This window comes from Pseudomonas sp. Irchel 3E20 (assembly GCF_900187645.1).
Classification (GTDB): Bacteria; Pseudomonadota; Gammaproteobacteria; order Pseudomonadales; family Pseudomonadaceae; genus Aquipseudomonas.
This window is the reverse complement of record NZ_FYEE01000010.1, coordinates 1-57,671: the sequence shown is the minus strand read 5'-3', so window position 1 is coordinate 57,671 and position 57,671 is coordinate 1. Positions and strand designations below refer to the sequence as shown.

Genomic DNA, 57,671 nt, shown 5'->3' with positions numbered 1-57,671 from the left:
TGCAAGGCCAAGGCATGACGATCGGTGGGTGCAACCATGGGCGCTCCTTTGTGGCGCGGGAAATACGCGGCCGGCCCTGACTTGGTAGCACGAACTGTAGCCAGCCGCCAGGGTGTGGCGCCGTTGCAACTGTATTGCGCATCCTTTGTAGGAAAACGGCTGGCCGGCGATAGCGCTGGTTCAGGCAGAACCTTTGTGGAAGGTGCCGGCCTCATCGCGAGCAGGCTCGCACCCACTGCGGCAATTGGTTTGCTGCTGGGGAATGGGATGGCGCATCAAGGTGCCCACCACCCAGGCGCCCAGCAGGGCGAGGAGGCCGGCCACGGTGAGGACGCGGCTGAAGCCGCCGACAAAGGCCTGACGCGCCAGGGGCTCGACGCTGGCGCGGGCGGTGTCGGGCAGGGTGCTGAGGGCGGCGTTCATGTCGCCGGCCACCACCCGCGAGGCGATCTCCTGCACCTGGCCCAGCCATTGCCCGGCCTGTGCGCTGAGGCTGGCGTGGAGTAACTGCTCGGTGTGGCTGGCGAGCAGGGCGCCGAACACGCCGATGGCCAGCATGATGGCGCTAAAGCGCATGGTGGTGCTCATGCCCGAGGCCATGCCGGCGCGGTCGCGGGGCACGCAGGCCATGATGTTTTTCTGTGTGTCGCCATTGAGCAGCCCCGCGCCGGCGCCGGTCACCGCGATCGCCAGGGCGAAACCCAGGTAGCCGCCGGCCTGGGTCGCCCAAGCGCTCAGCAAGTTGCCCAGGCCCACCAGGGTCAGGCCCGCCGCCATCAGGGTGGCCGGGGCGTAGCGGCTGGCCAGGCGCACGCCGATGCGCGGGCAGATCAGCATGGTCAGGGCGAACGGCAGCATGCCCAGCCCTGAAGCGATGGCGCTGAAGCCCAAGCCGTTTTGTAGGTAAAACGGCAGCAGGGTCATCATCACCTGGGCGCAACCGGCGTAGGCAAACATCCCGAGCAGGGCGCCGATAAAGCGCGGGTGCTTGAACAGCTGCAAATCCACCATGGGCCGCCGTTGCAGGCGTTCGATCACCACGAACAGCCCCAGCAACGCCACGCCGCCGAGCAGGCGCGCATAGGTCACGGGGCTGTCCCAGCCGATGCGGTTGGCTTCGATCAGGCCCCAGATCAAACACAGCAAACTGGCGCTGAAGGCCAGGCTGCCCCAAGGGTCCAGGCGTGCGGCCTGGGAATCGCGGGACTCCGGCACGGCGCGCCAGACCATCGCCATCAGCAGCAGGCCCACGGGCAGGTTGAGGTAGAAGATCCAGCGCCAGCCGAGGAACTCGGTGACCAGCCCGCCCACCGTGGGCGCGGCGGTCATCGCCACGCCCATGCACGCGCCCCAGAAGGCCCAGGCCTTGGCCCGCTCGACCTCGTCGTGGAAGGTATGGCCAATGGACGCCAGGGCCGAGGTCAGCAGCAGCGCCGCGCCAACGCCCTTGATGGCGCGGGCGATGTCCAGGAACAGCGCGCTGGGCGCCGCGCCGCAGCCGATGGAGGCGAGGATGAAGATGCTCAGGCCCCAGAGCAGGGTTTTCTGCCGGCCAAAGCGGTCGGCGATGCTCCCGGCGGGCAGCAGCAGCGCGGCGAAGGCGAGCATGTAGGCACTCACCACCCATTCGATATCGGCGAAGTTCGCCCCCAAGTCCCGGGCAATACTCGGCAATGTCACCGCAACGATATTGGTGTCGAGCACGATCAACGAACACACCCCGGACGCGGTGAGCAGGGTCAGGCGCGGGCTCACGGGTTTTTTGATTGCCTGCTGGGCAATGCCCTCTGGGGCGGGCTGCTCGGGTTTGACGGCCATGGCCTGTGCTCTCTATGGTGGCGGTCTGGCCAGCTTAGCGCGGTGCTACTGGCACTTCGTTAGCTGGCCGCGAGCCTTTCATTACCTTTGAGCTAATGCCCCATGGAAATCCGCCACTTCCGCTATTTCCTCGCCGTCGCCCGCCAGCGCAATTTCACCCGCGCCGCCGAGCAACTGGGCATCGCGCCGCCGACCCTGACCCGGCAGATCCAGGACATGGAGCACGCCCTGGGCACGCGCCTGTTCCTGCGCCAGCAGCGCCAAGTCAGCCTGACCGAGGCCGGGGCGACGCTGCTGATCGAGGCCGAGGCCACGGTGCGCCAGTTCGAGCTGGCCCAGCGCAACGCCCAGCGTGCCGGGCGCGGTGAAATCGGCCACATCGAGTTGGGCTACGTGGCGTCGGCGGTGTACTCGGGGCTGTTGCAAAAACAGGTGCAGGCCTTCAGCTACGCCTGCCCGGACGTCAGCCTCAGCGTGCGCGAAAGCGCCATGGCGGCGTTGCCGGGGCGGGTGGCCGAGGGGCGTTTCGATATTGGCTACATCCGTTCGCCCATGACCCTGCCCGAAGGCCTGGAGGCTGTGCGGCTGGACAGCGAAGGCTTTGTCCTGGCCCTGAGCGCCGATTCCTGGCTGTGCCGCTTGGCGCAAATCAACGCCGAGCATTTGCAGGCGCAGACCTTCATCCTTCCCGAACAGGTCAGCGGCACCTTGCAGGTCGCCGCCCAGGGCGGTTTCGCCCCGCGCCTGGGGCCGCAACCGGGTGGGCTGGTGGCGGTGATCGCCCTGGTGTCATTGGGCCAGGGCGTGGCCGTGGTGCCGGCCTCGGTGGTGGGCCATGTCAGCCTGCCCAACGTGGTCTACCGGCCCATCGCGGACAGCCCGGCCAGTTCCTGGCTGTCGCTGATCCACCGGCGCTTTGAAAAGGCTCCGGCGGTGGTGCGCTATATCGAACAGGTGCGTAGCGCCGGCCAGGGTGCAACCGGGTAGCGCTTGAGTGCGCGCGCCTTCGCGGGCAGGGCCTGCTCCCACCGTTGAGCGGTGGTGTGGGTGTGTTCCCTCTGTGGGAGCGAGCCTGCTCGCGATGGCGGCATTCCGGCCCCACAGGTTGGCCAGCACGGGTGCCTCTATTGTGGCGGCGCCGAGTGCTAGGCTTGGCGCTGTTTTCCCGCTAAGCCAAGGAGCAACCGATATGAGCATTACCCGTTACGGCACCGGCAGCACCGCCGGTGGTGGCCAGCCCCGGCCTTTTGCCCGGGCGGTGGAGGCCGATGGCTGGTTGTATGTGTCGGGCCAGGTGCCGGCCCTTGATGGCGAGATCATCAACGGCGGGATCGTCGAGCAAACCCACCAGGCCATGCGCAACCTGATCGCCATTCTCCACGAGGCCGGCTATGGCCTCGAAGACGTGGTGCGCACCGGCGTGTGGCTGGACGACCCGCGGGACTTCTGGAGCTTCAACAAAGTCTTCGCCGAATATTTCAGCAGCGAGCACGCGCCGGCCCGGGCCTGCGTGCAGGCGAGCATGATGGTCGACTGCAAGGTGGAGATCGACTGCGTGGCCTACAAGAAAAAAGCCTGAACCCTCAGTGCCGCCGATCACCTCGACCCCTGGAGCCGGACCATGCCCGTCCCTTTGAACCTGCCCGCCGTAGAAAAAGGCGCCGCCCCGTGCGGTGCCAGCCTGTTGCACGATGTCAGCCTGCCCGCGCTGGTGCTCAACGGCGCCGCGCTGGCGCACAACCTGCACTGGATGCAAGCCTTTGCCCGTGCCAGCGGCGCCGAGTTGGCGCCCCACGGCAAAACCACCATGATGCCGGCGCTGTTTGCCCGGCAACTGGCCGCCGGCGCCTGGGGCATCACCCTGGCCACCGCGGTGCAGACCCGCGCCGCATACGCCCACGGCGTGCGTCGGGTGTTGATGGCCAACCAATTGGTGGGCGCGGCCAATATGGCGTTGATTGCCCAGTTGCTCGCCGACCCGACCTTCGAGTTCCACTGCCTGGTGGATCACCCGGACAACGTCGCCGATCTGGCGGCGTTCTTCGGGGAACGGGGGCTGCGCCTGAATGTGATGATCGAATACGGCGTGGTCGGTGGGCGCTGTGGCTGTCGCAGTGAGCAAGAGGTGCTCGACCTGGCCCGCGCCATCGGGGCCCGGCCGGCGCTGGCCTTGACCGGCATCGAGGGCTACGAAGGGGTGATCCACGGCGAGCATGCCAGCAGCGGTATCCGTGAGTTCGCCGCGTCCCTGGTGCGCCTGGCGGTGGATTTGCAGGCTGAGGGCGCCTTTGCCCTGGCCCGGCCGATCGTCACCGCGTCCGGTTCGGCCTGGTACGACTTGGTCGCCGAAGCCTTCGCCAGCCGCAATGCCAGCGGGCGCTTTCTCAGCGTGCTACGCCCCGGCAGTTACGTGGCCCATGACCACGGCATCTACAAGGACGCCCAGTGCGGGGTGCTGGAGCGCCGCGCCGACCTGCACGAAGGCCTGCGCCCGGCCCTGGAGGTCTGGGCCCATGTGCAGTCGCTGCCCGAGCCGGGCCTGGCCGTGGTGGCCCTGGGCAAGCGCGACGTGGCCTACGACGCCGGGCTGCCGGTGCCGTTGCGCGGCTATCGCGCCGGGGCAACGGTGGCGGGGGATGTGGCGGGTTGCCGGGTTACGGCGGTGATGGACCAGCATGCCTTCATGACGCTGGCCCCAGGCCTTGAGTTGCGCATCGGCGACATCATCGCCTTCGGCACCTCGCACCCGTGCCTGAGTTTCGACAAATGGCGGGTAGGGTTGCTGGTGGACGAGCAGTGGCGGGTGGTGGAGTGCCTGGAGACGTGTTTCTAGCTCGCGGCAACTCTCAGCGCGCGACTCGGCGGTTGTGCAGGGTGCTTTTTGTGGGAGCAACGGTCTTCGTTCGTCACCGCCATCGCGAGTAGGCTCGCTCCCACAGAGGGAACGCACCCACACCACCGCTCAACGGTGGGAGCGGGCCCTGCCCGCGATGAGGCCGGTACAGCCGATGGCCCTCTAGCGCTTGCAATGGCGCTATCGCGGGCAGGCCCGCCCCCACACAGGCCAGCCCCCCCATAAGCCTGCCCGCGGTGGGTTCAGTCGCGGTAGAACACCTGCACCAGGTGATAGCCGAATTTGCTCTTGATCGGCCCATGCACGGTGCGCAGGGGCTTTTTGAAGATCACCTGGTCGATGGCACCGACCATTTGCCCTGGGCGCACTTCGCCCAGGTCGCCGCCGCGTTTGCCGGAGGGGCAGGTGGAGTACTTTTTGGCCAGCACGTCAAAGGCTTCGCCCTTGGCGATGCGTTGTTTGAGTTGTTCGGCTTCTTCGGCGGTTTTGACCAGGATATGGCGGGCTTGGGCTTTCATCGGGCAGTGACCTTGACGCGGGAATGGCAGCGGGGCGCGATTATGCCGCAAATCACTGGGGCTGGCCGATCATGCGGCGAATTTTGATGGCCAGCAGGTCGATGGAAAACGGCTTGGTCACCAGGTCCATGCCTTCGTCGAGAAAGCCCTGGCGTTCGGCGGCTTTCTCGGCGTAACCGGTCATGAACAGCACCTTGAGCCCGGGCCGGTGCTGGCGGGCGATTTCCGCCAGTTGCCGGCCGTTCATACCCGGCAGGCCCACGTCGGTCACCAGCAAATCCACCCGCAACTCGGACTCCAGCAGCGCCAAGGCGCCGGGGGCGTCCACCGCTTCATGGGCGCTGTAGCCCAATTCGCTCAACACATCGAGCACCAGCATGCGCACCGCCGGGTCGTCCTCCACCACTACCACCGACTCGCCGGCGCGGGCGCAGGGCGCCTGGGCGCTGCCCATCAGGGCTTCTTCCAGCGGCGCGGCATTGTGCAGGCGCGGCAGGTACAGGCGCACGCAGGTGCCCAGGCCCGGTTGGCTGCTCAGGGTGACGTGGCCACCCGACTGCTGGGCGAAGCCGTAGATCATCGACAACCCCAGCCCCGTGCCCTGGCCGATGGGTTTGGTGGTGAAGAACGGGTCGAAGGCCTTGGCCAGCACCCGTGGGCTCATGCCGGCGCCGTTGTCGCTGACGGCGAGCATCACGTAATCCCCGGCCTTGACCGGTTCCAGGGTGCTGATGTCGGTGCCGTCGAGGTAGCTGTTGGCGGTTTCGATCAGCAGTTCGCCGCCGTCGGGCATGGCGTCGCGGGCGTTGATGACCAGGTTGAGCAGGGCGTTTTCCAGTTGCCCGGCGTCGGTGTTTACCGGCCAGACGTTGTCGCTCAGTTGCACCTTGAAGCGGATGTGTTCGCCCTTGGTGCGCAAAAACAGCTCTTCGAGCGAGCGCACCAGGGTGTTGGGGTCCAGGGGTTGGCGGTTCAGCGACTGGCGACGGGAGAACGCCAGCAGGCGATGGGTCAGGGCCGCCGCGCGCTTGGCCGAGGTCACGGCGGCTTCGGTGAAACGGTCGATCTCATCGGCGCGCCCGTCGGCGATGTAGCGCTGCATCAGGTCCAGGCTGCCGATGATGCCGGTGAGCATGTTGTTGAAGTCATGGGCGATGCCGCCGGTGAGTTGGCCCACCGCTTCCATTTTTTGCGCATGGCGCAGGGCATCCTCGACGCGCTCGCGCTCGAACATCTCGTTTTGCAGGCGCTGGTTGGCGTCGGCCAGTTCGCGGGTGCGCTCGGCGACCCGTTCTTCCAGGGTTTCGTTGAGGTTGCGCAGGGCCGCTTCGGTCTGTTTGCGCTCGGTGTCGTCGATCACAAAGATGTAGAAGCCGTTGACCGCACCGTCCGCGCCCAGGCGCGGCAAGTACTTCATCAACGCGTGGCGCAGGCGCCCGTCGCGGTGCCGGGAGGTGGCCTCGAAGCTGCACGGCTTACCCGCCAGGGCCTGGGCGATGTGGGCGTGGCGTTCCTGGTAGTCGGCATCGCCCATCACCTCGCGGATGCTCTTGCCGTACAACTCTTGAGGTGTGAGGCCGAACCAGTCCAAGTAGGCGCTGTTGTTCAGGCGAAAGCATTCTTGCTGGTCGACGTAGCCGATCAACACCGGCATGGCGTTGATAATCAGCTGCAACTCGGTCTGGCTCTGACGCAGGGCCTGTTCGATCTGCTTGCGGTCGGTGAGGTCCAGGGCCGCGCCGAGAAAACGCAGCGGCCGACCGTGGTGGTCCTTGTAGCAGCGCCCGCGGGCAAACACCCAGCGCAGGCTGCCGTCGGCCAGCAGCAAGCGGTATTCCTCGGCGTACTCGGTGCCGTGGGTGATGCAGTGCTTGATGCTGCGGGCAATCATGCCGCGGTCTTCGGGGTGCACGCCGCTCAGGTAGGCGCTGATGGGCAACTCGCCGGCCTGGGTCGGGTCCACGCCGTGCAGGGTGGCGAAATGGCTGTCGGCGATGAAGCGGTCTTCGCGGATGTCCCAGTCCCAGGTGCCCACGGCGTCGGTGGCGGCCAGGGCCAGGCGCAGGCGCTCTTCCGATTCCTGGCGGGCCTGTAGGTTGGCCTCGGAGCGTTTTTTCAGCTCCAGGGCCACGCGCCGGCGTTCGTTGGTTTCGATGGCGGTGACGAGGATACCCGCTACGTGCCCGCGTTCGTCGCGGATCGGGCTGTAGGTGAGGTCCAGCCACAGGTCGCTTTGGCCGTCGTCGTGTTGCAGGTTGAAGTATTGCTCGCTGTAAGTGCGTACCTGGCCTTGCAGCACGGCGTCGTAGATGGGCGCGGTGAAGTCCTTGAGCGCGGGCCACACCTGGTGGGTGGGCTGGCCGAAGGCGTGGGGGTGCTTGTTGCCGGCCAGCAGGGCGAAGCCGTCGTTGTAGAGCTGGGTCAGTTGCGGGCCCCAGAGCAGCAGCATGGGCATGGGCGAGTGGATCACGATATCCACCGCCGTGCGCAGGCTCTGCGGCCACGCCGCTGCGGCGCCCAGGGGGCTGGCGGCCCAGTCCAGGCGTGAGATCAGGGCTTGGGCTTCGTTGGTGGCGGCGGTGGTCATCGGCAAGGTCCTGAGGCTGAGGCGCGATTGTGCGGCGCCCGGGCGTGGGGCACAACGCCTGGCGGTGGTGGGGCAACCAGGTGGCGGGGCAACAACCCTTGTGGGAGCGAGCCTGCTCGCGATGGCGGTCTGGGCTGTACCGGCCTCATCGCGAGCAGGCTCGCTCCCACACACTCGTCCCCCACAGGTGCCTAAGGGCCGCCCAGCAGCCCCGGCCGGGCTACTCGCGTAACTGCGGGCGGTCGCGGAACTCGTCCAGGGCTTGCGGGTTGGCCAGGGCGTCGGTGTTTTTCACGGGCAAGCCATGGACCACGTTGCGCACCGCCAGTTCGACCATTTTTCCGCTGAGGGTACGGGGGATGTCGTTGACCGCGAGGATTTTCGCCGGCACGTGGCGCGGTGTGGTGTTGGCGCGGATGACCTGGCGGATGTGTTGCTCCAGCGCCGCGTCCAGCGCCACGCCCGCGTGCAGGCGCACAAACAGCACCACCCGCACGTCGCCTTGCCACTGCTGGCCGATGGCGATGCTTTCCAGCACCTGGGGGACTTTATCCACCTGGCGGTAGATTTCCGCGGTGCCGATGCGCACGCCGCCGGGGTTGAGTACCGCGTCGCTGCGGCCATGGATCAGCATGCCGCCGTGGGCCAGTTCCTCGGCGTAGTCGCCCTGGGCCCAGACCCCGGGGAACTGGCTGAAGTAGGCGGCGCGCAACTGCTCGCCGCTGGGGTCGTGCCACAGGCCAATGGGCATGGCCGGGAAGTGGCGGGTGCACACCAGTTCGCCCTTTTCGCCGACCACCGGTTGCCCGGCCGCGTTCCATACCTGCACCGCCATGCCCAGGCTCTTGCCCTGGATCTCGCCACGGCGCACTGCTTGCCAGGGGTTGCCGGCGACAAAGCAGGAGACGATATCGGTGCCGCCGGACATCGACGCCAGGCACAGGTCGGCCTTGATCTGCTCGTAAACGTAGTCGTAGCTGTGCGGCGACAGGGCCGAGCCGGTACACAGGAGCGTCCTCAGGCTGCCCAGGTTGTGGCTGTGGCGCGGTTGCAGGCCTTCGGCCTGCAGGCTCGCCAGGTACTTGGGGCTGGTGCCGAACACGCTGATGGCCTCGGCGTCGATCAGGTCCAGCAGGCGTTCGGGCTGGGGGTGGAACGGCGAGCCGTCGTACAGCACCACGCGGCTGCCCACCGCCAGGGCCGAGACCAGCCAGTTCCACATCATCCAGCCGCAGGTGGTGTAGTAGAACAGGCCGTCGTCGCGGCCCAGGTCGGTGTGCAGGCCGTGTTCCTTGAGGTGCTGCAACAGCACGCCGCCGGTGCTGTGGATGATGCATTTGGGCACGCCGGTGGTGCCGCTCGAATACAAAATGTACAGCGGGTGGGCGAACGGCACCGCGACGAACTCAGGCTCGCCGCCGCTGTGGTAGAAGTCCGCCCACAGCGCCACGCGGGCCTGGGTGCGGTAATCCTCGACCCGCGCCTCGGGGCGGGCGTAAGGCACGATCAGCAACTGTTCGAGGGACGGCAGGCGTTGCAGGATTTCGTTGATCTTGGCGCTTTGGTCGAGGTTTTTACCGGCGTAGCGGTAGCCGGCGCAGGTGATAAGCACCTTGGGTTCGATCTGGCCGAAGCGGTCGATCACGCCTTGGGTGCCGAAGTCGGGCGATGAGCAGGACCAGATCGCCCCCAGGCTGGTGGTGGCGAGCATGGCCACCAGGGTTTGCCAGGTGTTGGGCATGCACGCCGCCACCCGGTCGCCCAGGCCCACGCCCGCTGCGCGCAGGCTTTTTTGCAGGCCGGCGACCTGCTCGGCGAGTTCGCGGTAGCTCAGGGTTTCGCGCTGGCCGTCTTCGCCGAGGGCAACCACCGCCGTGTGGGTGTCGCGGCGGCGCAGCAGGTGTTCGGCAAAGTTCAGGGTGGCCCCGGGGAACCACTGGGCGTCGGGCATCTGCGGGCCTTCGCGCAGCACGGCGTGGGGCGCGGCGTGCCACTGGACGTCGAAGAAATCGACGATGGCCTGCCAGAACTCGGCGCGCTGGTCGATGCTCCACTGGTGCAGGCTGGGGTAGTCGCGCAGGGCGATGCCGTGGCGGTCATGGAGCAGGCGCGCAAAGGCGTGCAGGCGGGAGGCGCGGATGCGCTCGGCGCTGGGTTGCCAAAGGATGTCGGACATAGAGGCCTCTTATTGTTGTGTGCAGCCAGCGGGCCAGCCCGCTGGCTACGACGGCAGCGATGGGCCTTACTGGGCCAACCACCCGCCATCGATGTTCCACGCCGCGCCGCGCACTTGGCTGCCGGCGTCGCTGCATAAAAACAGTACCAGCTCCCCCAGTTGCGAGGGCGTGACGAACGCCAGGGACGGTTGTTTCTCGGCCAGCAGGTCGTGCTGGGCCTGTTGCGGGTCGATGCCGCTGGCAATGCGTTCATCGATCTGTTTTTGCACCAGGGGCGTGAGCACCCAGCCGGGGCAGATGGCGTTGCAGGTGACGTTGCTGGTGGCGGTTTCCAGGCCCACCACTTTGGTCAGGCCGATGACCCCGTGCTTGGCCGCCACGTAAGCGGCCTTGCCCACCGAGCCGACTTGGCCATGCACCGAGGCGATGTTGATGATCCGCCCCCAGCCCTTGGCTTTCATCCCCGGCAAGCTCAAGCGGGTGCTGTGGAACACCGCGGACAGGTTGATGGCGATGATCGCGTCCCAGCGTTCGGCGGGGAACGCCTCCACCGCCGCCACGTGCTGGATGCCGGCGTTGTTGACCAGGATGTCGACACCGCCGAACTCGCGCTCGGCGTAGGCGAGCATGTCGGCGATCTGCGCCGGGTCGCTGACGTCGGCGCCGTGGTGGCCGACCCGCCCGCCATAGTGCTCGACCTGGGCGATTACCGCCGAGGCGTCGCCGAAGCCGTTGAGGATCAGGTTGGCGCCGGCCTTGGCCAGGCTCAGGGCAATGCCCAGGCCGATGCCGCTGGTGGAGCCGGTGACCAGGGCGGTTTTGCCGTTCAATGTTTTCATGGGTGCCTCACACAATGCCGGTGGCATAGAAAGTAGCGATCACCACGAACACCGCAAGGGTCTTGATGAGCGTGATGCCGAAAATGTCCTTGTAGGCCTCGCGGTGGGTCAGCCCGGTCACGGCCAGCAGGGTAATCACCGCGCCGTTGTGGGGCAGGGTGTCCATGCCGCCGCTGGCCATGGAGGCGACGCGGTGCAGCACTTCCAAGGGGATGTTGGCCGCGTTGGCCGCCGCGATGAAGCTCTCGGACATGGCCGCCAGGGCAATGCTCATGCCGCCGGAAGCCGAGCCGGTGATGCCGGCCAGCAAGGTCACGGTAATGGCTTCGTTGACCAGCGGGTTGGGGATGCCCTTGAGCCAGTCGGCCAGCACCAGGAACCCCGGCAACGAGGCGATCACCGCACCGAAGCCGTACTCGGACGCGGTGTTCATCGCCGCCAGCAGCGCGCCGCTGACCGCGCTTTTGCTGCCCTCGGCCAGTTTGCTGCGGATGGCACTGAAGCCGAACACCAGGACCATGATGATGCCCACCAGCAACGCGGCCTGGACTGCCCAGATCGCGGTGAGCTTGGCGATTTCGGTCTGCACCGGCACGCTCATGCCCGGCAGGCTGAGGCTGTGGGTCTTGCCGTACCACTGCGGGATCCAGTGGGTGAACAGCAGGTTCATCACCCCCACCAGCAGCAGCGGCGACAGCGCAACCCAGGGGTTGGGCAGTTTGATGTCTTCGGCGGTTTCCGGCTCGTTGCGCAGCTCGGTGCCGTAGCCTTCGCCGGCCCGTTGCGCCTTGTTGCGCTGGCGCGCCAGGTAGAGCATGCCGGCGCAGAACACGAAGATCGTGCCGATCAGCCCCAGCCAAGGCGCGGCCCAGGCCGTGGTGTTGAAGAAGGTGCTGGGGATGATGTTCTGGATCTGCGGCGTGCCGGGCAGGGCGTCCATGGTGAAGGAAAACGCGCCCAGGGCGATGGTGGCCGGGATCAGCCGCTTGGGGATGTTGCTCTGGCGGAACATCTCTGCGGCGAACGGGTACACCGCGAACACCACCACGAACAGCGACACGCCGCCGTAGGTCAGCAAGGCGCAGACCAGCACGATCACCAGCATGGCCTGGCGGGTGCCCAGCAGGCGGATCGCGGCGGCGACGATGGAGCGCGAGAACCCGGACAGCTCAATCAGCTTGCCGAACACCGCGCCCAGCAGGAACACCGGGAAGTACAGCTTGATGAAACCGACCATTTTTTCCATGAACACCCCGGTGAACGCGGGCGCGACGGCGGAAGGGTCCGTGAGCAACACGGCACCGAGGGCGGCAATGGGGGCGAAGAGGATGACGCTGTAGCCACGGTAGGCCGCCAGCATCAGCAGCGCGAGCGCGGCCAGGGCAATAATCACACTCATGGTGTGTCTCCATCGGATTGTTATTTTTGTGGGGTGCAACGGGTGTAGGAAAAATCCTTAGCGAGATCTATGCCAGGTTTTAAGTTGTTGAAATATATGAATATTTTATTGGTCTGGTGGCGAAGGGCAGGTATTTGTCTCTGTTGTGGGACGTAGGGCGCTACCGCGGGCAGGCCCGCTGCCACCACCGCAGCCTGTGAAACACGCTGTGGGCGCGGGCGTGCCTACGAAGGAGCGTACAGCGCGGCTGCGTCTCTTTTGGGAGATTTGAGTCTCTTTAGTGAGACTCGGCAATCCCCAACGCCAGCATTTTCTTGTACAGCGTCGAGCGCCCCAGCCCCAGGCGCTGGGCGGCTTCGCTGACTTTGCCGCCGCACTGGGCCAGGGTGGCCTCGATCAATTGGCGCTCGAAGCGCTGGCGGGCGGCGCTGAAGGTTTCGCCCTCCAGCACCGTGGTGGCGGGTGCCGGGGAGGGTTGCAGGGGGCTCAGGGTGCCAATGGCAGCAGCGATGGCCGGGGCGCCGAGAAGCAGGTCGTCGCTGAGCAGCGCCGCCCGTTCCAGCACGTTGCGCAGTTCGCGGATGTTGCCCGGCCAGGCGTGGCGGCCCAGCAGGGCCAGGGCGTCGCGGTCCAGTTCGTGCTGGCTGCGCAGCTCTTCGAGGATGGCTTCGCTCAGGGCCGGCAGGTCGTCCAGGCGTTCGCGCAGCGGCGGCACCTGGATCGGCAGGACGTTGAGGCGGTAGTACAGGTCGGCGCGAAACTCGCCGCGGCCAATCGCCGCTTGCAGGTCGGTGGAAGTGGCGGCGATCACCCGCACGTCGCTGTGGATCACCTCATTGGAGCCCAGCGGCTCGAATTCCTTTTCCTGCAACACCCGCAGCAGCTTGCTTTGCAGGGGCAGGGGCATGTCGCCGATTTCATCGAGAAACAGCGTGCCGCCCTGGGCGATCTGCAATTTGCCGGTGCGGCCCTTGCGGTCGGCGCCGGTAAAGGCGCCGGGGGCGGTGCCGAAGAATTCCGCTTCCAGCAGGTTTTCCGGGATCGCCGCGCTGTTGATGCTGACGAAGGCCTTGTGCGCCCGCGGCGAGGCGCCGTGGATGGCCTGGGCCAGCAGCTCTTTGCCGGTGCCGGTTTCCCCCAGCAGCAACACCGGCGAGTCGGCGCTGGCGCCGCGCCGGGCGCGGCGCTTGACCTCAAGGCTGGCGGCGCTGGTGCCGATGAAGTGGGCAAAGGTGTACTTGGCCTGGCGCGCGCGCAGCAGCGAGCGGGTGGAGGCCAGCTCTTCCTGCATGCTCATGTAGCGCTTGAGCATGGGCGAGAGGCTGCGCAACTCGTCGAACAGGGCAAAGCCGATGGCGCCGATCACCGCCCCGGCGTCGTCGTGGATCGGCAGGCGCATCACCACCAGCGGTTCCTTGGGGGTGTCCTGCATGTCCAGCAGGATCGGCCGCCCGCTGCGCACCACTTCGCGCAGCAGGCTGCCGGGGATCACGCTCTCGCAGGCGCGGCCCAGGGCCTGGGCGGCGGACTCCAGGCCGAAGCGGCGGGCGTAGCGCTCGTTCATCCAGACGATGTTGGCGTCGCGGTCGACGATCACCGTGCCCTCACTGGACTGCTCGATGATCTCGAACAGCGAGCGGATCGCCAGCAGGCGTACGCGTTGGTAATCCTTGAGGCTTTCGTTGTGGGGCATGGTGCGGGTCCGCTCAGGCTTTTTTCTTGGCGCTGGCCTCGGCCGCCAGGCATTCGAGGGCAAATTGTTCGGGGTAGGTCATCTGGATCTCGGTGGTTTCACCCTTGACCGTGCGCGAGCCGTCGAGGATGTAGCGGATGCGCTTGTCGGTCACGCCGATGCGCTTGGCGATCCAGCTGGGCGTCTGGCCGATGCGGCTGATGAGCTTGTCGGCATAGTCGGTGGAGGGGTTGTAGCGTTCGGCGTTGGGGGTCATGGGGATTCCGCAGGTAAAAGTCGGTTAGCTGAGTGGGGGCTGGCCTGTCTGTGAAGCGGGTCCCACAGAGGTGTGCTTGCACACAAGCCAGCTCAAGGCGCCAAGGTTACAGCGTTTACCCCCGCTCCGGTCGCGGCAGCAGGCTGGCGGCCAGTAATTCCTGGGTGTAGGGGTGTTGGGGCGCGGTGAACAGGGTTTCGCTGGGGCCGCTTTCCACCACTTTGCCGTCCTTGATGACCAGCATGTCGTGGGCCAGGGCGCGGATCACCGCCAGGTCGTGGCTGATGAACAGGTAGGTGAGGCCGTGTTTTTCCTGGAGGTCGCGCAGCAGCGCCACCACTTGCTTTTGCACGGTGCGGTCCAGGGCCGAGGTGGGTTCGTCCAGCAGGATCAGCGCCGGTTTGAGCACCAGGGCGCGGGCGATGGCGATGCGTTGGCGCTGGCCGCCGGAAAATTCGTGGGGGTAGCGGTGGCGGCTGGCGGGGTCCAGGCCGACCTCTTCGAGCACGCGGATCACTTGCCGCTCGCATTCGCCCGCGCTGCACGGGCTATGTACCTCCAGGCCTTCGCTGATGATCTGCGCCACCGACATGCGTGGGCTGAGGCTGCCGAAGGGGTCTTGGAAGACCACTTGCATCTGCTTGCGCCAGGGTCGCATCTGTTTGTGGTTGAGGCGGTCCAGGGCCTGGCCCTGGAAGCGGATGGCGCCGCTGGAGTCGATCAGGCGCAAAATCGCCTGGCCCAGGGTGGACTTGCCCGAGCCCGATTCGCCGACGATGCCCAGGGTCTTGCCCCGCTGCACGCTCAGGCTGATGCCGTCCACGGCGTGCAGGTGCTGCTTGGGCCGCAGCAAGCCGCCGCCGCTGCTGAATACCACGCGCAAGTCATCCACCTGCAACACCGCCTCGCGTTCGTCCCGGGGCAGGGCCTGGCCGTCGGGTTCGGCGTTGAGCAATTCGCGGCTGTAGGGGTGGCGCGGCTGGCTGAACAGTTGCTCGCAGTCGGCCTGTTCGACGATCTCCCCGGCGCGCATCACGCACACCCGTTGGGCGATGCTGCGCACCAGGTTGAGGTCATGGCTGATAAGCAGCAGGGCCATGCCCAAGCGCTGTTGCAGGGACTTGAGCAGGGCCAGGATCTTGCGCTGCACGGTCACGTCCAGGGCGGTGGTGGGTTCGTCGGCGATCAGCAATTGCGGCTCGCAGGCCAGGGCCATGGCGATCATCACCCGTTGCCGCTGGCCGCCGGAGAGTTGGTGCGGGTAGCTCTTGAGGCGCTGCTCGGGGTGGCGGATGCCCACCAGCTCCAGCAGTTCCACGGTGCGCTGTTGCGCGGCCTTGCCGCCCAGGCCCTTGTGCAGCAGCAGGGTTTCGCCGATCTGCTTTTCCACGCTGTGCAGCGGGTTCAGGGACGTCATGGGCTCCTGGAAGATCATCGCGATGCGGTTGCCGCGCACTTGGCGCAGCACGCTGGCGCCGGCGCCCAGCAGTTCCTGGCCCTGGTAGCGGATGCTGCCCGTGGTCTGGGTGCCGGCTTGGGGCAGCAGTTGCAGGATCGAATGGGCGGTCACCGACTTGCCCGAGCCGGACTCGCCCACCAGCGCCAGGCACTCGCCGGGGCGGATGTCCAGGCTCAGGTAGCGCACCACGCACTGGCCGCTGAAGGCGACGCTCAGGTCGCGGATTTCAATCAGGTTGTCAGTCATGGGTTGCGCTCAGGATCGCGGGTCAAAGGCATCGCGCAAGGCCTCGCCAATGAACACCAATAGGGAAAGGATCAGCGCCAGGGTGAAAAACGCTGTCAGCCCCAGCCACGGCGCTTGCAGGTTTTGTTTGCCCTGGGCAATCAACTCGCCCAGGGAGGCGCTGCCGGCGGGCATGCCGAAGCCGAGAAAATCCAGGGCGGTGAGGGTGGAAATCGCCCCGGTGAGGATGAACGGCAGGTAGCTCAGGGTGGCGTTCATGGCGTTGGGCAGGATGTGCCGCACGATCACCTTGCGGTCGCTCAGGCCCAGGGCACGGGCAGCCTTGACGTACTCCAGGTTACGCCCGCGCAAAAACTCGGCGCGCACCACGTCCACCAGGGCCAGCCAGGAAAACAGCGCCATGATGCCCAGCAGCCACCAGAAATTGGGCTCCACGAACCCCGACAGGATGATGAGCAGGTACAACACCGGCAGCCCGGACCAGACCTCCAGCAAACGCTGGCCCAGCAGGTCGACCCAGCCGCCGTAGTAGCCTTGCAAGGCGCCGGCGGCGATGCCGATCAGGGCGCTCAGGGCGGTCAGCGCCAAGGCGAAGAGGATCGACACCCGGGCGCCGAAAATCACCCGCGCCAGCACGTCCCGGGCTTGGTCGTCGGTGCCCAGCCAGTTTTGCGCGCTGGGCGGGCTCGGCGCCGGTTGGGTGAGGTCGTAGTTGGGCGTGTCGTGGCTGAATGGGATGGGCGGGAACAGCAGCCAGCCGCCGCCGTCGCGGATCAGGTGCTGCACGTAGCTGCTGCGGTAATCGGCCTGGAACGGCAGTTGGCCGCCGAAATCCTGCTCGGTGTAGCGCTTGAACACGGGGAAGTGCAAGGCACCCTGGTAGCTGACCACCAGGGGTTTGTCGTTGGCGATCAACTCGCCCCCCAGGGTCAGGGCGAACAGGCCGATAAACAGCCATAGTGACCACCAGCCGCGGCGGTTTTGCTTGAACCGCTCCAGGCGTCGGCGGCCCACGGGAGAGAGGCTGAACATCAGGCGTTCCTCCCGGCGAAGTCGATGCGTGGGTCGAGCAGGGTGTAGCACAGGTCGCCGATGAGTTTTATCAGCAGGCCGAACAGGGTGAAGATGAACAACGAGCCGAATACCACCGGGTAGTCCCGGGACACGGCCGCTTCATAGCTCATGCGCCCCAGGCCATCGAGGGAGAAAATCACTTCGATCAACAGGGAGCCGGCAAAAAACACGCTGATAAACGCCTGGGGAATGCCCGCCACCACCAGCAGCATCGCGTTGCGCAGCACGTGGCCGTAGAGCACGCGGCGTTCGCTCAGGCCCTTGGCGCGGGCGGTGACCACGTACTGGCGGGTGATTTCGTTGAGGAAGGCGTTTTTGGTGAGGATGGTCAGGCTGGCGAACCCGCCGATCACCAGGGCCGTGACCGGCAGCACCAGGTGCCAGAAGTAATCGGCGATTTTGCCCAAGGTGCTCAGTTGCTCGAAGTTCTCCGACACCAGGCCGCGCACCGGGAACCAGTTCCACGACGTGCCGCCGGCAAACAGCACGATCAGCAGCATGGCGAAGAGGAACGCGGGCATGGCGTAGCCGAGGATGATCGCGGTGCTGCTCCAGATATCGAACGCGCTGCCATGGCGCACGGCTTTGCGGATGCCCAGGGGGATCGACACCAGGTAGGTGATGAGGGTGGCCCACAGGCCCAGGGAAAGGGTCACGGGCATTTTTTCCAGGATCAGGTCGGTGACGCTGGCGCCGCGAAAGAAGCTGTTGCCCAGGTCGAAGCGGGCGTAGTGGCTGAGCATCAGCCACAGGCGTTCGTGGGTCGGTTTATCGAAGCCGTATTGCTTTTCGATGTCCTGGATCAGCTTGGGGTCCAGGCCACGGCTGGCCCGCGAACTGCTGCTGACGCCATCGCCGGAGGCCCCCGCGCCGCCGCCGATGCCTTGCAGGTGGGCGATGGCCTGTTCCACCGGCCCGCCGGGGGCGGCTTGGACGATGACGAAATTGACCAACAGGATCAGCAGCAGCGTGGGGATTATCAGCAGCAGGCGCCGCACGACGTAGGCGAGCATCAGCGTGGCCCCCCGGGCTGGCCACGGCGGATGCGCTCGGCGGCCATCTGTTGGTTGGTCAGGGGCACGCGGCTCACCTCCCACCAGGTTTCGAGGGCTTCTTCATTGCTGGCGGGGGTGGCGGGCATGCCGAAGCGGTTCCACCACACGGTGGAAGTGCCGGGCGGATAGTAGTTGGGAATCCAGTAGTAGTTCCATTGCAGCACCCGGTCCAGGGCATGGGCGTAACGCAACATCTGCGCTTGGCTGGTGGCCTTGACCAGGCCGGTTATCAGGCTGTCGACGGCGGGGTCTTGCAGGGCCATGGTGTTGCTGGAACCGGGGTCCAGGGCGGCCGCCGAACCGAAGTAGTTGTACAGCTCCAGCCCCGGCGAAGGGCTGGCGGGGTAGCCGGTGACGATCATGTCGTAGTCCCGGGCCATGATCCGGTTCAGGTACTGGGAAGCGTCGATGCGCCGGATGTTCAGGGTGATGCCGATCTGCGCCAGGGTGCGCTTGTAGGGCAGCAGCAGGCGTTCGATGCCGCCCTGGGTGTTGAGGAAGGTGAAGCTCAACGGCTCGCCGGCGGCATTGACCAGGCGATCGCCGTCGGGTTTCCAGCCTGCCGCTTCGAGCAGGGCCAGGGCTTGCAGTTGCTTGTCGCGGATCACCCCGCTGCCATCGGTTTTCGGCGCCTCGAAGACCTGGGTGAACACCTCGTCGGGGATCTGCCCGCGTAAGGGTTCGAGGATCGCCAGTTCTTCGGCATCGGGCAGTGCCCGGGCCGCCAGGGCGGTGTTGGAAAACACGCTTTGCTGGCGGATGTACTGGTTGCGCATCATCTGCCGGTTGCTCCACTCGAAATCCCACAGCAGCGCCAGGGCCTGGCGCACGCGGCGGTCCTTGAACAGCGGTTTTTGCAGGTTGAACACGTAGCCCTGGGCCGGTTGCGGCATGTCCTTGGCCAGGTGGGCCTTTTGCAGGCGCCCATCGTCCAGGGCCGGGCCGTTGTAGCCCACGGCGAAGGCGGAGGCGAGGAATTCGCGGTTGTAGTCGTAGGCGCCGCCGCGCAGCACCTGGCGGGCGACGTCGGTGTCGCCGAAGTATTCGATGCTGAACCGGTCGAAGTTGTACAAGCCACGGCTCACGGGCAGGTCCTTGCCCCACCAGTCGGGGTTGCGGGCGAAGGTGATGCTGCGCCCCGAATCGATGCTGCTCACCCGGTATGGGCCGCTGCCCAGCGGCGCCTCGTAGCCGCCGCCGTTGGCGAAGTCGCGGGTTTTCCACCAGTGCTGGGGAAACACCGGCAGGGTCGCCAGGTCCAGGGGCAGGGTGCGGTTTTCGTTGCTCTTGAAGTCGAAGCGGATCACCCGCGCCGATTCCACCGCCACACCTTGAACGTCGGCGAACTGGGTGCGAAAACGCAGGCTGCCCTGGGTCATCAGCAGGTCGTAGCTGTAGCGCACGTCCTCAGCGGTGATCGGCGTGCCATCGGCAAAGCGGGCCTTGGGGTTGAGGTAGAAGCGCAGCCACAGGCCATCGTCGGCGCGCTCCATTTGCTGGGCCACCAGGCCGTACACGGTGTAGGGCTCGTCGAGGGAGCGCTGGGCCAGGGGCGAGTAGATCAGGCCGTCGATCTGCGACACGCCGATGCCTTTGTCGCCATAGGGCAGCACATGGTCGAAGCGGCCGATTTCCAGGGCCGAGCGGCGCATGCTGCCGCCCTTGGGGGCCTGGGGGTTGGCGTAGGCGAAGTGGCTGAAGCCGGCGCGGTACTTGGCCGGTTCACCGTAAACCGTCATGGCGTGGCTGGGGGTGGCCTGGGCGCCGGTGGCGCCGAGCACTATCGCCAGGGCGGCGAACAACAATGAGGGAAGAGCCAGTCGCATGGTCAGCCTTACAGCCTTGGGGTCGAAACAGCCTTTTTACGCGAGCGGCCCATGGCTCGCCAGCCCCGGTGCCGCGCCCAAACACAACGGCCCGCGAAAGGCGGGCCGTTGTGGGGAGCGTATGTGCCGGATCAGTCCTGGCGGCTGGTCACTTCCAGCAGGTGGTAGCCGAACTGGGTTTTCACCGGGCCCTGGACCACGTTGACCGGGGCGCTGAAGACCACGGTGTCGAATTCCTTGACCATCTGGCCTGGGCCGAAGGAACCGAGGTTGCCGCCGTCGCGGCTCGATGGGCAGGAGGAGTTGGCTTTGGCGATTTCAGCGAAATCGGCGCCGCCTTCGATTTGTGTCTTGAGTTCGTTGCACTTGTCTTCGGTGGCAACGAGGATGTGGCGGGCAGTGGCTTTGGCCATGGGGAGGTACTCCGTTCAACTGTCAATAAAACGCCGAGCCTACCGGATTGCGCGACGGATTTCTCGTCAAAGTGCCGGGTGGAGCGTTGGGCTTACAGGCCCAGGGCCTGCAATCGCTGCGCATGCTCGACATACAGCTCAATAGCGTCCTGTTCGCCGCTCGCCGTCGGGGCGAGGCTTTGCAGGTGGTCCAGGGCGTAGTCGGAACGGATCACCGTGCCCAGGTGGGAGCTGTAGCGCCCGACCACGCCGTCGTTCTGGTCGGCTTCGGTGGTGAAGTAGTCGCAAAACGCCTGGCACACTTGGCGCAGAGGCTCGTTGCCACGCACACCGGGGCGCAGGGTGCCGCTCCAGGAAAAGTAGCGCACACCGTTGATTAGTTCCTGGCCCGCGCCGCCCCAGGTGGCGGGCAGGCCCTGGGGGTATTTGTCGTTGAACGCGCCCACGCCTTCGGTGGACAGCGCATTGAGTGCCGCGATGGTGGCGGTGGGCAGTTGGGAGTGGCCGCTGAGCAGGGTGATGAAGTCGGCGAACAGGTGGGTAACGGCTGCCGCCACTGGTTCGGGTAGGCGCCCGGGAATCAGGGCCTTGTGTAGGTAGTCGGCCAGTTCGGAGCCATGGTTGGGGCCGCTGACCGAGGTGATCGAGGCCACCAGCGCCGGGTGGGTGGCAGCCACATAGCGCGCCGCCAGAGCCCCTTGGCTGTGGCCAATGAGGTTGACTTTGCTGGCCTGGGTGCCGGCCAGCACCCGTTGGATTTGCAGCAGCAATTGTTCGCCACGGGCTTCGTTGCAATGGGTGGCGGACAGGTAAGGGATGAACACCCGTGCACCGGCCTGGCGCAAGGCGTGTTTGACGGCCTGGAAGAGGGGAACGTTGTCGATACTCTCGAAACCGAACAGCCCATGAACCAAGAGGATGGGGTGCTGGGTGGTTGCATTCCGTTGCATGGTCTTTCCTTTTTGCGGTGAGGGAAGCAGTCGAGGTTTTCCCCACTCTAGTGCAGGCGCCGGGTGGGAATGTGTAGGAAAGAGCCTCTGTATGGCGTCGAAGTTGGACAAAAAACTGTGGTTTTTTTAAACCTATTGGGATGCACTGTCATGGCGCATCGCCCTACAGGCCATGGCCTGCTTGGGCTCTCATAGGGCTCGTGGTTTTACCTTCGCGGAAGAAGGTAAATATCTGATAGGTAACCCGGAGCCTGGCGGGTGCAGGCTCCTGAGTGGTTTTACACGACCGCCGGGTGCGGGCGGCGGGCATCGCGCAACTGGCGGGCGGCGTCGCTCAGCAACGCTTCGGTGGCGGCCCAGCCGAGGCAACCATCGGTGATCGAAACACCGTAGCGCAGGTTCCCGGTCAGGGGCTGGCAACCCTCGAACAGATGGCTTTCGAGCATCACTCCCATCAACTGATGGTTGCCGTGCAGGCGTTGCTCTAGCACTTGGGCGAACACCTGGGGTTGGCGCAACGGGTCTTTGCCGCTGTTGGCGTGGCTGCAATCGACCATCAGCCTTGGGGTGATGGCCAGTTGTTCCAGGTTGCGCTGCACCTGGGCGACGTGTTCGCGGCTGTAGTTGGGGCCTTGATGGCCGCCGCGCAACACCAGGTGGGTGTCGGGGTTGCCCGGGGTCTGGATGATGGCCGGGTGGCCCTGGCTGTCGACGCCGAAATGGCGGTGCGGGTGGCTGGCCGAGCGCATCGCGTCGCAGGCAATGGCCACGCCGCCATCAGTGCCGTTCTTGAAGCCCACGGGCAGGCCCAGGCCGCTGGCCATTTCCCGGTGGATCTGCGATTCAGTGGTGCGCGCGCCGATGGCAACCCAGCTGAGCAGGTCATCGAAGTAACCGGCGGCCATGGGTTGAAGCAGCTCGGTGGCGATTGGCAGGCCCATGCCGAGCATTTCGCGCATCAGGTGGCGCGACAGCTCCAGCCCGGCGGCCATGTCGTCGCTGCCATCGAGGTGCGGGTCATACGCCAGGCCTTTCCAGCCCACGGTGGTGCGGGGTTTTTCGACGTAGGCGCGCATCACCAGCAGCAGGTCGTCGCTGAGTTGATGGGCAAGGTGGGCGAGTTTGTCGGCGTATTCGAGGGCCGATTGCGGGTCGTGGATCGAGCAGGGCCCCACGACGACCAGCAGGCGCGAGTCCTGGCCATTGAGGATGGCACGCACCGCTTGGCGGTGGTCGGCGACCTGGCGGCTCAAGGCGGCGGCCAGAGGCAGTTGCTGCTTGAGTTGCAGCGCGGTGGGCAGGCGTTGGGTCAAGGCCTGGTTGGCGCAATTCAACAGTGGTACAGCGCAAATGGACGAGTTCATATTCGGGCTTCCTGGGCTGGCGGCGGGTTCGTGCCCGCGCGTCGGCCCTAGTGGGGTGTTCGACAATGGGCCGGGTTGGCAGTGGGTTCGGCGATGCCACCTGTGGGTGACCGGTCGGAGGCGGCAGGCTGGCCCGAACGGAGGTTGGTAAATCGCCAGGCGCAAGCATTGTCGTGACGGTAATAAGCGGTGCGGTTCATGTGTATTTCCTTAAATTGAATGGGGTGTGAGGCAAAAATGGACAGCTTGAAAAAACAAAACCCCCGGTCGGGAAGCCGACCGGGGGTTGAGAAAACTCAAGTGGGCGACCCGTGAAAGTGGGCGCCGGAAGTGGGTATCAGGCGCGCCAGTGGCTAAACCAATACCCAAAATAAAAGTTGACCGGAGTATTCACCCAGGCAGCGGCAACCGGGCGCGAGGCGCTGGCGGTGTGACGAGGCTGTGGGAGGGTGTGTTGCATGGTGTTTCTCCGATGAAGTGGGCCGAGCTTACTAGAGGCCGGCCCCGGGGTTCAATGGGAAATTGCTATCAGTGTGCTCACCCTTGGCTATCGCGTGGCACACTCAGGGCGTTTGACCACCGATCCCCTCTATTGCCAAGGAAGAATGCAATGCCCGATACCCCCGTTGTCATCGAGCGCCTGACCACCGCCCACATCGACGGCATCACTGCGCTTTACAACGAGCCGGCGGTGACCCGCCAAGTGCTGCAAATGCCGTTTCAATCCCCCGAACTGTGGCGCACGCGCCTGGCCACGGCGGATGAGCGGCACCTGCGCCTGGTGGCGCTGTATCAGGGCGCGGTGGTGGGCAATTGTGGCCTGGAGCAGTTCTCTCGGGTGCGGCGCAGCCATTGCGGCGCCATTGGCATGGGTGTCTCGGTGGCGTGGCAGGGCAAGGGCATCGGTTCGCTGTTGCTGGCCACGGCGTTGGAGGTGGCAGACAACTGGATGAGCCTGCAACGGGTGGAGCTCACGGTGTTCGCCGACAACGAGGCGGCCATCGGCCTGTACCGCAAGTTCGGTTTTGTCGAGGAAGGCCGGTTGTGCGATTACGCGGTGCGTGATGGCGCCCTGGTGGATGTACTGAGCATGGCGCGCTTACGGCGCACGCGCTGAGCCCGGTGGCGCCGGCGGTATTAGTCATACGCCAGCGTCGCGCATCTGCCATGATCCAGGCTTTGCAGCCACGGCTGACCCAGGGAACACCGCGATGAATGACGTACAGCAATTGGGCGAGATGCTGCGCCACTACGCACAGAGCGAAGCGCACAAAAAGCAGGTGTTTGAAACCCAGTCGGCGCAGTGGGCGGTGCGGATCGGCCAGTTGTTCGACCAGATCGAGCAATGGCTGGCACCGGTACAGGTGCCGGAGTTGCTGCGCGTCAGCCGCGAAGCCTATGTGGCCTCGGGGCCTGCGGTGCCGGTAGAAAGTTCGCCGTTCAAGACCGAGAAACTGACCATCCTGATCGCCGGCAAACCGGTGGAGTTCGTGCCCCAGGTGATGGGCGCCGGTGGGGCCATTGCCCTGGCGGTGGCGGGCCTGACCGCCGCGCGCTACGGCAGCATTTCCCTGGTCTGCCAGCCACCGGCCGGCGAGTGGCAATGGTGCAAGACCAACGGCCTCAAAGACCCCGACACCTTCGCCTTCGATGCCAATTTCCTGGCCCAACAATTACAGGGGCTGATCCCGCGCGAGCGGGGGTAGCCCACCCGGTAAAACCTGTGGGAGCGGGCGAACCCGCTCTCTCAAGTCAGATCTCGATGTTGCCCCAACCCTTTTTCGCTTCCGGTGGCGCCACGGCATCGATGCGCTTGCCGGTGGCCAGTTCCACGCGCCGGGCGACTTCGGGGTCGTCGGCGAAGGGGATCAGGCTGGCGTCGTCCAGGCTTTTGGCCGACTGGTTGCGCAAGCAATACTCGACCGCCAGGTACAGGCACGCCACCGCGCCCACGTTCAGTGCTAGCTCGATCATCACGCAGCTCCTTGGAAAAAATGAGGCGCACGCCGCGAAGGCGTGCGCCGCAGGTCAGGCGATCCGGGCGTCGGCTTCGGCGACCTTGAGGTCCGCCACACGCACTGTGCGCCAGGTGTTGTAGGCCATCAGCAGCATGCCGGCGAGGAAGAACGCGCCACCGACGAAGCGCACCACAAACCCCGGGTGGCTGGCCTGCAAGGCCTCGACGAACGAGTAGGTGAGGGTGCCGTCGTCGTTGATCGCGCGCCACATCAGGCCCTGGGTGATGCCGTTGACCCACATCGAGGCGATGTACAGCACGGTGCCGATGGTCGCCAGCCAGAAGTGCAGGTTGATAAGCGGCGTGCTGTACATCTGCTCGCGGCCGAACACCTTGGGAATCATGTGGTACAGCGAGCCGAAGGTAATCATCGCCACCCAACCCAACGCGCCGGCATGGACGTGGCCGATGGTCCAGTCGGTGTAGTGGGACAGGGCGTTGACCGTCTTGATCGCCATCATCGGCCCCTCGAACGTCGACATCCCGTAGAACGCCAGCGACAGCACCAGAAAGCGCAGGATCGGGTCGGTGCGTAACTTATGCCAGGCGCCGGAGAGGGTCATCATGCCGTTAATCATCCCGCCCCAGCTCGGCGCCAGGAGGATCAGCGACATCGCCATGCCCAGCGACTGCGCCCAGTCCGGCAGTGCGGTGTAGTGCAAATGGTGGGGGCCGGCCCAGATGTACAGGGTAATCAGCGCCCAGAAGTGCACGATGGACAGGCGATAGGAATACACCGGCCGCCCGACCTGCTTGGGCACGAAGTAATACATCATCCCCAGGAACCCCGTGGTGAGGAAAAAGCCCACCGCGTTATGCCCGTACCACCACTGCACCATGGCGTCGGTGGCGCCGGAATACACCGGGTAGGACTTGAACCAGTCCACCGGGATCGCCAAGTGGTTGACCACGTGCAACATGGCGATCACCAGGATGAACGCGCCGAAAAACCAGTTGCCCACGTAGATGTGCTTGGTCTGGCGACGTACCACGGTGGTGAAGAACACCACGGCATAGGCCACCCACACCACCGCCATCCACACCGCGCCGGTGAATTCGATCTCGGCGTATTCCTTGGTGGTGGTGTAGCCCAGCGGCAGGCTCACCAGCATGATGACGATCACCGCTTGCCAGCCCCAGAAGGTGAACGCCGCCAGGGTGTCGGAGTACAGCCGCACCTGGCAGGTGCGCTGCACCGCGTAGTAACTGGCGGCGAACTGGGCGCTGCCAGCGAAGCCGAAAATCACCAGGCTGGTGTGCAAAGGGCGCAGGCGCCCGAACGTGGTCCAGGGCAGGTCCAGGTTCATGTCCGGCCACACCAGTTGCGAGGCGATCCACACGCCCATGGCCATTCCGATGACGCCCCATACCACGGTCGCCACGACAAATTGGCGGACAACCTTGTAGTTATAGGCTTGCCCGATTGCTGCTGTGCTCATGGTCAATTCTTCCACGGTTGCAAACAAAGTCTTGCCAGGCCACCCGGTCTGGCAGGGGGACTTACTGTAGAAACCGTGGGCGAAACAAAACAGACTCAGAAAAACTGCATTAATACGGATCAGATTTAGAGCAAGCCAGTTAAGGGTTTTGCATCGCTGATATGGTTTTTATGGCTGTACCTGAATCTTTAAGCGACTGAGCTGCTGGGCCATAGTGGCAACCCCGTGAAGCCCGCCGACAGAGCGCGGCCAGTGCTGATTGATGAGGTAGCCACATGTACCAGTACGACGATTACGACCGGGCCCTGGTGCTGGAGCGGGTGGCGCAGTTTCGCGACCAGGTCCGGCGTTTTACGGCCGGCGAGTTGAGCGAAGAAGAGTTCCTGCCCCTGCGCCTGCAAAACGGCCTGTACCTGCAAAAGCACGCCTACATGCTGCGCGTGGCGATCCCCTACGGCACCCTGGGCGCGGCGCAGTTGCGTACCCTGGCCGGCATCGCCCGGGATTTCGACCGTGGCTACGGCCACTTCACCACGCGCCAGAACATGCAGTTCAACTGGATCGAACTGGCCCAGGTGCCGGACATCCTCGAACGCTTGGCCGCCGTCGACATGCACGCCATCCAGACCTCCGGCAACTGCGTGCGCAACATCACCACCGAGGCTTTCGCCGGGGTGGCCGCCGACGAGTTGATCGACCCGCGGCCGCTGGCCGAGATCCTGCGCCAATGGTCCACCATCAACCCCGAATTCCTGTTCCTGCCGCGCAAGTTCAAGATCGCCATCTGCTCGGCCGAACAGGACCGCGCGGCGATCATGATGCACGACATCGGCCTCTACCTTTACCGCGACGGCGCCGCGCAAATGCGCTTGCGGGTGATGGTCGGCGGGGGGCTGGGGCGCACGCCGATCCTCAGCCAGCAGATCCGCGAAGGCCTGGAGTGGCAGCACCTGCTGTCGTACGTCGAGGCGGTGCTGCGGGTGTACAACCGCCACGGGCGGCGCGACAACAAGTACAAGGCGCGCATCAAGATCCTGGTCAAGGCCCTGGGCATCGAGGCCTTCGCCCGGGAAGTCGAAGAGGAATGGCAGCACCTCAAGGACGGCCCGGCGCAACTCACCGAGGCCGAATACCAGCGGGTGGCCGACGCCTTCGTCAGGCCGTGCTATCAGAGCCTGGCCGACACCGACCTGAACTTTGGCACGCACCTGAGCGACAGCCCGGCCTTCGCCCGCTGGGTGGCGCGCAACGTGCAGCCGCACAAAGTGGCGGGCTACACCAGCGTGGTGCTATCGACCAAGCCGGGCCCGGGCGCGCCACCGGGCGACGTCACCGCCGCGCAGATGGACGCTGTCGCCGATTGGTCCGAGCAGTTTGGTTTTGGCGAAATCCGCATCGCCCACGAACAGAACATCATCCTCCCGGACGTGCCTAAGGCGGCCCTGCATGCCCTGTGGCAGCAGGCATGTGCGCACGGTTTGGGCAGCGCCAACGTCGGCCTGCTGACCGACATCATCGCCTGCCCGGGCGGCGATTTCTGCGCCCTGGCCAATGCCCGCTCGATCCCCATTGCCCAGTCGATCCAGGGCCGTTTCCAGCAGTTGGATTTTCTCCACGACCTGGGGGACATCAGCCTGAACATCTCTGGCTGCATGAACGCCTGCGGCCACCACCACATCGGCAACATCGGCATCCTGGGGGTGGATAAAAACGGCAGCGAGTGGTTCCAGATCACCCTCGGCGGCGCCCAGGGCAACAACAGTGCGCTGGGCAAAGTCATCGGCCCGTCCTTCAGTGCCGAGGAAGTGCCAAGCGTGATCGAACACATCATCGCCACCTTCGTGCGCTACCGCGAAAGCGAGGAACTGTTCATCGACACCGTGCAACGCATTGGCCTGGAGCCGTTCAAGGAGCGGGTGTACGGCGCGGCCCTGGAGGTGTCGGCATGAACAACCTGCTGCGCCTGTACGGCGCCGAGGCGCGGATCGTCGGCGACGACCCCTGGACCTTGCTGCGCGACCCCCAAGCGCCACTGCCCGCCGGGCCGGCGATCCTGCCGCTGGCGCTGTGGCTGCTCTATCACCGCGCCGAAGACGGCGTGTGGCTGGGGCCGGACGATGAGGTACAAAGCCTGGCGCCGTGGCTGGCGCAACTGCCGCTGATTGCCCTGGACTTCCCCAGTTTTCGCGACGGCCGCGCCTACAGCCAGGCCTACCTGCTGCGCACGCGCCTGGGCTGGCAAGGGCAACTGCGCGCCATTGGCGATGTGCTGCGCGACCAGCTCAGCCACATGCGCCAATGCGGTTTCGACGCCTTCGCCGTGCGTGAAGACAAATGCGCCGAAGACGCCCTCAAAGGCCTGGCCGGCATGAGCGTGCACTACGGCCGCAGCGCCATCGAACCGCGCCCGCTGTTTCGCCGGCGCTGAACCCCAAGCCCACCGTGCATGGCCTGTATGGGATGGGAGGCCGGCCATTGTGGGGAGCAACTGTCTTACCCCTAGCCTTCGTCACCGCTACACAGTGCCGCCATCGCGAGCAGGCTCGCTCCCACAGAGGAAAATGAAAATCCCACCCACACCGCAGTTCAACTGTGTGGCGGGTCACCCATGATGGATGGGCCGTTCCTGGCCTTCTCTGTGGGAGCGGGCCCGCCCGCGATAGCCATGACCCACAACGCTTGGCCCTGGCGAAAGAACCGGGTGGTTTCGTTTTCGCCCTTGAACGTCACGCTAGCCACCTTGCCCAGCACCGTTTGCGCGTCGGCCACCTGCATCGCCATCGATGGTGGGAGCCTTGCCAGGCCTGTGCCTGCGTGCTGTGGCAGGTTTGGCATTGGGTTTCATCGACATGCTTTGCCGGCGCGGGTTGGCTGGCGAGCAGAAACCCGCCCATGGCCGCGATCAGCAGCAGCACCCGCACGGGGCAGTGACGGGGAACAGGTAGCGGTTAGTGGCGGGGGCGGGCGAATCAGGACGTGGCGCAGCAGCATTATTTTTAGGTTTGGGCATTGCGACTTCCGTAGTCCAGAGGCTTCGACCTGTCGGGGCGGGCGAGGCTGGGTGCAGCTTTGACGCCCAGCGGCGGTCTGTCAAATGAGGGGTGTGAAATACCCCACAGCGCTAAATGAATATTCGCTGTGCGCCTCACTAAAAGTCTGAAGCTTGGCTATACCTAAGGTTCCTTTATTCCCGTACCGTTGCCGGTCATCTGACAGGAGCTACAGCATGAAGCTTGGACTAATGGTTAGCGCGCTATGCGTCGCTTGCGTCGCAGTGGTGGGCTGTTCCAGCAAGGTGACCCAGCCTGAGGACTACTCCGGGTTCCTCAAGGACTACAGCCGCCTCAAGGAAGCCAAGTCGCCCTCGGGCGTGGACGTGATGCGCTGGGTCGACCCCAGCCTGAAGGTGGGCCAGTACACCAGTGTCTACGTCGAACCGACCCAGCTCTACCCGCAACCCCAGCCCACGGTGAAAATCCCTCAAAGCACCCTGTCAGGCATCACCAGCTACTACGACCAGGCCCTCAAGCGGGAAATCAGTAAATCCCTGCCCCTGGCCAATGCCCCAGGCCCGGGTGTGATCGTGGTGCGCGCGGCCATCACCGCCGTCAGCAGCAAGACCGAAGGCCTCAAGGCCTATGAAGTGATCCCGATTGCCCTGGTGGCCGCAGCCGTAAGCACCGCCAGTGGCATCCGCGACCAGGAAACCGACCTGGCCACCGAAGCGGTGTTCCTCGACGGCGGCACCCACAAAGTACTGGCCCAAGTGGTGCGCAAAGGCACCGGCAAGCCGCTGGAAAACGATTCCCAAGTGATGAAAGCCACTGACGTGAAAAACGTCATCGACGGCTGGGCGGCGGATCTGCACCAGTCCTACCTCAAGCTCAAGGCCCAGTAACTTCCCCCCCCCACCCTTGCTACGCCCATCCCTGTGGGCGCTGGCAAGCCAGGCGCCTGCGGGGGCGGGGTGAGCGCCCAGTGGCGCGCGCCACCTTTTTTGTAGCAAGCGGGTTTACCCGCGCTCGGCTGCGCAGCGGCCGTAAACGGTGCCCGGCGCAATGCCGTGTTGGGGCTGCTGTCGGTGCGTTGTAGCCAATCGACTGGCGATGGTGTCTGATGCCGCACCCGAGTGTCAGGAGCAAAACCGTGTTCGAAGGCGAGGTGTGCAAGGTCAGGGGTTTTTTGGTGGTGCGTCAGCCCGACGGCACCTTGCTGCCGTTATACAGCCCCGCCAGGAAGGTGAAGGAGGGCGACTGGGTGCGCTTTAACGTGGTCAACGGCCCGGTCGGCCTGGTGGCGCACATCCTTTGAACGGCCGTTTCATTGCCCGATAAACCAACGGTAATAGGGGTTGGCGCTGTCGCCGGCCATCACTTCGCGGATGTCACGCGCCCAGGCTGCGCGATCACCGGCGTAGGCGTGCAGGCTGGCGCGGTAGAACTGCATCAGGCGCCGCTGGTGACGGTCCATGCGCGCGCCGAACGCGGCGTCGGCGTTGTGCAATACCGGCGCCTGACGCAGGTCGAGCAGCGCCGGCAGCACCCGGGTGATCTCCTGGCTGCGCACCCAGGGCGCGTACTCGATGCGCGGCTGGTCATCGGTCACCGCCAGGGCCCCGGCGGTGAAGCGCTCCAGGCCGGCACGGTCGGTGACCCACGTGGCCAGCAGCGCCGCAGTGGAGCCCACGCCCACCTCTTGCAGGGCACTACGCCCGTGCCGACCAGGCTCAATGGAGCAGGCCAGCAGCACCGAGGAGCGTTACCGGGCGCAGTTGGCGGCGATCAACCTCCAGCGTCAGCAGTGGGGGGCTCAGCTATCGCAGGTGCTTGAGCGCGCGCAACGGCAACTGGTGGCGCAACGCATACAGCAGGGCAGCGGGCCGGGCCAGGCGCCTTGCCAACTGTCGACGGCTGTGAGGGATGTCCCGGCGCGCCCCTGCGTTCGGCGGTAGCGGAACTCACCTGGCAGGTCGCCTCCAGCGAGGAGGCGGGCAGTGGGCCGTGGTGTTGCGTTTTGGCTATCGCAGCCGTGCTGAAACCCAGATGTATGGCGTCAGCCTACCGCTGGCTGAACTGATGCCCGTCGAGGGAGCCGACTGGCACGCGTTGGTCACGGCTCAGGGTGAGGTTGAACTGCCCCTGAGGCTGTTCAGTGGCCGCTACGCGGTGGCCCACGGCACGCGGTCGCGGGGTTTGAGCTCGGTGCTGGAGTTGTTGCAGGTGGCCATTGCTGCAACCCCCGGCAGGGTCAGGGTGCGGGCGGCCCATTGGGACGCGCCGCGCAACCCATTGCGTTTCACCGCCGATGGTGTAGGCGGCGACACCCTCAGTTGGGCAGAGGCGACAACACAGGGGGATGCCACCGGGCAGGCGTCGAGCACCGAGCGCAGGTTGGGCTTCGTCGAAACGCCCTCGGTACCGTTATTGGAAGCCCTGGGCGGTGAGGCGCAGGTGGCGTTTGATGATTACGTGGTGGTTTTTCCTGCCGATTCAGGTGTGGCGCCGTTGTACGTGATGCTGAGGAACCGCCATGAGTTTTCCATCGCGGCATCAGGGCAAAGCTCCTCCACGGCTTAAGGCACTTGCCTCAGGCAATTGAAGAAATGTCTGTCGACAGGTTGGGATAGGCCGAGCAGAGGGTTTCGTGGTTAACTTCGGCCTCCCTGACACACCCAAAATCATCCATATAAGGAATGCGTGCATGGCTCAAGTCACCCTCAAAGGCAACCCTGTCCAGGTCAACGGCCAGCTGCCACAAGTCGGCACCCAGGCACCTGCGTTTTCCCTGGTGGCGGGCAACCTGGCCGACACCCCCCTGGCCAGCTTCGCCGGCAAGCGCAAAGTGCTGAACATTTTCCCAAGCGTCGATACGCCAACCTGCGCCACCTCTGTGCGTAAGTTCAACGAACAGGCAAGCCAACTGGAAAACACCGTGGTGCTGTGCATCTCGGCTGACCTGCCGTTCGCCCAAGCCCGTTTCTGCGGCGCCGAAGGCCTGGAAAACGTGCAGAACCTGTCGACCCTGCGCGGCCGCGAGTTCATCGAAAACTACGGCGTAGCCATCGCCGACGGCCCGTTGGCCGGCCTGACTGCCCGTGCGGTGGTGGTGCTGGATGAAAACGACCGTGTGCTGCACAGCGAACTGGTGGGTGAAATCGCCGAGGAGCCTAATTACGACGCGGCCCTGGCCGTATTGAAGTAACAGGCATTAAACTTTTGCGCGGCCTGGCTCTGTCCAGGCCGTTTTCATTTGTGCTCAATGGTTTAGCAAACACCGTAAACGAGCGCCCAAGGTAAATTGCCGGTAAAGGCGCTTTGCTAATTCCCCGCCAGTGCTTATCTTTCAGCCTCCCGTAAAGATGCCTACGCGCCCAATGGTTGATCTCTCCATGCAATCCTTTGCTTCCCGTAATTCCCGCCGCTGGCTGTTTGGCCTGCTCATCCTGTTGGTTGTCGCGCTGTTGTGCTGGAAGTTCTGGCCGGCCGGTGCCGAGCAGGGCGACAGCGCCGGGCAGAAACCGGCCGGGAAAATGGGCAAGTCCGGCATGATGCGCCCCGGTTTCGGTGGTTCCACGGCGGCGGTGCCGGTGCGCGTGGCGCCCGCCACTCGTGGGGATTTCCCGCTGTACTACAAGGCCTTGGGCACGGTCACGGCGTTGAACACGATTAATGTGCGCAGCCGCGTGGCGGGGGAGCTGGTGAAGATCCACTTCCAGGAGGGGCAGATGGTCAAGGCCGGTGACCTGCTGGCCGAGATCGACCCACGCCCGTACCAGAACGCCTTGCTCCAGGCCCAGGGCACGTTGCTGCAAAACCAGGCGCAATTGAAGAACGCCCAAGTGGACCTGGAGCGCTATCGCGGCCTGTATGCCGAAGACAGCATCGCCAAGCAGACCCTGGACACCGCCGCCGCGCTGGTGGGCCAGTACCAGGGTACGGTCAAGACCAACCAGGCAGCGGTCAATGACGCCCAGTTGAACCTGGACTTCACCCGCATCCGCGCCCCGATCGCCGGGCGCCTGGGCCTGCGCCAACTGGACGTGGGTAACCTGGTGGCGGCCAACGACACCACGGCGCTGGTGGTCATCACCCAGACCCAGCCGATCAATGTCGCCTTCACCCTGCCGGAAAACAGCTTGAGCACCGTGCTGGAGCGTTATCGCGCCGGCGCCAAGTTGCCAGTGGAGGCGTGGGACCGCGGCGACCTCAAGTTGCAGGCCAGCGGCGTGCTGCAAAGCCTGGACAACCAGATCGACGTCGCCACCGGCACCCTGAAATTCAAGGCCCGCTACGAGAACCGCGACAGCGCGCTGTTCCCCAACCAGTTCGTCAATGTGCGCCTGCTGGCCGACACCCTTAAAGAGGTGGTGCTGGCCCCGGCGGCGGCGATTCAATTCGGCAACGACGGCACTTTTGTCTATGTGGTCGGTGCCGAGAACAAGGTTCAGGTACGGGTGCTCAAGGTCGGTATCAGCGACGGCGAGCACACCGTGGTCAGCGAAGGCCTGGCGCCGGGCGAGCGGGTGGTGCTCGAAGGCACCGACCGCCTCAAGGCCGACACCCTGGTGGAAGTGGTCAACGACCCACAGCAGGTGCCGGCCGGCCCCAGCGAGCAGCTCAAGGGCGCGCCGGGCAGTGCGGTGGTTGATCCGGCCAAGGCGCAAAAGGGCGGCGCATGAACCTCTCGCGGCTGTTTATCCTTCGCCCGGTCGCCACCACGCTGAGCATGCTGGCCATTGTCCTGGCCGGCCTGATCGCCTACCGCATGCTGCCGGTTTCGGCCTTGCCCCAGGTGGATTACCCGACCATCCGCGTCATGACCCTGTACCCCGGCGCCAGCCCGGACGTGATGACCAGCGCGGTCACCGCGCCGCTGGAACGCCAGTTCGGGCAGATGCCGGGCCTGACCCAGATGGCCTCCACCAGCAGCGGCGGCGCTTCGGTGCTGACCCTGCGCTTTAACCTCGACATCAATATGGACGTGGCCGAGCAAGAGGTGCAGGCCGCGATCAACGCCGCCAGCAACCTGCTGCCCAATGACCTGCCGGCGCCGCCGGTGTACAACAAGGTCAACCCGGCGGACACCCCGGTGCTGACCCTGGCCATCACGTCCAAGACCCTGCCGCTGCCCAAGCTCAATGACCTGGTCGACACCCGCATGGCCCAGCGCATTGCGCAGATCAGCGGCGTGGGCATGGTCAGCATCGCCGGTGGCCAGCGCCAGGCTGTGCGGATCAAGGTCAACCCCCAGGCCCTGGCCGCCAATGGCCTGAACCTGGCGGATGTGCGCAGCCTCATCGGCGCCTCCAACGTCAACCAGCCCAAGGGCAACTTCGACGGCCCGACCCGGGTGTCGATGCTCGATGCCAACGACCAGTTGACCTCGCCCAAGGACTACGCCGAACTGATCCTCGCCTACAAGGACGGCGCGCCCCTGCGCTTGAAGGATGTTGCCGAGATCGTCGATGGCGCCGAGAACGAACGCCTGGCGGCCTGGGCCAACCAGAACCAAGCGGTATTGCTCAATATCCAGCGCCAACCCGGGGCCAACGTGATCGAGGTGGTGGACCGGATCAAGGCCATGCTGCCGGGCATCACCGACAACCTGCCCGCCGGCCTCGAGGTGGCAGTGCTCACCGACCGCACCCAGACCATCCGCGCCTCGGTCACCGATGTGCAGCATGAATTGCTGATCGCCATTGCCCTGGTGGTGATGGTCACGTTCCTGTTCCTGCGCCGCGCCAGCGCCACCCTGATCCCCTCGATTGCCGTGCCGTTGTCGCTGATCGGCACCTTCGGCGTGATGTACCTGGCCGGGTTCTCTATCAACAACCTGACCCTGATGGCCCTGACCATCGCCACCGGGTTTGTGGTGGACGACGCCATCGTCATGCTGGAGAACATCTCGCGCTACATCGAGGAGGGCGAAAGCCCGATGCAGGCCGCGCTCAAGGGGGCCAAGCAGATCGGTTTCACCTTGGTGTCGCTGACCCTGTCGCTGATCGCGGTGCTGATCCCGCTGCTGTTCATGGCCGACGTGGTTGGGCGGCTGTTTCGCGAGTTCGCCATCACCCTGGCGGTGGCGATCCTGATTTCCCTGGTGGTGTCCCTGACCCTCACGCCGATGATGTGCGCGCGCCTGCTCAAGCGCGAGCCCAAGGCCGAGGAGCAGGGCCGCTTCTACCGCGCCAGCGGGGCCTGCCTGGAGTGGATGGTGGCCGCCTACGGGCGCAAATTGCAGTGGGTGCTCAAGCATCAACCGCTGACCCTGCTGGTGGCCGTCGCCACCCTGGGGCTGACCGTGGTGCTGTACCTGATGGTGCCCAAGGGCTTTTTCCCGGTGCAGGACACTGGGGTGATCCAGGGCATTTCCGAGGCGCCGCAATCGGTGTCCTTCACCGCCATGAGCCAGCGCCAGCAAGCGTTGGCCGCCATTGTCCTGCAAGACCCGGCGGTGCAGAGCCTGTCGTCCTACATCGGTGTGGACGGCGACAACGCCACCCTCAACAGCGGGCGCCTGCTGATTAACCTCAAGCCCCACGGCGAGCGCGACCTGAGCGCCGCCGAGGTGATCGCGCGGTTGCAACCCAAGGTCAACCAATTGGTGGGCATTCGCTTGTTCATGCAACCGGTGCAGGACTTGACCATCGAAGACCGGGTCAGCCGCACCCAGTACCAGTTCAGCATGTCGTCGCCGGACGCCGACCTGCTCAGCCTGTGGAGCGCACGGCTGGTGCAGGCCCTGGTGGACCGCCCGGAACTCACCGATGTGGCCAGCGACCTGCAGGACAAAGGCTTGCAGGTGTACCTGGTGATCGACCGCGACGCCGCCTCGCGCGTGGGGGTGTCGGTGGCCAACATCACCGACGCGTTGTACGACGCCTTCGGCCAGCGGCAGATTTCCACCATCTACACCCAGGCCAGCCAGTACCGCGTAGTGCTCCAGGCCCAGGCCGGGGAAAAAATCGGGCCCCAGGCCCTGGACCAGATCCACGTCAAGACCACCGACGGCGTCCAGGTGCGCCTCTCCAGCCTGGCCCATGTTGAAGAGCGCCAGGCGCAACTGGCCATTACCCACATCGGCCAGTTCCCGGCGGTGATGATGTCGTTCAACCTGGCCCCCGGCGTGGCGCTGGGCCAAGCCGTGGAGCTGATTAACCAGGTGCAGCGCGACATCGGCATGCCCCTGGGTGTGCAAACCCAGTTCCAGGGCGCGGCCCAGGCGTTCGAGGCGTCGCTGTCGAGTACCTTGCTGCTGATCCTGGCGGCGGTGGTGACCATGTACATCGTGCTCGGCGTGCTCTACGAGAGCTACATCCACCCCATCACCATTCTCTCCACCTTGCCCTCGGCGGCGGTGGGCGCCTTGCTGGCTTTGCTGCTCAGCGGCAATGACCTGGGGATGATCGCCATCATCGGCATCATCCTGCTGATCGGCATCGTCAAGAAGAACGCGATCATGATGATCGACTTCGCCCTCGACGCCGAACGCCACCAGGGCCTGGACCCGCAAACGGCGATCTACCAGGCCGCGCTGCTGCGGTTCCGGCCCATCCTGATGACCACCCTGGCGGCGTTGTTCGGCGCCGTGCCGTTGATGCTTGCCACCGGTTCCGGCGCCGAACTGCGCCAACCCCTGGGCCTGGTGATGGTGGGCGGGCTGCTGGTGAGCCAGGTGCTGACCCTGTTCACCACACCGGTGATCTACCTGTATTTCGACCGTTTGGGCCGCCGCTGGCGCCCCGCGCCGGATCGCCTGGAGCCGGTTGAGCCATGAACCTGTCCGGCCCCTTCATCAAGCGCCCCGTGGCGACCATGCTCCTGAGCTTGGCCATCATGCTGCTGGGCGGCTTGAGCTTCGGCCTGCTGCCGGTGGCGCCGCTGCCGCAGATGGATTTTCCGGTGATCGTGGTGCAGGCCAGCCTGCCGGGGGCCAGCCCCGAGGTGATGGCGTCCACGGTGGCCACGCCTTTGGAGCGTTCCTTCGGTGCCATCGCCGGCATCAACAGCATGAGCAGCCGCTCCAGCCAGGGCTCGACCCGGGTCATCCTGGAGTTCGAGATGGGCCGCGACATCAACGGCGCGGCGCGGGAGGTGCAAGCGGCCATCAACGCCTCGCGCAACCTGCTGCCCAGCGGCATGCGCAGCATGCCCACCTACAAGAAGGTCAACCCGTCCCAGGCGCCGATCATGGTGCTGTCGCTGACCTCCGACGTGCTGGAAAAGGGCCAGCTCTACGACCTGGCGTCCACCATCCTGTCCCAGAGCCTGGCCCAGGTGCCGGGCGTGGGCGAAGTGCAGATCGGCGGCAGTTCCCTGCCGGCGGTGCGCATTGAGTTGGAGCCGCAACTGCTCAACCAGTACGGCGTGGCCCTGGACGAAGTGCGCGACACCATCGCCAACGCCAACGTGCGCCGGCCCAAGGGCTCGGTGGCGGACGCCGAGCGCATGTGGCAGATCCAGGCCAACGACCAATTGGAAAAGGCCAAGGACTACAGCTCGCTGATAATCCGCTACCAGAACGGCTCGGCCCTGCGCCTCAGGGACGTGGCCAGCGTGCGCGACGGCGTCGAGGACCGCTACAACAGCGGTTTTTTCAACGACGACGCGGCGGTGCTGCTGGTAGTCAACCGCCAGAGCGGCGCCAACATCATCGAAACCGTGGCGCAGATCAAGGACCAGCTCCCGGCGTTGCAGGCGTTGCTGCCGGCCAGCGTGCAACTGAACGTGGCCATGGACCGCTCGCCCGTCATCAAGGCCACCCTGCACGAAGCGGAAATGACCCTGCTGATCGCCGTGGCCTTGGTGATCCTGGTGGTGTACCTGTTTCTCGGCAATTTCCGCGCCTCGCTGATCCCCACCCTGGCGGTGCCAGTGTCGCTGGTGGGCACGTTCGCGATCATGTACCTGTACGGGTTTTCCCTGAACAACCTGAGCCTGATGGCGCTGATCCTCGCCACCGGCCTGGTGGTGGACGACGCCATCGTGGTGCTGGAGAACATCTCCCGGCATATCGACGAAGGCGTCGCGCCGCTCAAGGCCGCGTACCTGGGCACCAAGGAAGTGGGTTTTACCCTGTTGTCGATGAACGTCTCGCTGGTGGTGGTGTTCCTGTCGATCCTGTTCATGGGCGGGATTATTGAAAGCCTGTTCCGCGAATTCTCCATCACCTTGGCGGCGGCGATCCTGGTCTCGCTGCTGGTGTCTTTGACCCTCACCCCCATGCTCTGCGCGCGCTGGCTCAAACCCCATGTGCCGGGCCGCGAAAACCGCCTGCAACGGGCCAGCCAACGGGCCAACGAATGGATGGTCAGCCGCTACGCCACCAGCCTGGACTGGGTGCTGCGCCATCGGCGCCTGACCCTGCTGAGCCTGCTGCTGACCATCGGCGTCAACGTCGCCCTGTATGTGGTGGTGCCCAAGACCTTCATGCCCCAGCAGGACACCGGGCAACTGATCGGTTTTGTGCGCGGCGACGATGGCCTGTCGTTCAACGTGATGCAGCCGAAGATGGAAACCTACCGCCGTGCCGTCCTGCGCGACCCGGCGGTGCAGAGCGTGGCGGGCTTTATCGGCGGCAGCAACGGCATCAACAACGCCTTTATGCTGGTGCGCCTCAAACCCATCGAAGAGCGGCGCATTTCCGCGCAAAAAGTCATCGAGCGCCTGCGCAAGGACATGCCCAAGGTGCCGGGCGGGCAACTGTTCCTCATGGCCGACCAGGACTTGCAATTCGGCGGTGGCGGTGGAGGCGGGCAGAACAGCTCGCAGTACACCTACATCGTCCAGAGCGGCGACCTCAGTGCGTTGCGCCAGTGGTACCCGAAAGTGTCGGCGGCCCTCAAGGCCCTGCCCGAGCTGACGGCGGTGGATGCCCACGACGGCGACGGCGCGCAGCAGATCACCCTGATCGTCGACCGTGACCAAGCCAAGCGCCTGGGCATCGACATGGCCATGGTCACCTCGGTGCTCAACAACGCCTACAGCCAGCGGCAGATCTCCACCATCTATGACAGCCTCAACCAGTACCGCGTGGTGATGGAGGTCAACCCCAAGTACGCCCAAGACCCCAGCACCCTCAACCAGGTGCAGGTGATTACCGCCGACGGCGCCCGTGTGCCACTGTCCACTTTCGCCCACTACGAAAGCAGCCTGGAAAACGACCGTGTCACCCACGAAGAACAGTTCGCCGCCGAGAACATCTCCTTCGACATGGCCGAAGGCGTGACCCTGGAGCAGGGGTCGGCGGCTATCGAGCGGGCCGTGGCGAAAATCGGCCTGCCCGAAGGCGTCACCGCGAAAATGGCCGGCAACGCCGACGCCTTCGCCGAAACGCAAAAGAGCCAGCCGTTGATGATCCTCGGTGCACTGCTGGCGGTGTATCTGGTGCTGGGGGTGCTGTATGAAAGCTACATTCACCCGCTGACCATCCTCTCCACCTTGCCCTCGGCCGGCGTGGGTGCGCTGCTGTCGATCTACGCTTTGGGCGGTGAGTTCAGCCTGATCTCCCTGTTGGGGCTGTTCCTGCTTATCGGCGTGGTGAAGAAGAACGCCATTTTGATGATCGACCTGGCGCTGCAACTGGAGCGCCACCAGGGCCTGAGCCCGCTGGAATCGATTCGCAGCGCCTGCCTGCTGCGCTTGCGGCCGATCCTGATGACCACCCTGGCGGCCATCCTCGGCGCCGTGCCGTTGCTGCTGAGCAGCGCCGAAGGCGCGGAAATGCGCCAACCCCTGGGCCTGACCATCATTGGCGGGCTGGTGTTCAGCCAGGTGCTGACCCTTTACACCACTCCGGTGGTCTACCTCTATCTCGATCGCCTGCGCCACGGTTTCAACCGCTGGCGCGGGGTGCGTACCGATGCCGCTCTGGAAACTCCGCTATGACTGATTGCCTGCTGCCCAACGCCGCCGTGCCTGGCGCCCGACGCCTGCCCCTGGCCCGCGGTTCGCGCCTGCTGGGCCTGAGCCTGTGCGCGCTGATGCTCGGCGCCTGCGCCATCGGCCCGGACTATCAGCGCCCGGCACTGGACACGCCCCCGGAGTACAAACAGGCCGAGGGCTGGCGCCAGGCCAACCCCAGCGATTCCCTGGCCCGCGGTGCCTGGTGGGAGCTGTACGGCGACCGCCAGCTCAACGAACTGATCGAAAAACTCAACAGCGCCAACCAGACCGTGGCCCAGTCCGAAGCCCAGTACCGCCAGGCCCAGGCCCTGGTGCGCAGCGCCCGTGGCTCGCTGTTCCCCAAACTCGACCTGAGCGCCGGCAAGACCCGTTCCAGCCAGGGCACCGGCAGCAGCAGTTCCAGCCTGAGCAATTCCAGCAGCGGCATCCGCGACACCTACGACGCGCAGTTGGGCGTCAGTTGGGAGGCCGATATCTGGGGCAAGTTGCGCCGGGGGCTGGAGGCTAACGAGGCGAGCGCCGAGGCGAGCTTCGCCGACCTCGCCGCGATGCGCCTGAGCCAACAGTCGGAACTGGTGCAGAACTACCTGCAACTGCGGGTGATCGACCAGCAAAAACGCCTGCTGGAGGCCACGGTCCAGGCGTACCAGCGTTCCCTGACCATGACCCAGAACCAGTACCGTGCCGGGGTCTCAGGCAAGGACGCCGTGGCCCAGGCGCAAACCCAGCTCAAAAGCACCCAGGCCGACCTGATCGACCTGATCTGGCAACGGGCGCAACTGGAAAACGCCATCGCCGTACTCACCGGCGTGCCCCCGGCTCAGTTCAGCCTGGCCGAAACCCCGGACATTCCTGGCCTGCCGGCCATTCCCCTGACCCTGCCGTCGCAATTGCTGGAGCGGCGCCCCGACATCGCCTCGGCCGAACGCGCGGTGATCGCCGCCAACGCCAACATTGGCGTGGCCAAGACCGCCTATTTCCCGGACCTGACCCTGAGCCTGGCCGGCGGCTACAGCAGCAGTACCTTCAGCGACTGGATCAGCCTGCCCAACCGCTTCTGGTCGGTGGGGCCGAAACTGGCCATGACCCTGTTCGACGCCGGCCAGCGCTCGGCTGAAGTCGACCGCAGCGAGGCCGCTTACGACCAGACCGTGGCCAAATACCGGCAAACCGTGCTCGACGGCTTTCGCGAAGTGGAAAACTACCTGGTGCAGCTCAAGGTCCTGGAAGACGAAGCGGCAGTACGCCAGGAAGCCCTGGACGCGGCCCGCGAATCCCTGCGCCTGACCCAGAACCAGTACAAGGCCGGGCTTATCGCCTACCTCGACGTCGTCTCCGTCCAGGCCACCGCCCTGAGCAACGAACGCAGCGTGCTCAACCTGCTGCAAAGCCGGCTGGTGGCCAGCGTGCAATTGATCGCCGCCCTGGGCGGCGGCTGGGACGGGCAGTTGCAGGCACCTGAGGCGGATTGAGCACAGGGCACTCCCTGGGTGAGAGCGGGCCCGCCCGCGATGGCGGCCGCAAGATCGCCACGCTGGCCAGCCAGGCTCCCACAGCGGTGGGGCACCGCAAATACAGCGCCAGGCCCATCCTCTGTGAGAGCGGGCCCGCCCGCGATGACGGCCGCAAGATCGCCACGCTGGCCAGCCAGGCTCCCACAGCGGTGGGGCACCGCAAATACAGCGCCAGGCTTCCACCTGAATAGTGGCCTATTGATAACATTTGTCAGCACCTTCCCCCAGGCAATCGGTACAATCGTGCTCTTTGCCCCGGATCATGGACGCCGATGGGGTCATCGTTTACGAGAAGTCCCATGCTCATCGGCAGTTATTCCCCCGCGCTGGTCCTGATCTCCCTGTGTGTGGCGATCCTGGCTTCCTACACCGCCCTCGACCTCACCGGCCGTATCGCCACGGCCCGTGGCCGCGCCGTGTACCTGTGGATGGGCGGCGGGGCCTTTGCCATGGGCGTGGGCATCTGGTCGATGCACTTTATCGGCATGTTGGCCGTGCGCCTGCCCATCGATTTGGGCTATGACATCGGCATCACCTTGCTGTCCCTGTTGATCGCCATCCTCTCCAGCGGCTTTGCCCTGTGGCTGGTCAGCCAGCCGCGCCTGCCGGCCTGGCAATGGGGGTTCGGCGCGTTGGTGATGGGCGCCGGGATCGCCGCTATGCACTACACCGGCATGGCGGCCCTGCGCATGCAACCGGGCATCGACTACGACCCAACGCTGTTCGGCGCCTCGCTGCTGATTGCGGTCGGCGCCTCGGCGGCGGCGCTGTGGATCGCCTTCCACCTGCGCCGCAACACACCCTACGTGCGCCTGGCCCGGGGCGGGGCCTCGGTGGTGATGGGCATGGCCATTGTTGGCATGCATTACACCGGCATGGCCGCCGCCCGTTTCGCCGATGGCAGTTTTTGCGGCGCGGCGCTGGACGGTTTGAGCGGCAAGGGCCTGGACAACCTGGTGCTGGTCACCACCCTGGCGGTGCTGTGTATCGCGCTGCTGACCTCGGTCCTCGACGCCCGCCTGGAATCACGCACCGCGGGCCTGGCCCGTTCCCTGACCCTGGCCAACGAAGAACTGATCCAACTGGCCCTGCACGACACCCTCACCGGCCTGCCCAACCGCGTGCTGCTGGCCGACCGCATCGACCAGGCCATGCACGTGGTGCAGGAGCAGGGCGGCTGTTTTGCCCTGATGTTCATCGACCTGGATGGCTTCAAACCGGTCAACGACGCCTTCGGCCACCACATGGGCGACCAGTTGCTGCGCGAGGTGGGCCTGCGCCTGCGCGAAGACCTGCGCAGCCAGGACACCCTGGCGCGCATTGGCGGCGATGAGTTCGTGCTGCTGGTGCACCTCGGTGCCCCGGACGATGCCCTGCGCCTGGCTGCGCGCCAAGTGGGGCTGATCTCCCGCGCGTTCCGGGTGGCCGAGCATGACCTGCACATCTCCGCCAGTGTCGGCATCGCGGTCTACCCCGGCAACGGCCAGACGCCCCAGGAACTGCTGATGAACGCCGACGCGGCGATGTACAACGCCAAGGGCACCGGCAAGAACGGCTACCGCTTTTTCGACGCGTCGATGAACTCCAACGCGCGCAAGCAGCTGCAATTGCTCCAGGACCTGCGCGCCGCCGTCGAGCTCAACCAGTTGCGCCTGCACTACCAGCCCAAGTTCGATGCCAGCAACGGCCGCCCGGTGGGCGCCGAGGCGCTGCTGCGCTGGGAGCACCCCGTACATGGCCTGATGCCGCCGGACACCTTTATCGAACTGGCGGAAAAAACCGGCCTGATTATCGCCATCGGCGACTGGGTGCTGAACGAGGCCTGCCGGCAGATGCGCCAGTGGTACCTGCTGGGCTACACCGATTGGCGCATCGCGGTGAACCTCTCGGCGTTGCAGTTCTGCCACGCCGGGCTGGTCAAGAGCGTTGCCAGTGCGCTGCTGCGCCATCAGTTGCCGGCCAACAGCCTGACCCTGGAAATCACCGAAACCACCGCCATGAGCGACGCCGACGCGAGCATGACGGTGCTCAACGAGCTGTCGCAGATGGGCGTGGACCTGTCCATCGACGACTTCGGCACCGGCTATTCGAGCCTGATGTACTTAAAGCGCCTGCCGGCCAACGAGTTGAAGATCGACCGCGGCTTTGTCCGCGACCTGGAACACGACAGCGACGATGCCGCCATCGTCTCGGCCATTGTCGCCCTGGGCCGGGCCCTGGGCCTGCGCATCGTCGCCGAAGGGGTGGAAACCAACCTGCAGCAGGACTTTCTCACCCAATTGGGCTGCGACTCGCTGCAAGGCTACCTGCTGGGCCGTCCGCTGCCGGCCGAGGGTTTTATGGCCGAGATTGTCCGCGCCGAACAGTGAGATACTGGCCCGGCGCCATGCAAAAGCCAGCGCCGGCAGGTATCCTTGCCGCGCAACGCTTGAGGTTAGAGGGGAGAGGACCCGCATGGACAAAGTTATCGTCATCACCGGCGCCAGCCGCGGTATAGGCGCCGCCACCGCGCTGCTGGCCGCGCAGCAGGGCTACCGGATCTGCATCAACTACCAGGCCGACGACGAGGCCGCCCACCGCGTCCTTGAACAGGTGCGCGCCTTGGGTGCCCAGGCCATCACGGTGCGCGCCGATGTGAGCATCGAGGATGAGGTCATCACGCTGTTCCAGCGCGTTGACCATGAACTGGGCCGCGTCACCGCCCTGGTCAACAATGCCGGCACCGTGGGGCACAAAGCGCGGGTCGAGCAGATGTCCGAGTTCCGCATCCTGAGCACCCTCAAGACCAACGTGCTGGGGCCGATTTTGTGCGCCAAGCACGCGTTGCTGCGCATGTCACCCAAGCACGGCGGGCAGGGCGGCAGCATCGTCAACGTCTCGTCGGTGGCGGCGCGCCTCGGTTCGCCGGGGGAATACGTTGACTACGCCGCCTCCAAGGGCGCGCTGGACACGTTCACCATCGGGTTGTCCAAGGAAGTGGCGGGCGAGGGCATCCGCGTCAACGGCGTGCGCCCGGGCTACATCTTCACCGACTTCCACGCCCTGAGCGGCGACCCGGACCGGGTCAGCAAGCTGGAATCGGGCATCCCCATGGCGCGCGGCGGGCGCCCCGAAGAAGTGGCCGAGGCGATTATCTGGCTGTTGTCGGACAAGGCCTCCTACGCCACCGGTACCTTCGTCGATCTGGGCGGCGGCCGCTGACCCCCTCTGCGCGCCATGCCTTGTAGCAGCGGGCTCGCCCGCTGGCTACAACCACCCCTGTTCAGAACGAACGCACGATCCGCCCCAGGGTTTCCATGGCCTGTTCCGCCGCTTCGTCCCAGGGGCTGCCGTAGTTCAGGCGGATGCAGTTGCCAAAGCGCTGGGTCGGCGAAAAGATCGGCCCCGGCGCGATGCTGATGCCTTGGGCCAGGGCCATCTGGAACAACTTCAGCGAGTCGGTCTGCTGCGGCAACTCCAGCCACAGAAAATAGCCACCGGCCGGTTGGCTGACCCGGGTCTGCGCCGGGAAGTAGCGGGCGATGGCGGCGAGCATGGCGCTTTGCTGTTCTTCCAGGGCGTAGCGCAACTTGCGCAGGTGGCGGTCGTAGCCGCCGTGTTGCAGGTAGTCGGCGATGGCGGCTTGGGCCGGCATCGAGGCGCACAGCGACGTCATCAACTTCAGCCGTTCGATTTTCTGCGCGTAGCGCCCGGCGGCGACCCAGCCGATGCGATAGCCGGGGGCCAGGCTCTTGGCGAACGAGCCGCAGTGCATCACCAACCCTTCGGTGTCGAACGCCTTGGCGGGCTTGGGCGCCTGCTGGCCGTAATACAGTTCGGCGTAAACGTCGTCTTCGATCAACGGCACCTGGTGCACCCGCAGCAACTCCACCAGTTCCTGCTTCTTGGCTTCGGGCATGGTTGCGCCCATGGGGTTCTGGAAACTGGTCATGCACCAGCAGGCCTTGATCGGGTGGCGTTCCAGGGTTTGCGCCAGCACGCCCAGGTCGATGCCGTCACGCGGGTGCACGGGGATTTCCACGGCCTTGAGCTTGAGCCGCTCCAGCACTTGCAGGCTGGCGTAAAAGGCCGGGGCCTCTATGGCCACCAGGTCGCCCGGTTCGGTGACGGCTTGCAGGCACAGGTTCAGCGCCTCCAGGGCGCCGTTGGTAATCAGCAACTCCTCCATGGGCAACATCAGCCCGCCGACCATGTAGCGCAGGGCGATCTGGCGGCGCAGTTGCGGGTTGCCCGGGGACATGTCGGTGACCACCATGCGCGGGTCCATCTCACGGCTGGCGCTGGCCATGGAGCGGGCCAGGCGTGGCAACGGGAACAGGGTGGGGCTGGGGAACGCCGAGCCAAAGGGCACGGTGGTGGGGTCCTTGATGGAATCGAGAACCGAGAACACCAGTTCACTCACATCCACCTCGGTGGACTCGTTCACCTGGCTGCTGATGACCGGCTCGCAGAACGGGCTCGGCGCATGGGTGTTGACGAAATAGCCCGAGCGCGGCCGGGCGCGGATCAGGCCCCGGCGCTCAAGCAGGTAGTAGGCCTGGAACACCGTCGAGGGGCTCACGCCGTAGGTCTGGCTGGCGTAGCGCACCGAGGGCACACGCTGGCCGGGGCCCAGTACCCCGGAGCGGATCAGTTCGGCAATGTCGTCGGCGAATTTTTCGTAGCGTTTCATCGGGGACTCAGCATTGACGGTGGGCGGTGGAGGGGAAAAGCCAGTATGAGAACAGATCCCTGTGGGAGCTGGCCTGCCCGTGATAGGGCCGGTACAGCCGATACATCTCTATCGTCTGTACTGCCGCCATCGCGGGCAGGCCCGCTCCCACACACGTTCGCTGGCGCAGTCTAACGGTTCAACGGCGCCACGAAGCGGCTATGGGCCACGCTGTGGATGTGCGGCTCGTCGCTGTCGCTGACCTTGAAGCTGATCTGCTGGGAGCTGCTGCTCGGGCGGTCGGCGATCATCGCCACCGACACCGGCACGTCAACGATCTCCCCCGGTGCCAGGCTCAGTTCGGTCTTGCCGTGCAGCTCGAAGCCTTCGCCATCGACCAGCGACACGGTGTATTGCTGGCGTTCCTGGGTCTTGTTGATGACTTTGAGGCTGTAGATGTTCTCGATCTGGCCCTGGCTGTTCTCGCGGAACAGGCCACGGTCCTTGCTCACGTCCAGGGAGATCATCGGCCGCTCCACCAGCGCCAGCACCAGGGCGCCGATCATGATGACCAGCACCGCACAGTAACCGATCAGGCGTGGCCGCAGCAGGTGGGTCTTGCCGCCCTGCAACTGGTGCTCGGAGGTGTAGCTGACCAAGCCGCGGGCGTAGCCCATCTTGTCCATCACCGAATCACAGGCGTCGATACAGGCCGCGCAACCGATGCACTCCATTTGCAGGCCATCGCGGATGTCGATGCCGGTAGGGCACACCTGCACGCACAGGTAGCAGTCGATGCAATCCCCCAGCCCGGTTTCGGCCGGGGCCACCCCGCGTTTGCGCGGGCCGCGGGTTTCGCCACGGGCGGCATCGTAGGAGATGGTCAGGGTGTCTTTGTCGAACATCACGCTCTGAAAGCGCGCGTAGGGGCACATGTGCATGCACACCGCCTCGCGCAGCCAACCGGCGTTGATGTAGGTGGCGCCGGTGAAAAACAGCACCCAAAACAGGCTCACACCGCCGATTTGCAGGGTCAGCAGCTCTTCGGCCAGGGGCCGCACGGGGGTGAAGTAACCGACGAAGGTCAGCCCGGTCAGCAGGCTGATGGCCAGCCACATCGTGTGCTTGGCGCTGCGGCGCAGCAGTTTATTCAGGTTCCAGGGCGCCGCTTGCAGCTTGATGCGTTGGTTGCGTTCGCCCTCGGTGACCTTCTCGCACCACATGAACAGCCAGGTGAACGAGCTTTGCGGGCAGGTGTAGCCGCACCACACGCGGCCGGCGAACACGGTGATCGCGAACAGGCCGAAGGCACAGATAATCAGCAGCGCTGACAACAGGATGAAATCCTGGGGCCAGAACGTGGCGCCAAAGATGTGGAACTTACTTTCCGACAGGTCCCACAAAACGGCCTGGCGGCCGCCCCAGTTCAGCCACACAGTGCCGAAAAAGGCCAGGAACAGAAAACCGGCACCGCTCAAGCGCAAGGTGCGGAACAAACCGGTGAAACTGCGGGTGTGAATCTGGTTGTCGCTGGTTTTGGCCTTCATCTTTGGGCGTGAAGGCTCGAATGTTTCTACTAATCGGACGGGGATTTTTTCGCTCATGGTCTTTCGCTCATCAGCCTCCATCAGGCGGATGCACTATGACCACTCATCTGTTTGCATAACAGACTCAGCTATTGCATTAAAAAGCGGATCAGATGGCCCGGGGCGGCGCCCCTGCGACAACTTGCCGTACCCCGGTACGCGCCGCTACAGCGAGCCGCCGCGCGCTAACGCAAGCGCTGGCGGCTGTCTGTGATCTGGGTCAGTCAAATCACCGAATCACTGTCCGCCGCTTTCAAGTGCTTGCGCCCGTCCACGGCGCCTGCGACGGTCAAGGCGTCGGCTTCTGCTTCGGTGATGTACACGCGAGCGCCATTGAGGTCGACGAAGGACATGGATTTTTCCTCATCGGTGCGGATCGTCACCTCGGCGGCAGGGCGCTGTTCACGCACCTCTTGGGTGTCAAAAAAACAGGTTTGGTTTTCGATGCGTACGCTCATGGCCGTGGCCCTTTGTGATGGTGTGTAAAGGGGTAGGCAGCCGCCCGGGGCCAGGGTTCTGCGCAACCGACTGGCGGTCGCGGTGCACCTCTAGCGTGCGCCGCTGTCCACCGCTGCACACCCACGGAACAGGACAACGACCATGAACACCTGGTGGCATGAGGTCTGGATGACCTTGCAAGCTGAATTCGCTGATATCGGCGACGCCAAACAACTGACCCAAATCACCGTACGCCTGCTGATTGCCGCCGTGCTGGGTGGCATCCTCGGGTTTGAGCGCGAGCAAAAAGGCAAGGCCGCGGGCGTGCGCACCCACATGCTCGTGGCCCTGGGCGCGGCGCTGTTCGTGCTGGTGCCGCAAATGGCCGGCGCCGAAGCCGACGCCCTGAGCCGAGTGGTGCAAGGCGTGATCGCCGGCATCGGCTTTCTCGGCGCGGGCACCATCCTGAAAAACACCGAAGGCGATGAAGGCCACGTCAAGGGCCTGACCACCGCCGCCGGCCTCTGGATGACCGCCGCCATCGGCGTCTCGGCGGGCCTGGGCCGTGAAGCCACCGCCGTGCTCAGCACCTTGCTGGCCCTGGCGGTGTTCAGCGTGATGCCACGGGTGGTGCGGTTGTGGGAGAAGGATCAGTGACGTCAGGGTCGCAGGGCCTGAGCCCGTGGGCCTGGAGCCGCGCGTGTAATTCTTCGCGGGTTGCGGGCGGGTTAATACTCAGGCTCATCAAGGCTTTCGCCAAGGGCGGGGGATAAGTGTCGCGCGGGTGCGGCAGCGCGGTATTGAAGTTGCCGGGCGTGAAGTTCATAAGTTCATAGTTGTAGGGCCTCAGTTGCATGGCAATGCCCTCCGCCGGCTGTAGTGAGTCGCGTTAATAAACGTACTGAGCGTCTGTATTAACGTTTGCGGGAAATAACTGCAAATAAGGTAGTGGGATTGATTTGTAGGGTATTTTTGCTGCTTTTAGGAACACGCCTACACGCTGGCGGGTGTTTCTGTTAAGTGTTTTTTACGGAGTAAGTTTCAGTAATCGGTGTTTTATAGTTGTTGGGTGAGGGTGTTTTTTTACGGGCTTAAGTTGGTGCTGTAGGACGTTATCAGTGGATTCTTGTTATTCGGTAAGTTGGTTTTTACAGCCGCTTGGCTGTTCTTTTATATAAAAGCGACAAACGGCATATAACTGCCGGTTTGTCGCTGATCTTCGGTCGGCCTCAAACCCGCACCGGCGGCTCCTGCGGCGGTGGGTCGCCCACGGGGGGCTGTTGGGGCGGCGGTGGGTCTTGTTCCGGGATGGGCTCGGGGTCGGGGATTGGCAGGGTCGGGTCGTCGATGTTGGGGTCGGGAGTTTCGGCGGGGATGGGGATGTTCATGGGCGGTTCTCCTGCGGTGGTTTTGCGGTGGACTGCGCGGCGGCGGGTTTTGCTCAGGTTTTTTGTGCAGGTGCTGGCCGATATTTGCCTGAACTTTGCCGCGGGCTGTGGTTCGGAACTTAATCGGCGGCGGCACCAGGACGGTGCGCCACGAGCCGAGGGCGGCGCGCATGATGGTGCGCACGCGGGCCGTGGGGTTACGGCCCGGGCGTTGCATGGGGACGGGCAGGCAGATCGCGGGTGAGCGGCTAACCTTGCCGGGTTCCTTGTGGCGGCTGGTTTTCCTCTTTCTTCAAGACCCAGAACAGCGGAGTGCAGGTATGAGTGTGTCGAGCAGGGATCAGGGGCAATCCGTGGGCAAGTGGTTGCCGACGGCCAAGGACATCGAGGCGTTGGTGCGGGCTGAGCATGCCGACCCTTTTGCCATCCTGGGGCCTCACGACGATGGCGCGGGCGGGCAGGTGATCCGTGCGTTCCTGCCCGATGCCCTGGCGGTGCAGGTGCTGGCCAGCGACAGCGACGAGGTGCTCGCGGATTTGCCGGCCAGCCGCGTGCCGGGCCTGTTCGTCGGCCATCTGCCCAGCCTGGGGCGCTATCGGCTGCGCATCCAGTGGCCCGGTGGCGAGCAGACCAGCGAAGACCCCTACAGCTTCGGCCCGTTGCTGGGGGAGATGGATCTGTACCTGTTCGCCGAGGGCAATCACCGCGACTTGAGCGCTTGCCTGGGGGCGCAACTGACCCAGGTGGATGGCATCGACGGCGTGCGCTTCGCCGTGTGGGCGCCGAATGCGCGGCGAGTGTCGGTGGTGGGCGATTTCAATGTGTGGGACGGCCGCCGCCACCCCATGCGCCTGCGCCACCCCAGCGGCGTGTGGGAGATTTTCATCCCCCGGTTGCAGGCCGGCGAGGCCTACAAATACGAAATTCTCGGCGCCAACGGCATCCTGCCGCTCAAGGCTGACCCCGTGGCGCTGGCCACCACGCTGCCACCGAACACCGCCTCCAAGGTCGCCCCCAAACTGGCGATGGCCTGGCAAGACGATGCCTGGATGCAGGCCCGCGGCGCGGCGCAAGCGGTGACGGCGCCGCTGTCGATCTACGAATTGCACGTCGGTTCCTGGCAGTGCGAGGTCGATGACCTGGGGGAAGTGGCCCGCCAATATGGCTGGGGCGAATTGGCCGAGCGGCTGATCCCCTATGTGCTGGAGCTGGGCTTCACCCATGTGGAGCTGATGCCGATCATGGAGCACCCCTTTGGCGGCTCCTGGGGCTATCAGCCGCTGTCCCAGTTCGCGCCCAGTGCGCGCTTCGGTTCGCCCCAGGATTTCGCCGGGTTCGTCAATGCCTGCCACTTGGCCGGGATCGGGGTGATTCTCGATTGGGTGCCGGCCCATTTCCCCACCGATGCCCACGGCTTGGCGCAGTTCGACGGCACCGCGTTGTACGAGTACGGCAACCCGTTGGAGGGCTTCCACCAGGACTGGGACACGCTGATCTACAACCTGGGCCGCACCGAAGTGCACGGTTTCATGCTGGCTTCGGCGTTGCACTGGCTCAAGCATTTCCATGTCGATGGGCTGCGGGTGGATGCGGTGGCCTCGATGCTCTACCGCGACTATTCGCGCAAGGCCGGCGAGTGGGTGCCCAACCGCCATGGCGGGCGCGAGAACCTGGAAGCCATCGATTTTGTGCGCCACCTCAACGACGTGGTGGCCCTGGAGGCGCCGGGGGCGCTGGTGATCGCCGAAGAGTCCACGGCTTGGCCCGGGGTCAGCCAAGGCACCCAGCAGGGCGGCCTGGGCTTTGCCTACAAATGGAACATGGGCTGGATGCACGATTCGCTGCATTACATCCAGCAAGACCCGGTGTACCGCGGCCATCACCACAACGAGTTGAGTTTTGGCCTGGTGTACGCCTGGTCCGAGCGTTTCATCCTGCCCATCTCCCATGACGAGGTGGTGCACGGCAAGCATTCGCTGATCGACAAGATGCCGGGCGACCGCTGGCAGAAATTCGCCAACCTGCGCGCCTACCTGAGTTTCATGTGGACCCACCCGGGCAAGAAGCTGTTGTTCATGGGCTGCGAGTTCGGCCAGTGGCGCGAGTGGAACCACGACCAGCAACTGGATTGGTACTTGCTGCAATACCCCGAGCACCGGGGCGTGCAGCAACTGGTGGGTGACCTCAACCGCCTCTACCGCGAGGCGCCCGAGTTGCATCAGCAGGATCATCTGCCCCAGGGCTTCCAGTGGTTGGTGGGCGATGACGCCATCAACAGTGTTTACGCCTGGCTGCGCTGGAGCGCCGACGGCCGGCCGCTGCTGGTGGTGGCCAACTTCACCCCGGTGCCGCGCGAGGGCTACCGCATCGGCGTGCCCCTGGGCGGGCAGTGGAGCGAAGTGCTCAACAGCGACGCCGAGCGCTACGCCGGGTCCAACTACGGCAACGGCGGCAGCGTCGAGGCCCAAACCGTGCCGAGCCACGGCCAGGCACTGTCCCTGGCGCTGAACCTGCCGCCGTTGGCGGTGCTGGTATTGCGCCCGCAGTAACGGCGCTGTTGGGGTGGCAAGCGGGCAGGCCCGCTTGCTACAGGCGCGATGGCCGCTCACCAGCGCATCCGCACACCCAGGCTGCCAATCAGGCCATTGAGGTCGTTGTCGTCCACGTCGCTGCTGTAGTCGGCGCTGACGTACAGGCTGACGGTGGGCGAGACCTTCGCCACCAGGCCCAGGCCCAATTCCACGGTGGAGGATTTGCGGCTGCTGCTGATCTTGTCGACCTTGTCCAGGGTCAGGGTGTCGCCGCTGTACACCGTGTGCCACAGGTTGGTGCGCACGTAGGGTTCCAGGGGCAGGCCGCTGACTTCATAGCGCCCCTTCAGGCGGGCGCCGACCCGGCCGCTCCAGGACGTCTGGGCGGTGGACGAAGGGCTGCCACTGCCCGCGTTGGGCGTGCCCAGGCTGATGCGTTGGTTTATCAATTGCGCTTGGGGTTCGACCACCCAGTTGTCGCCGATGCCGATGGGGAAACCGCCTTCCACCGACAGGGTCACCGCGTTGCCTTCGGTGGCCTGGCGCTGGCCCTGTTCGTTGCGGCTGTAGCCGCTGACACGGCCGCCACTGGCGCTCAGGTCAACGTGCCAGCCCTGGGCCCCGGTCAGGCTCCAGAACGCCCCCAGGCTCTGGCCCTGGACGTTGAGGGTGTCGCGGCGCGGATCGGCCATGGCACGACGGGTGATGATGCCATTGCCGTTGCTCAGTAACTGGCGTTCACCGCCCAGCAGGCCGATGCGTTGGGTGCTGCCGTCGCTGGCTTGGCGGGTGTAAAGGGCCGGGCCCTTGAGCAGGCCTTGGAGGTTGGCGGCGAACTGCGAGGCCAGGTAATCGGTTTCGGCCTGCCGGGCGGGGCGGCCGTAGAGGCGCTCCCAGGTGCTGGCGTTATCGATGAGCAACGTGGGGGCCAGGCCCGGTTCGCCAGTGGGCAGGGCGGCGGGGCCGTACCAGGCATTCGCCGGGCCCTCGGCGCGGGCGGCCAACGGGGCGGCCAACAGCAGGGAGGTGGACAGGGTGCAGAAGGTCAGGGTGATCTCGTGGGAAGTGAAGGAGGTTTTCATGGCGGTCTACCTTGCAATCGCATGCAGTCTCTCGCTTTGGCGTCTCTCCTACCCCGAATGAGGGGCGACCGAGTTCAATGAGGCAAGGCCCGGTGGCCCGCTGGCGCGGGTGTTGGGGGCCTGGCCCCGGGAGGTAATACCGGGGGTAGTAAGGTTGAGCTAAGAAGAGCGCGGGCAAAGCGTCAAGAAACTGCGCATGGCTTTGAAGATTATTTTTTAGCCCCGCCAAGGCCTTGAAATGGCTGCAAACCCTAAGTGCCTGTTTGTAGATGAAAAGCGTCGAAAGCCCCGTTCCAGAGGCTTTCGATAGGGGGCTACCAACTGACGCGCACGCCCAGGTTGGCGGCGACGCCTTTTTGCTGGGTGCTGTCGATATCGTGGCTGTAGTCGGTGCTGGCGTAGACGCTCACCGCGCGGCTGAGGCTGACCACCACGCCCAGGCCCACATCCGCCGACGACGCTTTTTGCTGGCTGCTGATGCTGTGGCGGTTGTCGTAGGTCTCGCTGCTGGTGCCGGAGAATGTGTGCCACAGGTTGGCACGCACATAGGGCTCCACCGGCAGGCCGCTGACTTCGTAGCGGCCCTTGAGGCGTGCACCCAGGCGCCCGGTCCAGGCACTGTCGGCGTCGAACTCCACCCGCGACACGCCGTCATGGCCGCTGTCCAGGGATACCTTCTGGTGGATGATTTGTGCCTGGGGCTCGATCTCCCATTGCTTGCCCAGGGCAATCGGGTAGCCGGCCTCCACCGACGCGGTGAGGGCGTGGCCGCGGTTCTTGAGCTTGAGGCCGCGGTCGGAGTGGCTGTCGTTGTCCAGGCGTGTGCCCATTAGCACCATATCGAGGTAGGCGCGCTGCGGGTTGAGCAGGGTCCAGTAGAGGCCGAAGCTGTCGCCTTGCAGGTCAACCTTACCGGCGCGCTGGCCCTCGAAGCCCTGGTTGAAGCCGTCCACATCGCCCTCGACCTGGGTGTGGCCGACGAAGAAACCGACCCGTTGGCTCATGCCGGATGCGGCCTCGGTGCCGTACAGGTCATTGCCCACCTGGAAACCCTTGAGCGAGCCGTCCAGGTGCGGGTTCACGGTGCCGGCCCAGGTCTGGTCCAGTTGCTTGCCATACACCCGGCCCCAGCCTGCGCCAAAGGCACCGTGCTCGGTGAGCAGGCGTTGTTCGCCCTGGCGCTCGTGGAAGGTGCCCAGGGCCGAAAGGGTCAGCAGGTTTGCCGCGGGTTGCAACGCCGACCATACCGGCACTTCTGGGCGATACAGGGGAATGGGGCGCATGCCGGGCAGTACCACGGGCACGGGGGGGGAGCCGGGGGCGATGACCGGTAGGGTGATTTCGGGCTCTTCGGGGTTGCCAGGGTTACCTGGGTTGCCTGGGTTGCCGGGATTGCCAGGATTGCCAGGATTGCCAGGGTTGCCGGGTTCTTCCGGCCCCACCCCCGGCAGCGGTGTGACGGGCACGATGGCCGAACGCAAGTACCAACTGTTGCCCGTGTTGGCGGTGACGCCGCCCTTGAACAAGTAGTACACGTAGGGCCCGGCCGACACGCTGCCGTCTTTGAGGCTGAAGGCCGAAGGGTCGCTGCTGGCGGTGCCTTGGGCCTCTACCACCTGGATGCCGTTTTGCAGGCTTTCGGCCCCGGCGCCGCCGACGTTACTCACGCTGATCTGCGTGGTGCCGCCCAGGGTGCCGTTGACCACCACCAATTTGTCGCTGGGCGCATCGTCGCCGGCCAGCACGCTGTTGACGAACAACCGCCCGCCGCTGCCCGCGTAGTTGCCGTGCACGGTGAGGCTGTCGTTGGTGCGGCTGTTGCCGCTGCTCATGTCGATGATCCCCTCGTTGTTGACGGTGATCGGCACCGTGCCGTCCGGCGAGGTGATGCTGCCCTGCACGGGGGCCAGGGTAGTGACCGGCCCGAGGATATTGAACGTGCCGGGGAAGGGCGCGGTGGCCGCCAGGATAAAGGGCTCGGTGAGGTCAAAATGGCTGCCGTTGGTGAGGTTCACCGTTTGCCAGTTGATGTAGCGGCTGGCTCCGGCGGACGTGGTGTTCTCGAACGTCAACGTATTGCCGTCCGGGCCGCCGTCGATGCGCGACACCAGGCTGAGGATCAGTTCGGTCTGGTTGCGCAGCAGCGCGGTGTCGGTGCCTTCGCCCATGAGGATGGGCGAGCGGATGTGGCCGCCGCTCCACACGAAGCTGTCATCGCCGGCGCTGGCGCGGATTTCCCCGACCACTTCGCCGCCCTGCACGCTGATGCTGTCATCGCCGCCACTGACGCTGATGTTGCCGCCCACGCGCCCGCCCTGGACGATGATGGTGTCGGTGTCGAACCCGGTCACCAGGTTGCCCTGGATTTCCCCGCCCAACAGTTCAAAGCGGTTCTTGTCCAGCTTCATGTCCACGCGACCGATGGTGCCGGCGGTCATGCGCGCCGTATCGCCGTCCTCGAAGGCGCCAGTGATGGTGCCGCCACTCATGCTGAAGGTGTCGCGGCTGTCGCCTTGGGCCAGGGAGGCGATGGTGCCGCCGTTCATGACGAAGTCATCGACCCCGTTGCCCTGCTGCACGGCGCCGGTGATGGTGCCGGCGTTGATGACCAGCGAGTCGGCGCCATCGCCCATGTTCAGGGCGCCGTTGATAGCGCCGGAGTTCATCTCCACGCGGTCGGTGCCCGCGCCGAAGGTGACGTTGCCAGTGATGCTGCCGGTGCCGTTGGCGGGGAACGTCAGGCTGTTATTGCCCGCCAGGTCGGTCAGGGCACCGCTGGTGCCGCTGTCGCAAACAAAGTTGTCGTTGCCGGCCCCAGGCGTCAGCGTGCACGCAGCTTGGGCAACGTGGGGCGACAGCATGAGCAGGGAGGTGGTGGCGAGTGAGGGCAGTAAGCGAGCAGGGTATTTCATGATAGGTCCGGACCCCTGGCATTGAGCGGCTTTCTCGGGATGCCCTGCTGTCGCGGCCTATCAAAAAAGCCTTAATCCGGTTTGAAGGCACTGCACTGATGACTTGCAGGGTGTCTGTGGCTCAGACACTTGAAGTAGTAGTGGTTTTTTCGATGGCTGGCGCCTCGGCTGACCAGCGGTACTGTCAGATCTGACAGTTGCGCAGGGAAATAAAATGGCGTATGCGGCGCCCGCAAAGCCTCTGGTTACTCTGCCTCTCTCACAGAGCGAAGCTTGGGTGGGTGGACTGTTAGTGGGAGCGCGCATGCCAGCGAGGGCGGTCTTGCGACCAACGCCTGGAGCGGCTTCATCGCAGGCAAGGCCCGCCCCCGGGGTTTGATTGGGTAATGGCTAACGAAGGTCAGTCGCTGCTCAGGTTCGACCCAAGCATTGAAGCCTCGTTGACTGGGCTGTTTGCAAAGAGTGTGGCGGCTTTATCGGCAAAACAAAACCGCCATGGTTTTTCTGCTTTTACCTAATACTCCAGCTTAAAGTCAGACATGTAGTAGTCATTGCCATTGCCATCTGCTTGATGGCTGACAAAACGTAACTCTATGGAGCTGGAGGCAGCAGTAAATACTCCGGATATTTGAAGCCAATAGGATCCGATAAGGGTGAGTGGGGAGGTTAATTGGCCCTGGCTAGTCTCCAGCGAAATGCGAGGGTAAAAAATTACCGGTGGAATATTGGCGTTTAATACGCTTACCGTGAATTGATACTCACGACCCACAACTAAGTTGTTGATTGTTTTTCTCAGCAGTATCCCTGCTGAATTGTTGGTGGTTGTGTAGTTAAACAGGCGCAGCCTTCCACCGAGTTCTTTGAAGGATAGGTCTCCAGGCTGGACAGCTGGGCCTGTTGTCCAGCCGTTATAACTTCTATTGTCGAATGGCGTGTAATCAACGACAACGCCGTGCATTTTACTGATTATGTAGTTGGTAAGGCGGGAAGTTATCGCCTCGGATTCGGTCTGTGCTCCATTGAGGCCTATTTTAAAAAGGACAATAATTTCCCTGTGATGAGCTTGTGACTGTAGCCAGGCCCGCTGGACCGGCTTGTTGGCTAAGCCATTTGCGGCTTCGGCCTCAGTAATGGAATATCCGTCGAGCACCTTCAAGCTCCCTGTTGTACCGCTGATACTTATCCATACTTTCTGGCCCGCTTTACTAAATGGCCATGGATTGATAGTTGCCGCCTGACCATTACCGCTCAATTGACCGACATTAAGTGTTCCCCCATGGGAAGTTTTGTTGATTTGCACCCTTGGTAGGTTGGAAAGGTGGATCGGCGTCACCGTTACCGTCACTGTGCCAGAGGGATTGGGGCTGCCGCCGCCGCGAGTCACCTGGTACTGGAGGGTAAAGGTCTTGTTGGTGGCGCCGATATTGGCGGCGATGGCGCTGGCGGGGATATCGAACTCGACGGTTTTGTCGGTTTCGCCTGGTTTAGGGGCGATGGTCGGGCTGCCCGCGCCGGGTGTGCCGGCCATGACGAGGCGGATGCTGTCGCCGGTGTTCATGTCCGGGTAGCTCACCCGCACCTTGGCCCCGTTTACGCCTTGCAGTGGCGCATAGGTGACGTTGGCGCCGGTGCCGGTGGCGTTGATGAGTACCGGCAGTGGCAAGTCCAGGGCCTGGGTGAC

At 64.9% G+C, this 57,671-nt stretch carries 44 protein-coding genes and 1 pseudogene (1 of these 45 running past the window's edge); 19 read left to right on the top strand and 26 right to left on the bottom strand.

Annotated elements, in window-relative coordinates:
- Window positions 1-38, bottom strand: partial view of a DUF6388 family protein gene (locus tag CKW13_RS17870; RefSeq protein WP_095109922.1) — the beginning only. 292 nt of this gene lie to the left of the window's left edge; 38 of the gene's 330 nt are visible here — the first part of the coding sequence; the start codon lies at window positions 36-38; the stop codon falls past the left edge of the window.
- 142 nt (window positions 39-180) lie between these two features.
- Window positions 181-1,818 (bottom strand): MFS transporter, encoded by a 1,638-nt coding sequence (locus CKW13_RS17865; RefSeq protein WP_095109921.1) that lies wholly within the window; start codon window positions 1,816-1,818, stop codon window positions 181-183.
- A 102-nt stretch (window positions 1,819-1,920) separates the two neighbouring features.
- On the opposite strand from CKW13_RS17865, the gene CKW13_RS17860 reads away from it, so the two are divergent.
- From CKW13_RS17860 to CKW13_RS17850, 3 genes are all read left to right on the top strand, one after another.
- A complete protein-coding gene (locus tag CKW13_RS17860; RefSeq protein WP_095109920.1) occupies window positions 1,921-2,805 on the top strand; it encodes a LysR family transcriptional regulator in 885 nt (294 codons plus the stop codon).
- Window positions 2,806-3,007: 202 nt separating this feature from the next.
- On the top strand, window positions 3,008-3,397 hold the full coding sequence (locus tag CKW13_RS17855) for a RidA family protein (protein ID WP_095109919.1): 390 nt from the start codon (window positions 3,008-3,010) through the stop codon (window positions 3,395-3,397).
- Window positions 3,398-3,439: 42 nt separating this feature from the next.
- On the top strand, window positions 3,440-4,651 hold the full coding sequence (locus CKW13_RS17850) for an amino acid deaminase (protein WP_095109918.1): 1,212 nt from the start codon (window positions 3,440-3,442) through the stop codon (window positions 4,649-4,651).
- A gap of 263 nt (window positions 4,652-4,914) precedes the next feature.
- On the opposite strand, the gene CKW13_RS17845 is transcribed toward CKW13_RS17850, so the two are convergent.
- The 14 genes from CKW13_RS17845 to CKW13_RS17780 form a co-directional block, all read right to left on the bottom strand.
- Complete coding sequence (locus tag CKW13_RS17845; RefSeq protein WP_007932676.1) at window positions 4,915-5,190, bottom strand: peptidylprolyl isomerase; 276 nt, start codon at window positions 5,188-5,190, stop codon at window positions 4,915-4,917.
- A gap of 52 nt (window positions 5,191-5,242) precedes the next feature.
- Window positions 5,243-7,777 carry a PAS domain-containing protein gene (locus CKW13_RS17840; protein WP_095109917.1) on the bottom strand — a complete coding sequence of 845 codons (2,535 nt, stop codon included), beginning with the start codon at window positions 7,775-7,777 and terminating at the stop codon, window positions 5,243-5,245.
- Window positions 7,778-7,997: 220 nt separating this feature from the next.
- Window positions 7,998-9,953 carry an acetoacetate--CoA ligase gene (locus tag CKW13_RS17835; protein WP_095109916.1) on the bottom strand — a complete coding sequence of 652 codons (1,956 nt, stop codon included), beginning with the start codon at window positions 9,951-9,953 and terminating at the stop codon, window positions 7,998-8,000.
- A 66-nt stretch (window positions 9,954-10,019) separates the two neighbouring features.
- On the bottom strand, window positions 10,020-10,793 hold the full coding sequence (locus CKW13_RS17830) for a 3-hydroxybutyrate dehydrogenase (RefSeq protein ID WP_095109915.1): 774 nt from the start codon (window positions 10,791-10,793) through the stop codon (window positions 10,020-10,022).
- A gap of 7 nt (window positions 10,794-10,800) precedes the next feature.
- Window positions 10,801-12,192: a GntP family permease gene (locus tag CKW13_RS17825; RefSeq protein ID WP_095109914.1), complete on the bottom strand. Its 1,392-nt coding sequence runs from the start codon at window positions 12,190-12,192 to the stop codon at window positions 10,801-10,803.
- Between the two features lie 277 nt (window positions 12,193-12,469).
- A complete protein-coding gene (locus tag CKW13_RS17820) occupies window positions 12,470-13,885 on the bottom strand; it encodes a sigma-54-dependent Fis family transcriptional regulator (protein WP_095109913.1) in 1,416 nt (471 codons plus the stop codon).
- 13 nt (window positions 13,886-13,898) lie between these two features.
- Window positions 13,899-14,141, bottom strand: a complete 243-nt coding sequence (locus tag CKW13_RS17815; protein WP_095109912.1) for a hypothetical protein — start codon at window positions 14,139-14,141, stop codon at window positions 13,899-13,901.
- Between the two features lie 115 nt (window positions 14,142-14,256).
- The gene (locus tag CKW13_RS17810) at window positions 14,257-15,846 is read right to left on the bottom strand and encodes an ABC transporter ATP-binding protein (RefSeq protein WP_095109911.1); all 1,590 of its coding nucleotides are present in this window, start codon (window positions 15,844-15,846) and stop codon (window positions 14,257-14,259) included.
- 9 nt (window positions 15,847-15,855) lie between these two features.
- Entirely contained in the window at window positions 15,856-16,878 is a 1,023-nt protein-coding gene (locus tag CKW13_RS17805) for an ABC transporter permease (RefSeq protein WP_176465137.1), read from the bottom strand.
- Window positions 16,878-17,933 carry a microcin C ABC transporter permease YejB gene (locus tag CKW13_RS17800; RefSeq protein WP_095109910.1) on the bottom strand — a complete coding sequence of 352 codons (1,056 nt, stop codon included), beginning with the start codon at window positions 17,931-17,933 and terminating at the stop codon, window positions 16,878-16,880. Before CKW13_RS17800 ends, CKW13_RS17805 begins: the two co-directional genes overlap by 1 nt.
- Entirely contained in the window at window positions 17,933-19,801 is a 1,869-nt protein-coding gene (locus CKW13_RS17795; RefSeq protein ID WP_095109909.1) for an extracellular solute-binding protein, read from the bottom strand. The genes CKW13_RS17800 and CKW13_RS17795 overlap by 1 nt, the downstream gene beginning before the upstream one ends.
- Window positions 19,802-19,932: 131 nt before the next feature.
- A complete protein-coding gene (locus CKW13_RS17790; protein ID WP_095109908.1) occupies window positions 19,933-20,214 on the bottom strand; it encodes a peptidylprolyl isomerase in 282 nt (93 codons plus the stop codon).
- Window positions 20,215-20,306: 92 nt separating this feature from the next.
- Complete coding sequence (locus CKW13_RS17785) at window positions 20,307-21,164, bottom strand: triacylglycerol lipase (RefSeq protein ID WP_095109907.1); 858 nt, start codon at window positions 21,162-21,164, stop codon at window positions 20,307-20,309.
- A gap of 278 nt (window positions 21,165-21,442) precedes the next feature.
- Window positions 21,443-22,528 (bottom strand): 3-deoxy-7-phosphoheptulonate synthase, encoded by a 1,086-nt coding sequence (locus tag CKW13_RS17780; protein WP_095109906.1) that lies wholly within the window; start codon window positions 22,526-22,528, stop codon window positions 21,443-21,445.
- Between the two features lie 610 nt (window positions 22,529-23,138).
- On the opposite strand from CKW13_RS17780, the gene CKW13_RS17775 reads away from it, so the two are divergent.
- Together CKW13_RS17775 and CKW13_RS17770 are read left to right on the top strand one after the other, a co-directional pair.
- Window positions 23,139-23,645 (top strand): GNAT family N-acetyltransferase, encoded by a 507-nt coding sequence (locus CKW13_RS17775; protein ID WP_095109905.1) that lies wholly within the window; start codon window positions 23,139-23,141, stop codon window positions 23,643-23,645.
- A 94-nt stretch (window positions 23,646-23,739) separates the two neighbouring features.
- Window positions 23,740-24,234 carry a hypothetical protein gene (locus tag CKW13_RS17770; protein WP_095109904.1) on the top strand — a complete coding sequence of 165 codons (495 nt, stop codon included), beginning with the start codon at window positions 23,740-23,742 and terminating at the stop codon, window positions 24,232-24,234.
- 46 nt (window positions 24,235-24,280) lie between these two features.
- Here CKW13_RS17770 and CKW13_RS17765 read toward each other — a convergent pair whose 3' ends face one another.
- Entirely contained in the window at window positions 24,281-24,502 is a 222-nt protein-coding gene (locus CKW13_RS17765) for a CcoQ/FixQ family Cbb3-type cytochrome c oxidase assembly chaperone (protein ID WP_095109903.1), read from the bottom strand.
- A gap of 54 nt (window positions 24,503-24,556) precedes the next feature.
- Entirely contained in the window at window positions 24,557-25,984 is a 1,428-nt protein-coding gene (gene ccoN, locus CKW13_RS17760) for a cytochrome-c oxidase, cbb3-type subunit I (RefSeq protein ID WP_095109902.1), read from the bottom strand.
- 275 nt (window positions 25,985-26,259) lie between these two features.
- Between ccoN and CKW13_RS17755 the strand changes: the two genes are divergently transcribed.
- From CKW13_RS17755 to CKW13_RS24490, 4 genes are all read left to right on the top strand, one after another.
- A complete protein-coding gene (locus tag CKW13_RS17755; RefSeq protein ID WP_095109901.1) occupies window positions 26,260-27,933 on the top strand; it encodes a nitrite/sulfite reductase in 1,674 nt (557 codons plus the stop codon).
- Window positions 27,930-28,412, top strand: coding sequence for a DUF934 domain-containing protein (locus CKW13_RS17750; protein ID WP_095109900.1), 483 nt, complete (start codon window positions 27,930-27,932; stop codon window positions 28,410-28,412). The genes CKW13_RS17755 and CKW13_RS17750 overlap by 4 nt, the downstream gene beginning before the upstream one ends.
- A 798-nt stretch (window positions 28,413-29,210) precedes the next feature.
- On the top strand, window positions 29,211-29,882 hold the full coding sequence (locus CKW13_RS17740) for a DUF3313 domain-containing protein (protein ID WP_095109898.1): 672 nt from the start codon (window positions 29,211-29,213) through the stop codon (window positions 29,880-29,882).
- A 248-nt stretch (window positions 29,883-30,130) separates the two neighbouring features.
- The gene (locus CKW13_RS24490; protein WP_176465136.1) at window positions 30,131-30,295 is read left to right on the top strand and encodes a hypothetical protein; all 165 of its coding nucleotides are present in this window, start codon (window positions 30,131-30,133) and stop codon (window positions 30,293-30,295) included.
- A 9-nt stretch (window positions 30,296-30,304) separates the two neighbouring features.
- Here CKW13_RS24490 and CKW13_RS17735 read toward each other — a convergent pair.
- Window positions 30,305-30,694: pseudogene (locus CKW13_RS17735) on the bottom strand (spermidine synthase); the annotation flags it as partial.
- A 209-nt stretch (window positions 30,695-30,903) separates the two neighbouring features.
- Here CKW13_RS17735 and CKW13_RS17725 point away from each other — a divergent pair.
- The 8 genes from CKW13_RS17725 to CKW13_RS17685 all read left to right on the top strand — a co-directional run bounded on the left by CKW13_RS17725 (window position 30,904) and on the right by CKW13_RS17685 (window position 44,603).
- Complete coding sequence (locus tag CKW13_RS17725; RefSeq protein ID WP_095109896.1) at window positions 30,904-31,560, top strand: S-type pyocin domain-containing protein; 657 nt, start codon at window positions 30,904-30,906, stop codon at window positions 31,558-31,560.
- Between the two features lie 124 nt (window positions 31,561-31,684).
- Window positions 31,685-32,185, top strand: a complete 501-nt coding sequence (tpx, locus tag CKW13_RS17720; protein WP_095109895.1) for a thiol peroxidase — start codon at window positions 31,685-31,687, stop codon at window positions 32,183-32,185.
- 172 nt (window positions 32,186-32,357) lie between these two features.
- Window positions 32,358-33,662, top strand: a complete 1,305-nt coding sequence (locus CKW13_RS17715) for an MdtA/MuxA family multidrug efflux RND transporter periplasmic adaptor subunit (RefSeq protein WP_095109894.1) — start codon at window positions 32,358-32,360, stop codon at window positions 33,660-33,662.
- Window positions 33,659-36,760, top strand: a complete 3,102-nt coding sequence (locus tag CKW13_RS17710) for an MdtB/MuxB family multidrug efflux RND transporter permease subunit (RefSeq protein WP_095109893.1) — start codon at window positions 33,659-33,661, stop codon at window positions 36,758-36,760. Before CKW13_RS17715 ends, CKW13_RS17710 begins: the two co-directional genes overlap by 4 nt.
- Window positions 36,757-39,870, top strand: a complete 3,114-nt coding sequence (locus CKW13_RS17705) for an efflux RND transporter permease subunit (protein ID WP_095109892.1) — start codon at window positions 36,757-36,759, stop codon at window positions 39,868-39,870. Before CKW13_RS17710 ends, CKW13_RS17705 begins: the two co-directional genes overlap by 4 nt.
- Window positions 39,867-41,360, top strand: a complete 1,494-nt coding sequence (locus tag CKW13_RS17700) for an efflux transporter outer membrane subunit (RefSeq protein WP_095109891.1) — start codon at window positions 39,867-39,869, stop codon at window positions 41,358-41,360. Before CKW13_RS17705 ends, CKW13_RS17700 begins: the two co-directional genes overlap by 4 nt.
- A gap of 341 nt (window positions 41,361-41,701) precedes the next feature.
- Window positions 41,702-43,771: a bifunctional diguanylate cyclase/phosphodiesterase gene (locus CKW13_RS17690; protein ID WP_095109889.1), complete on the top strand. Its 2,070-nt coding sequence runs from the start codon at window positions 41,702-41,704 to the stop codon at window positions 43,769-43,771.
- Window positions 43,772-43,856: 85 nt separating this feature from the next.
- On the top strand, window positions 43,857-44,603 hold the full coding sequence (locus CKW13_RS17685) for an SDR family oxidoreductase (RefSeq protein ID WP_095109888.1): 747 nt from the start codon (window positions 43,857-43,859) through the stop codon (window positions 44,601-44,603).
- A 61-nt stretch (window positions 44,604-44,664) separates the two neighbouring features.
- On the opposite strand, the gene mapR is transcribed toward CKW13_RS17685, so the two are convergent.
- The 3 genes from mapR to CKW13_RS17670 form a co-directional block, all read right to left on the bottom strand.
- Window positions 44,665-46,074, bottom strand: coding sequence for a GntR family transcriptional regulator MpaR (gene mapR / locus CKW13_RS17680; protein ID WP_095109887.1), 1,410 nt, complete (start codon window positions 46,072-46,074; stop codon window positions 44,665-44,667).
- Window positions 46,075-46,244: 170 nt separating this feature from the next.
- Window positions 46,245-47,657, bottom strand: coding sequence for a cytochrome c oxidase accessory protein CcoG (gene ccoG / locus CKW13_RS17675; protein WP_095109886.1), 1,413 nt, complete (start codon window positions 47,655-47,657; stop codon window positions 46,245-46,247).
- 206 nt (window positions 47,658-47,863) lie between these two features.
- On the bottom strand, window positions 47,864-48,097 hold the full coding sequence (locus tag CKW13_RS17670; RefSeq protein WP_095109885.1) for a DUF3203 family protein: 234 nt from the start codon (window positions 48,095-48,097) through the stop codon (window positions 47,864-47,866).
- 142 nt (window positions 48,098-48,239) lie between these two features.
- Between CKW13_RS17670 and CKW13_RS17665 the strand changes: the two genes are divergently transcribed.
- Complete coding sequence (locus CKW13_RS17665; protein WP_095109884.1) at window positions 48,240-48,734, top strand: MgtC/SapB family protein; 495 nt, start codon at window positions 48,240-48,242, stop codon at window positions 48,732-48,734.
- 572 nt (window positions 48,735-49,306) lie between these two features.
- Here CKW13_RS17665 and CKW13_RS24485 read toward each other — a convergent pair.
- Entirely contained in the window at window positions 49,307-49,465 is a 159-nt protein-coding gene (locus CKW13_RS24485) for a hypothetical protein (protein WP_176465135.1), read from the bottom strand.
- Window positions 49,466-49,785: 320 nt separating this feature from the next.
- Here CKW13_RS24485 and glgB point away from each other — a divergent pair, with 320 nt between their 5' ends.
- A complete protein-coding gene (gene glgB, locus CKW13_RS17660) occupies window positions 49,786-52,014 on the top strand; it encodes a 1,4-alpha-glucan branching protein GlgB (RefSeq protein WP_095109883.1) in 2,229 nt (742 codons plus the stop codon).
- 56 nt (window positions 52,015-52,070) lie between these two features.
- Here glgB and CKW13_RS17655 read toward each other — a convergent pair whose 3' ends face one another.
- The 3 genes from CKW13_RS17655 to CKW13_RS24480 form a co-directional block, all read right to left on the bottom strand.
- On the bottom strand, window positions 52,071-53,078 hold the full coding sequence (locus CKW13_RS17655; RefSeq protein WP_095109882.1) for an autotransporter outer membrane beta-barrel domain-containing protein: 1,008 nt from the start codon (window positions 53,076-53,078) through the stop codon (window positions 52,071-52,073).
- 314 nt (window positions 53,079-53,392) lie between these two features.
- The gene (locus tag CKW13_RS17650; RefSeq protein ID WP_095109881.1) at window positions 53,393-55,990 is read right to left on the bottom strand and encodes an autotransporter outer membrane beta-barrel domain-containing protein; all 2,598 of its coding nucleotides are present in this window, start codon (window positions 55,988-55,990) and stop codon (window positions 53,393-53,395) included.
- 514 nt (window positions 55,991-56,504) lie between these two features.
- Window positions 56,505-57,671, bottom strand: a 1,167-nt coding sequence (locus tag CKW13_RS24480; RefSeq protein WP_176465134.1) for a hypothetical protein, incomplete at its 5' end; no start/stop codon positions are given.

Excerpts from the sequence above, each read along its gene's own strand:
- CKW13_RS17865 (WP_095109921.1), bottom strand. The coding sequence starts at position 1,818 with ATGGCCGTCAAACCCGAGCAGCCCGCCCCAGAGGGCATTGCCCAGCAG.
- CKW13_RS17860 (WP_095109920.1), top strand. The coding sequence starts at position 1,921 with ATGGAAATCCGCCACTTCCGCTATTTCCTCGCCGTCGCCCGCCAGCGC.
- CKW13_RS17855 (WP_095109919.1), top strand. The coding sequence starts at position 3,008 with ATGAGCATTACCCGTTACGGCACCGGCAGCACCGCCGGTGGTGGCCAG.
- CKW13_RS17850 (WP_095109918.1), top strand. The coding sequence starts at position 3,440 with ATGCCCGTCCCTTTGAACCTGCCCGCCGTAGAAAAAGGCGCCGCCCCG.
- CKW13_RS17845 (WP_007932676.1), bottom strand. The coding sequence starts at position 5,190 with ATGAAAGCCCAAGCCCGCCATATCCTGGTCAAAACCGCCGAAGAAGCC.
- CKW13_RS17840 (WP_095109917.1), bottom strand. The coding sequence starts at position 7,777 with ATGACCACCGCCGCCACCAACGAAGCCCAAGCCCTGATCTCACGCCTG.
- CKW13_RS17835 (WP_095109916.1), bottom strand. The coding sequence starts at position 9,953 with ATGTCCGACATCCTTTGGCAACCCAGCGCCGAGCGCATCCGCGCCTCC.
- CKW13_RS17830 (WP_095109915.1), bottom strand. The coding sequence starts at position 10,793 with ATGAAAACATTGAACGGCAAAACCGCCCTGGTCACCGGCTCCACCAGC.
- CKW13_RS17825 (WP_095109914.1), bottom strand. The coding sequence starts at position 12,192 with ATGAGTGTGATTATTGCCCTGGCCGCGCTCGCGCTGCTGATGCTGGCG.
- CKW13_RS17820 (WP_095109913.1), bottom strand. The coding sequence starts at position 13,885 with ATGCCCCACAACGAAAGCCTCAAGGATTACCAACGCGTACGCCTGCTG.
- CKW13_RS17815 (WP_095109912.1), bottom strand. The coding sequence starts at position 14,141 with ATGACCCCCAACGCCGAACGCTACAACCCCTCCACCGACTATGCCGAC.
- CKW13_RS17810 (WP_095109911.1), bottom strand. The coding sequence starts at position 15,846 with ATGACTGACAACCTGATTGAAATCCGCGACCTGAGCGTCGCCTTCAGC.
- CKW13_RS17805 (WP_176465137.1), bottom strand. The coding sequence starts at position 16,878 with ATGTTCAGCCTCTCTCCCGTGGGCCGCCGACGCCTGGAGCGGTTCAAG.
- CKW13_RS17800 (WP_095109910.1), bottom strand. The coding sequence starts at position 17,933 with ATGCTCGCCTACGTCGTGCGGCGCCTGCTGCTGATAATCCCCACGCTG.
- CKW13_RS17795 (WP_095109909.1), bottom strand. The coding sequence starts at position 19,801 with ATGCGACTGGCTCTTCCCTCATTGTTGTTCGCCGCCCTGGCGATAGTG.
- CKW13_RS17790 (WP_095109908.1), bottom strand. The coding sequence starts at position 20,214 with ATGGCCAAAGCCACTGCCCGCCACATCCTCGTTGCCACCGAAGACAAG.
- CKW13_RS17785 (WP_095109907.1), bottom strand. The coding sequence starts at position 21,164 with ATGCAACGGAATGCAACCACCCAGCACCCCATCCTCTTGGTTCATGGG.
- CKW13_RS17780 (WP_095109906.1), bottom strand. The coding sequence starts at position 22,528 with ATGAACTCGTCCATTTGCGCTGTACCACTGTTGAATTGCGCCAACCAG.
- CKW13_RS17775 (WP_095109905.1), top strand. The coding sequence starts at position 23,139 with ATGCCCGATACCCCCGTTGTCATCGAGCGCCTGACCACCGCCCACATC.
- CKW13_RS17770 (WP_095109904.1), top strand. The coding sequence starts at position 23,740 with ATGAATGACGTACAGCAATTGGGCGAGATGCTGCGCCACTACGCACAG.
- CKW13_RS17765 (WP_095109903.1), bottom strand. The coding sequence starts at position 24,502 with ATGATCGAGCTAGCACTGAACGTGGGCGCGGTGGCGTGCCTGTACCTG.
- ccoN (WP_095109902.1), bottom strand. The coding sequence starts at position 25,984 with ATGAGCACAGCAGCAATCGGGCAAGCCTATAACTACAAGGTTGTCCGC.
- CKW13_RS17755 (WP_095109901.1), top strand. The coding sequence starts at position 26,260 with ATGTACCAGTACGACGATTACGACCGGGCCCTGGTGCTGGAGCGGGTG.
- CKW13_RS17750 (WP_095109900.1), top strand. The coding sequence starts at position 27,930 with ATGAACAACCTGCTGCGCCTGTACGGCGCCGAGGCGCGGATCGTCGGC.
- CKW13_RS17740 (WP_095109898.1), top strand. The coding sequence starts at position 29,211 with ATGAAGCTTGGACTAATGGTTAGCGCGCTATGCGTCGCTTGCGTCGCA.
- CKW13_RS17725 (WP_095109896.1), top strand. The coding sequence starts at position 30,904 with ATGTCCCGGCGCGCCCCTGCGTTCGGCGGTAGCGGAACTCACCTGGCA.
- tpx (WP_095109895.1), top strand. The coding sequence starts at position 31,685 with ATGGCTCAAGTCACCCTCAAAGGCAACCCTGTCCAGGTCAACGGCCAG.
- CKW13_RS17715 (WP_095109894.1), top strand. The coding sequence starts at position 32,358 with ATGGTTGATCTCTCCATGCAATCCTTTGCTTCCCGTAATTCCCGCCGC.
- CKW13_RS17710 (WP_095109893.1), top strand. The coding sequence starts at position 33,659 with ATGAACCTCTCGCGGCTGTTTATCCTTCGCCCGGTCGCCACCACGCTG.
- CKW13_RS17705 (WP_095109892.1), top strand. The coding sequence starts at position 36,757 with ATGAACCTGTCCGGCCCCTTCATCAAGCGCCCCGTGGCGACCATGCTC.
- CKW13_RS17700 (WP_095109891.1), top strand. The coding sequence starts at position 39,867 with ATGACTGATTGCCTGCTGCCCAACGCCGCCGTGCCTGGCGCCCGACGC.
- CKW13_RS17690 (WP_095109889.1), top strand. The coding sequence starts at position 41,702 with ATGCTCATCGGCAGTTATTCCCCCGCGCTGGTCCTGATCTCCCTGTGT.
- CKW13_RS17685 (WP_095109888.1), top strand. The coding sequence starts at position 43,857 with ATGGACAAAGTTATCGTCATCACCGGCGCCAGCCGCGGTATAGGCGCC.
- mapR (WP_095109887.1), bottom strand. The coding sequence starts at position 46,074 with ATGAAACGCTACGAAAAATTCGCCGACGACATTGCCGAACTGATCCGC.
- ccoG (WP_095109886.1), bottom strand. The coding sequence starts at position 47,657 with ATGAGCGAAAAAATCCCCGTCCGATTAGTAGAAACATTCGAGCCTTCA.
- CKW13_RS17670 (WP_095109885.1), bottom strand. The coding sequence starts at position 48,097 with ATGAGCGTACGCATCGAAAACCAAACCTGTTTTTTTGACACCCAAGAG.
- CKW13_RS17665 (WP_095109884.1), top strand. The coding sequence starts at position 48,240 with ATGAACACCTGGTGGCATGAGGTCTGGATGACCTTGCAAGCTGAATTC.
- CKW13_RS24485 (WP_176465135.1), bottom strand. The coding sequence starts at position 49,465 with ATGAACATCCCCATCCCCGCCGAAACTCCCGACCCCAACATCGACGAC.
- glgB (WP_095109883.1), top strand. The coding sequence starts at position 49,786 with ATGAGTGTGTCGAGCAGGGATCAGGGGCAATCCGTGGGCAAGTGGTTG.
- CKW13_RS17655 (WP_095109882.1), bottom strand. The coding sequence starts at position 53,078 with ATGAAAACCTCCTTCACTTCCCACGAGATCACCCTGACCTTCTGCACC.
- CKW13_RS17650 (WP_095109881.1), bottom strand. The coding sequence starts at position 55,990 with ATGAAATACCCTGCTCGCTTACTGCCCTCACTCGCCACCACCTCCCTG.